The organism is Pedobacter sp. KBW06, assembly GCF_003852525.1.
In the GTDB taxonomy this organism is placed as follows: domain Bacteria; phylum Bacteroidota; class Bacteroidia; order Sphingobacteriales; family Sphingobacteriaceae; genus Pedobacter.
In genome coordinates, this window is record NZ_QAJL01000001.1 from 1536176 (window position 1) to 1593846 (window position 57671).

General features: G+C 43.6%; 50 protein-coding genes and 3 tRNA genes (2 of these 53 running past the window's edge). 25 read left to right on the plus strand and 28 right to left on the minus strand.

What is annotated here, in order from left to right:
* Positions 1-380, plus strand: partial view of a hypothetical protein gene (locus DBR43_RS06050; RefSeq protein ID WP_124578865.1) — the 3' portion only. It extends 718 nt beyond the left edge of the window; only the last 380 of its 1098 coding nucleotides appear in the window; its start codon lies off the left edge, out of view; it ends in the stop codon at positions 378-380.
* Positions 381-480: 100 nt separating this feature from the next.
* On the opposite strand, the gene DBR43_RS06055 is transcribed toward DBR43_RS06050, so the two are convergent.
* Positions 481-1005 (minus strand): DinB family protein, encoded by a 525-nt coding sequence (locus DBR43_RS06055; RefSeq protein WP_124578867.1) that lies wholly within the window; start codon positions 1003-1005, stop codon positions 481-483.
* Positions 1006-1032: 27 nt separating this feature from the next.
* On the minus strand, positions 1033-2040 hold the full coding sequence (locus DBR43_RS06060) for an AraC family transcriptional regulator (protein WP_124578869.1): 1008 nt from the start codon (positions 2038-2040) through the stop codon (positions 1033-1035).
* A gap of 167 nt (positions 2041-2207) precedes the next feature.
* Here DBR43_RS06060 and DBR43_RS06065 point away from each other — a divergent pair, with 167 nt between their 5' ends.
* The 8 genes from DBR43_RS06065 (at position 2208) to DBR43_RS06100 (ending at position 13288) form a co-directional block, all read left to right on the plus strand.
* Entirely contained in the window at positions 2208-2603 is a 396-nt protein-coding gene (locus DBR43_RS06065) for a nuclear transport factor 2 family protein (protein ID WP_124578871.1), read from the plus strand.
* Between the two features lie 188 nt (positions 2604-2791).
* Positions 2792-3928 (plus strand): TlpA disulfide reductase family protein, encoded by a 1137-nt coding sequence (locus DBR43_RS06070; RefSeq protein WP_124578873.1) that lies wholly within the window; start codon positions 2792-2794, stop codon positions 3926-3928.
* A gap of 216 nt (positions 3929-4144) precedes the next feature.
* Positions 4145-4657 (plus strand): RNA polymerase sigma-70 factor, encoded by a 513-nt coding sequence (locus DBR43_RS06075; protein ID WP_124578876.1) that lies wholly within the window; start codon positions 4145-4147, stop codon positions 4655-4657.
* Positions 4658-4733: 76 nt separating this feature from the next.
* Positions 4734-5927 carry a FecR family protein gene (locus tag DBR43_RS06080; RefSeq protein WP_158622443.1) on the plus strand — a complete coding sequence of 398 codons (1194 nt, stop codon included), beginning with the start codon at positions 4734-4736 and terminating at the stop codon, positions 5925-5927.
* A gap of 26 nt (positions 5928-5953) precedes the next feature.
* Entirely contained in the window at positions 5954-9457 is a 3504-nt protein-coding gene (locus tag DBR43_RS06085) for a SusC/RagA family TonB-linked outer membrane protein (RefSeq protein WP_124578880.1), read from the plus strand.
* 20 nt (positions 9458-9477) lie between these two features.
* Complete coding sequence (locus DBR43_RS06090; protein ID WP_124578882.1) at positions 9478-10875, plus strand: RagB/SusD family nutrient uptake outer membrane protein; 1398 nt, start codon at positions 9478-9480, stop codon at positions 10873-10875.
* A gap of 8 nt (positions 10876-10883) precedes the next feature.
* A complete protein-coding gene (locus tag DBR43_RS06095) occupies positions 10884-11996 on the plus strand; it encodes an AhpC/TSA family protein (protein ID WP_124578884.1) in 1113 nt (370 codons plus the stop codon).
* The gene (locus tag DBR43_RS06100) at positions 11996-13288 is read left to right on the plus strand and encodes an amidohydrolase family protein (RefSeq protein WP_124578886.1); all 1293 of its coding nucleotides are present in this window, start codon (positions 11996-11998) and stop codon (positions 13286-13288) included. Before DBR43_RS06095 ends, DBR43_RS06100 begins: the two co-directional genes overlap by 1 nt.
* Before the next feature lie 67 nt (positions 13289-13355).
* Here DBR43_RS06100 and DBR43_RS06105 read toward each other — a convergent pair whose 3' ends face one another.
* A complete protein-coding gene (locus tag DBR43_RS06105; protein ID WP_124578888.1) occupies positions 13356-13754 on the minus strand; it encodes a hypothetical protein in 399 nt (132 codons plus the stop codon).
* 4 nt (positions 13755-13758) lie between these two features.
* Positions 13759-15150, minus strand: a complete 1392-nt coding sequence (locus DBR43_RS06110) for an MFS transporter (RefSeq protein WP_158622444.1) — start codon at positions 15148-15150, stop codon at positions 13759-13761.
* Positions 15151-15244: 94 nt separating this feature from the next.
* Between DBR43_RS06110 and DBR43_RS06115 the strand changes: the two genes are divergently transcribed.
* Positions 15245-16099, plus strand: a complete 855-nt coding sequence (locus DBR43_RS06115; protein WP_124578892.1) for an AraC family transcriptional regulator — start codon at positions 15245-15247, stop codon at positions 16097-16099.
* Here the strand turns inward: DBR43_RS06115 and DBR43_RS06120 are convergent.
* The 4 genes from DBR43_RS06120 to DBR43_RS06135 all read right to left on the minus strand — a co-directional run bounded on the left by DBR43_RS06120 (position 16096) and on the right by DBR43_RS06135 (position 21019).
* Positions 16096-18786, minus strand: coding sequence for an outer membrane beta-barrel family protein (locus DBR43_RS06120; protein WP_124578894.1), 2691 nt, complete (start codon positions 18784-18786; stop codon positions 16096-16098). The genes DBR43_RS06115 and DBR43_RS06120 overlap by 4 nt on opposite strands.
* Positions 18776-19780 (minus strand): FecR family protein, encoded by a 1005-nt coding sequence (locus tag DBR43_RS06125; protein ID WP_124578896.1) that lies wholly within the window; start codon positions 19778-19780, stop codon positions 18776-18778. Before DBR43_RS06125 ends, DBR43_RS06120 begins: the two co-directional genes overlap by 11 nt.
* Before the next feature lie 105 nt (positions 19781-19885).
* Entirely contained in the window at positions 19886-20467 is a 582-nt protein-coding gene (locus DBR43_RS06130) for an RNA polymerase sigma-70 factor (RefSeq protein ID WP_124578898.1), read from the minus strand.
* Positions 20468-20665: 198 nt separating this feature from the next.
* Positions 20666-21019 (minus strand): hypothetical protein, encoded by a 354-nt coding sequence (locus tag DBR43_RS06135; RefSeq protein WP_124578900.1) that lies wholly within the window; start codon positions 21017-21019, stop codon positions 20666-20668.
* Between the two features lie 145 nt (positions 21020-21164).
* Between DBR43_RS06135 and DBR43_RS06140 the strand changes: the two genes are divergently transcribed.
* From DBR43_RS06140 to DBR43_RS06165, 6 genes are all read left to right on the plus strand, one after another.
* Complete coding sequence (locus tag DBR43_RS06140; RefSeq protein WP_158622445.1) at positions 21165-22025, plus strand: helix-turn-helix domain-containing protein; 861 nt, start codon at positions 21165-21167, stop codon at positions 22023-22025.
* A 160-nt stretch (positions 22026-22185) separates the two neighbouring features.
* Positions 22186-22258 (plus strand) — tRNA-Gly (locus DBR43_RS06145).
* Between the two features lie 51 nt (positions 22259-22309).
* Positions 22310-22394, plus strand: a tRNA-Leu gene (locus DBR43_RS06150).
* Positions 22395-22701: 307 nt separating this feature from the next.
* Positions 22702-23340 carry a class I SAM-dependent methyltransferase gene (locus DBR43_RS06155; RefSeq protein ID WP_158622446.1) on the plus strand — a complete coding sequence of 213 codons (639 nt, stop codon included), beginning with the start codon at positions 22702-22704 and terminating at the stop codon, positions 23338-23340.
* Positions 23341-23560: 220 nt separating this feature from the next.
* Positions 23561-23899, plus strand: a complete 339-nt coding sequence (locus DBR43_RS06160; protein WP_124578906.1) for a potassium transporter KefB — start codon at positions 23561-23563, stop codon at positions 23897-23899.
* A gap of 16 nt (positions 23900-23915) precedes the next feature.
* A complete protein-coding gene (locus DBR43_RS06165) occupies positions 23916-25160 on the plus strand; it encodes a DUF4153 domain-containing protein (RefSeq protein ID WP_124578908.1) in 1245 nt (414 codons plus the stop codon).
* Between the two features lie 114 nt (positions 25161-25274).
* On the opposite strand, the gene DBR43_RS06170 is transcribed toward DBR43_RS06165, so the two are convergent.
* From DBR43_RS06170 to hxlB, 11 genes are all read right to left on the minus strand, one after another.
* Positions 25275-27437 carry a c-type cytochrome domain-containing protein gene (locus tag DBR43_RS06170; RefSeq protein WP_124578910.1) on the minus strand — a complete coding sequence of 721 codons (2163 nt, stop codon included), beginning with the start codon at positions 27435-27437 and terminating at the stop codon, positions 25275-25277.
* 9 nt (positions 27438-27446) lie between these two features.
* The gene (locus DBR43_RS06175) at positions 27447-28472 is read right to left on the minus strand and encodes a 6-bladed beta-propeller (protein WP_124578912.1); all 1026 of its coding nucleotides are present in this window, start codon (positions 28470-28472) and stop codon (positions 27447-27449) included.
* An 8-nt stretch (positions 28473-28480) separates the two neighbouring features.
* Positions 28481-29932, minus strand: a complete 1452-nt coding sequence (locus DBR43_RS06180; protein ID WP_124578914.1) for a DUF1501 domain-containing protein — start codon at positions 29930-29932, stop codon at positions 28481-28483.
* Between the two features lie 3 nt (positions 29933-29935).
* Entirely contained in the window at positions 29936-32254 is a 2319-nt protein-coding gene (locus DBR43_RS06185) for a PSD1 and planctomycete cytochrome C domain-containing protein (protein ID WP_124578916.1), read from the minus strand.
* Between the two features lie 110 nt (positions 32255-32364).
* Positions 32365-33546, minus strand: coding sequence for a DUF418 domain-containing protein (locus DBR43_RS06190; protein WP_199756966.1), 1182 nt, complete (start codon positions 33544-33546; stop codon positions 32365-32367).
* Positions 33547-33720: 174 nt separating this feature from the next.
* Complete coding sequence (locus DBR43_RS06195; RefSeq protein WP_233602885.1) at positions 33721-34815, minus strand: helix-turn-helix domain-containing protein; 1095 nt, start codon at positions 34813-34815, stop codon at positions 33721-33723.
* Positions 34754-35473, minus strand: a complete 720-nt coding sequence (locus DBR43_RS06200) for a LytR/AlgR family response regulator transcription factor (protein WP_199756967.1) — start codon at positions 35471-35473, stop codon at positions 34754-34756. The genes DBR43_RS06195 and DBR43_RS06200 overlap by 62 nt, the downstream gene beginning before the upstream one ends.
* Positions 35470-36513: a sensor histidine kinase gene (locus tag DBR43_RS06205; RefSeq protein WP_124578918.1), complete on the minus strand. Its 1044-nt coding sequence runs from the start codon at positions 36511-36513 to the stop codon at positions 35470-35472. Before DBR43_RS06205 ends, DBR43_RS06200 begins: the two co-directional genes overlap by 4 nt.
* Positions 36513-37919: an alpha/beta hydrolase family protein gene (locus DBR43_RS06210; RefSeq protein WP_124578920.1), complete on the minus strand. Its 1407-nt coding sequence runs from the start codon at positions 37917-37919 to the stop codon at positions 36513-36515. The genes DBR43_RS06205 and DBR43_RS06210 overlap by 1 nt, the downstream gene beginning before the upstream one ends.
* 194 nt (positions 37920-38113) lie before the next feature.
* Positions 38114-38749 (minus strand): 3-hexulose-6-phosphate synthase, encoded by a 636-nt coding sequence (gene hxlA / locus DBR43_RS06215; protein WP_124578922.1) that lies wholly within the window; start codon positions 38747-38749, stop codon positions 38114-38116.
* Between the two features lie 39 nt (positions 38750-38788).
* Positions 38789-39364 (minus strand): 6-phospho-3-hexuloisomerase, encoded by a 576-nt coding sequence (gene hxlB, locus DBR43_RS06220; RefSeq protein WP_124578924.1) that lies wholly within the window; start codon positions 39362-39364, stop codon positions 38789-38791.
* A gap of 206 nt (positions 39365-39570) precedes the next feature.
* Between hxlB and DBR43_RS06225 the strand changes: the two genes are divergently transcribed.
* The gene (locus DBR43_RS06225) at positions 39571-40425 is read left to right on the plus strand and encodes a helix-turn-helix domain-containing protein (RefSeq protein ID WP_124578926.1); all 855 of its coding nucleotides are present in this window, start codon (positions 39571-39573) and stop codon (positions 40423-40425) included.
* Here DBR43_RS06225 and DBR43_RS06230 read toward each other — a convergent pair.
* A complete protein-coding gene (locus tag DBR43_RS06230; RefSeq protein WP_124578928.1) occupies positions 40402-41004 on the minus strand; it encodes a Crp/Fnr family transcriptional regulator in 603 nt (200 codons plus the stop codon). The two genes, DBR43_RS06225 and DBR43_RS06230, sit on opposite strands and share 24 nt — an antisense overlap.
* A 145-nt stretch (positions 41005-41149) precedes the next feature.
* Between DBR43_RS06230 and sufB the strand changes: the two genes are divergently transcribed.
* From sufB to DBR43_RS06265, 7 genes are read left to right on the plus strand one after another with little or no spacing between them, the layout of a single operon-like run.
* Entirely contained in the window at positions 41150-42595 is a 1446-nt protein-coding gene (sufB, locus tag DBR43_RS06235) for a Fe-S cluster assembly protein SufB (RefSeq protein ID WP_124578930.1), read from the plus strand.
* A 28-nt stretch (positions 42596-42623) separates the two neighbouring features.
* Positions 42624-43388 carry a Fe-S cluster assembly ATPase SufC gene (sufC, locus tag DBR43_RS06240; protein ID WP_124578932.1) on the plus strand — a complete coding sequence of 255 codons (765 nt, stop codon included), beginning with the start codon at positions 42624-42626 and terminating at the stop codon, positions 43386-43388.
* A 27-nt stretch (positions 43389-43415) separates the two neighbouring features.
* The gene (gene sufD / locus DBR43_RS06245; RefSeq protein ID WP_124578933.1) at positions 43416-44720 is read left to right on the plus strand and encodes a Fe-S cluster assembly protein SufD; all 1305 of its coding nucleotides are present in this window, start codon (positions 43416-43418) and stop codon (positions 44718-44720) included.
* A 1-nt stretch (position 44721) separates the two neighbouring features.
* Entirely contained in the window at positions 44722-45966 is a 1245-nt protein-coding gene (locus DBR43_RS06250) for a cysteine desulfurase (RefSeq protein WP_199756968.1), read from the plus strand.
* Entirely contained in the window at positions 45966-46409 is a 444-nt protein-coding gene (locus DBR43_RS06255) for a SufE family protein (RefSeq protein ID WP_124578935.1), read from the plus strand. Before DBR43_RS06250 ends, DBR43_RS06255 begins: the two co-directional genes overlap by 1 nt.
* A gap of 3 nt (positions 46410-46412) precedes the next feature.
* Positions 46413-46727 (plus strand): iron-sulfur cluster assembly protein, encoded by a 315-nt coding sequence (locus DBR43_RS06260; protein ID WP_069380273.1) that lies wholly within the window; start codon positions 46413-46415, stop codon positions 46725-46727.
* Between the two features lie 32 nt (positions 46728-46759).
* Positions 46760-47224 carry an RrF2 family transcriptional regulator gene (locus DBR43_RS06265; RefSeq protein WP_124578937.1) on the plus strand — a complete coding sequence of 155 codons (465 nt, stop codon included), beginning with the start codon at positions 46760-46762 and terminating at the stop codon, positions 47222-47224.
* 3 nt (positions 47225-47227) lie between these two features.
* On the opposite strand, the gene DBR43_RS06270 is transcribed toward DBR43_RS06265, so the two are convergent.
* From DBR43_RS06270 to DBR43_RS06280, 3 genes are read right to left on the minus strand one after another with little or no spacing between them, the layout of a single operon-like run.
* On the minus strand, positions 47228-48133 hold the full coding sequence (locus tag DBR43_RS06270) for a hypothetical protein (RefSeq protein ID WP_124578939.1): 906 nt from the start codon (positions 48131-48133) through the stop codon (positions 47228-47230).
* 11 nt (positions 48134-48144) lie between these two features.
* Complete coding sequence (locus DBR43_RS06275; protein WP_124578941.1) at positions 48145-49341, minus strand: family 16 glycosylhydrolase; 1197 nt, start codon at positions 49339-49341, stop codon at positions 48145-48147.
* Positions 49342-49375: 34 nt separating this feature from the next.
* A complete protein-coding gene (locus DBR43_RS06280; RefSeq protein WP_124578943.1) occupies positions 49376-51229 on the minus strand; it encodes a glycoside hydrolase family 30 beta sandwich domain-containing protein in 1854 nt (617 codons plus the stop codon).
* A 328-nt stretch (positions 51230-51557) separates the two neighbouring features.
* Here DBR43_RS06280 and DBR43_RS06285 point away from each other — a divergent pair.
* Positions 51558-51628: transfer RNA gene (locus DBR43_RS06285), tRNA-Cys, on the plus strand.
* A gap of 145 nt (positions 51629-51773) precedes the next feature.
* Here the strand turns inward: DBR43_RS06285 and DBR43_RS06290 are convergent.
* The 5 genes from DBR43_RS06290 to DBR43_RS06310 all read right to left on the minus strand — a co-directional run.
* Complete coding sequence (locus DBR43_RS06290; RefSeq protein ID WP_124578945.1) at positions 51774-52157, minus strand: VOC family protein; 384 nt, start codon at positions 52155-52157, stop codon at positions 51774-51776.
* Between the two features lie 4 nt (positions 52158-52161).
* Entirely contained in the window at positions 52162-53184 is a 1023-nt protein-coding gene (locus tag DBR43_RS06295) for a WD40/YVTN/BNR-like repeat-containing protein (RefSeq protein WP_124578947.1), read from the minus strand.
* Positions 53185-53616 (minus strand): DUF2147 domain-containing protein, encoded by a 432-nt coding sequence (locus tag DBR43_RS06300; protein ID WP_124578949.1) that lies wholly within the window; start codon positions 53614-53616, stop codon positions 53185-53187.
* A 64-nt stretch (positions 53617-53680) separates the two neighbouring features.
* Positions 53681-56074, minus strand: a complete 2394-nt coding sequence (locus tag DBR43_RS06305) for an ABC transporter permease (protein WP_124578950.1) — start codon at positions 56072-56074, stop codon at positions 53681-53683.
* Positions 56075-56246: 172 nt separating this feature from the next.
* On the minus strand, positions 56247-57671 hold the 3' portion of the coding sequence (locus tag DBR43_RS06310; RefSeq protein ID WP_158622447.1) for a sensor histidine kinase. The gene runs 312 nt beyond the window's last position; only the last 1425 of its 1737 coding nucleotides appear in the window; its start codon lies beyond the right edge, outside the window — the gene reads right to left on this strand; its stop codon occupies positions 56247-56249.

Here is a 57671-nt window from a genome sequence, read left to right on the forward strand (position 1 = left end):
GGCTTGCCTCTGCTGCGAATACCGTTACAGGTACAAAAGTGAGCCCGGAACTGAGGTTTAAGCTCCCGAAAGACGGTTCTTTCCAAACACTGGAATTACCACCCTTGCCGGGATCAAATTATATCTACAATTTTGATATCGTAGAAAGCGGAACGAATTCAGATCCTTACAACCCTGGGAGCCCTTTAGTGCTGAATGGCTACACCATCAGGCCTAATGAAGGCCGTGCTACTTCACAATATGTTACAGATCCCATAAAATTCGAAGCCGGAAAATCAAAATTACTCGTTATAACCGATCAGAGGACCCTGGCACCCGCCTCAAAAACAGTATACATATCGGGCGGCAAAACAACCGACCTATCCGAATACTTTCAATAAACAGAGCTGCTGTTTGACTTTCAGGATTTAGACCTTGTAAGACTAAAACCGTAAAAAACAGATGGTCTCAGAATAGATTGCACTATTTTGAGACCATCTGTTAAAACAAAGAGTCCACATTCAGTAAAATGCTGCGAATCGCTGCCAGATGATGGTCATCATGTTCAGCCACAAAATAAGCATGATCCACAATACGCATTGGTATCTTCATTCGTGGATGTAATGCAGAGTTAAACAACTGCTGATCCGGCAAACGGTCAAGACGGTCTACAAGCCTTGCCCTTTCTTCACGGAACTGCCCTGTCAGCAGTTTTATATCCTTTGCATTGTGATTTGCTTCATGAGTTTTGCGATTGGTTAAATCTGCCATTCTCAGTTCCAGCTCATTGTTGATCACATCTTCTATCCTGCCGAACCATAAAGGCTCCATATCCAGGAGGTGTCCTACTTCTTCCTTTATGCTCCAATGCCCTTCTGGTTTTAATTCCAGTACAGCTGTGTTCAGCCCTCCTACCAATTCATCGATCCTCGCTGCCGTTCCAGCCAGACGCCCTGTAATACCAGGCATTAAACCATTGTCTTCGATTACGGGAAATTTACGATCAAACCATTCTGTTCTTTTCATATGGATATAAAATTAATGAATTACGGATCAATTCCCGTTCTTTTGATAAACGGCAGGTGTTGTTCCTGTCCAGCGCTTAAATGTACGGCTGAACGCGGTAATTTCATTATATCCCAGCATATGGGAAATCTGTTTCAAAGGATACGATCCTGATTTCAGGTAATTTATGGCCAGGGCTTTCCGCGCATCATCCGCCAGTTGCTGAAAGCTGGTCCCCTCTTCCTTCAGCTTGCGTTGTAAAGTCCGGGTGCTGATATTGAAGTTTGAAGCAATTTGTTCCTGAGAGATGATCCCCAAATAGGCATTGCTCATCAGGTAGTTGTAAACCCTGGTCTGCAGGGTCATGGTATCCCCTATATTTCCGCTGAAAGGCTTTATCTTTTCTACCAGCATTCTTTGCAACTCAAAATTGGCAGAAAGAATAGGTTCCTTCCAATACTTCAGATCGAAAGTAATGGCATTCTCCAACTGATTGAACTCCACCCCGCAACGCATCACCCTTTCATATTCCTTCTGGTGATTTGCATTTGCAGTATATTTAACAGCAATCGGCCTGACCTTCTTTAAAAGCAATCCGTCCAGTTCATGGATCACAAAGACCATTAAAAGGTCTAGTGTCTGAACTAAGGCAGGAGATTGCTCCCATCCCTCCTGCTGGGGTACAAATTTTACCGTAAAAGTATTTTCCTCCTCCAGTACAGCCAAACAGAAAGCATTGGTAACCAATGGTGTCAATGATGCAGCGATTGTCAGTGCTGCGCCAACCGTATCACTGGCCTTTATGATTTCGCCTACAATTCCTAATGCCGATAATTGCAGGGACTCTCCAAAATGCAGACCAAAGCAGTCGTCCTTTGTTAAATGCACTGCATTGAGCCAGACATCATTCAGCTGTTTCGCAGAAAGGGGCACTTTTCCTTCCTTCAGTTCGGCAATGCTCACATTTGACAAACGACACAATACCTCGGCCGACAGGTCACGCTGTACCACATATGCCAGCATGCTCAATACCAGTTTCTTTACCTGATCTTCCATTTCCTCAATTTATAACCTGAAGATAAGGAAGTCAGCAGGACAAAAACGAGATATGGCGTAAAATGGTAATCCTATGTCGCCAAAAGGTATCAGGCCAGCCGCTCCTGTTGCAGACCTTTGTTTCAACAACAACAAGAAAACAAACCCTCATTTAAAAATAAAAAAACATGAAAAACGAAGCAAAACGCGTAGTTAGCGCATTCTTAACAGCAGTACAGAACGGTGATAATGAAAAACTGGCCAGCTTGTTACATCCATCGGTTAGCTGGAACCAACCGGGAGAAAATCAAATTTCAGGGATAAAGAAATCAAATGCGGAGGTCTTTCAGATGGTAGGAAAAATGTTTGAACTTTCGGCCGGTTCCCTCCGTTTAACTGACATCACCATGATCGCTGCAAATGGCAATAAAGCATCCTGTGTACTGCGCTGGACCGCCAGTCAGCCTAACGGGAATGCGATGGAAGTAGACAACATTGATGTCTATACCGTAGAAAACGGACAAATCATTCAGGCAGAAATCTTTTCCGCAGATCTGGAAAAGGAAAACGAGTTTTGGGCTTGATCAATTAAACACGGTTACCAGCCTTTTCCGGTTATCCCATAAAAAACTGGTTATGCGGTTATCCCGAACTAAACACCTTTAGGCCATTTTAAAGGTGTTTAGTCATTTCCAGAAGGTTTGCTAAAATAAATCAATTGGCATCACCCTTTTTTCCGCTTGAGTTGTCATGATCACAAACAGCGAACAATATGAAAAAACTAATACTCCTCGCATTGAGCAGCATTCCGGTATGGGCATGGGGGCAAACTTCATTTCACATCAAGGGTAACTTTAAAGATTCCGGAACCACAGGAACCGTTTACCTGATGTACCAGAAGCAAGGCAGGAACAATGTAGACAGTTTGCCGGTTACTGCCGGAAAATTTGAATTCTCCGGACAGGTTACAGAACTGCAGCCAGCGCTACTGACCTTCAAGGCTAAAAACACCTCAGGCCTGGCGCAAAAAGAGCAGCCTGATGAAAGAAGAATCTTCCTTAATGAGGAAAAACTGACCATAGTGATCAAAGATTCGATCAAAACCGCAGCGCTCAAAGGTTCTTCTGTTAACCAGGAAATGGTCAGGTACGAACAATTTATGGCCAGGCCGGATGCAGCCTTGAATGCGCTTGATCTTAGTTATCAGAAAGCATCGGCAGCACAGAGAAAAGACTCCGCTTTTAGGGCAGCAATGGAAGAAAAGAGGAGTATTGCGCTCAAAGCGCAGGAAATGCTGCAGAGAAAATACATCAAACAAAACCCGGATTCGTACTTCAGCCTTCTTTCGCTCTATGATATTGCGGGAAGTGAGATTGATCCGGTACAGGTTGCCCCTTTATTTGACCTGCTGTCTGCAAGGCAAAAAAACAGCAAACACGGAAAACTTTTAAGTGAAAACATCGCGGCCGCGCGTACCATCATGATTGGGGCAACTGCTCCGGATTTTATTCAGAACAACACAGACAACCAACCGGTAAAACTTTCTTCTTTCAGAGGAAAATACCTGCTCCTTGATTTCTGGGCATCCTGGTGCCGTCCCTGCAGGGCAGAGAACCCAAATCTCGTTAAAGCCTATGCACAGTTTAAAGACAAAAACTTCAGTATCCTCGGAGTCTCTGTAGATGCCGAAAAAGACCGGGAAAAATGGCTTGCCGCGATTGAAAAAGATGGCCTGAGCTGGACTCAGGTGATCGCGCCGAGTTCGGAAAAAGGCAATGCCGGAAAGCTATATTCCATCAAAAGTATCCCTTCAAACTTCCTGATTGACCCTCAGGGAAAAATAATTGCTAAAAATTTGAGGGGAAAAGAACTGGAAAAGGTGCTTGCAGATTTAATTGGAAAGATATAGCCCGCTAAACGATTCACAAAGCAATTGTAATTTTACCTTTATTTTTTTAAAAGAAGTATTAAATAAGCATCATTGAGTATTTATCAGCCCCTCAATAATGTCTTTAAAAGATAGATCTCCTCTGGTCAATTTTGCGAAGAAGGGTTCCGTTATACATCGTATAGCGGAATTTTTTGCGTAAATTAATGCTATCCCAACTTATTAGGCCGAGCCATTATGTACGTGCAGTTTGAACAACTTTTCCGTGACCACTATAAAACACTTTGTTATTATGCCAATATCGTTACTAAAGATATGGAGGTTGCAGAGGATGTGGTTCAGGATGTTTTTGTCAAATGCTGGTCGGCCATTCAAAATGAAAAACTGGAAATTCAGCAGGAACATTATCTGTACCGTTCCGTTAAGAATGCAGCATTGAACTATATCAAATCAAAAAACATCAGACAGAATTATGCGAATGCACAGGAAGCAGGGCATACCGAGGCATCGACAGACAGCGACACTTTAGTAGCTGCAGAAACCAGGGAACGCATTATGGAAGCCATAGACCAGCTCCCTCCTCAATGCAGGAAAGTACTGATCCTTTGCGTGCTGGAAGACAAGAGTTATAAAGAGGCCGCCGCTGCGCTGGGAATTTCTGTAAACACCGTTAAATCACAAATGACCAAGGCTTTTTCTATCCTTAGACCCCGCTTAAAAGACCTCACCGTCCTCATTTACTTCCTTTAAATTATTCTGTAAAAAAAAATTAAATCTGACATCACCCTTTTTTCCGGCTGAGTTGTCAAGGTAGTATATGAAGGATATGAACGCGGAAGAAAAGGCAAAAATGCAGGATTTAATGATCAGAAGTATCACTGCTGATCCTCTGACTGTGCAGGAGCAAAAGGAATTGTCGGACTGGTTAAACCTGGAGCCAGGGAACAGGCAGGAATACGATGACCTTTTAACTTTCCGCAGCCTGATTAAACAGGAACAGGTAAATGCTCCTGATGTAGACCAGGCATGGGGAAAGGTCTCGCAAAGGATTGGTGCCCCTCTCCGGTCTCCGTTAAAAATCTCCTTATTCTCTGGCTGGCTAAAATATGCAGCCATTTTGGTGCTCCTCTCTACTGTCGGCCTGCTGGTATCCCGCAACTTCTATTCCGGACCAGGCAGTAAGCCTGAGCAGACACTTGCTGCGGTAAAGCCGGGTAGCCACCATGCAGAACTGATTCTTCCCAATGGTGAACACGTAAAACTACAGGACCAGGCACCTTTAAACATTTCGGGAGATCAAAATGCACTCGTTGCCAGAAACAAGGGGAATATCTTAGTCTACGCAACAGGTGTTGGTCAGGAGGGTTATCATAAACTAATTGTACCTGAAGGGGCCCAATATGAGATCATCCTTCCTGATAAAAGTCATGCCTGGGTGAATTCGGGCTCTGAACTGACCTACCGGATTGATTTCAACAATTCGGCTATCCGGGAAGTGAAGCTTGTTGGAGAAGCCTATTTTAAAGTCGCCAAGGATAAAAAACATCCTTTTATTGTGAAAACAGACCATATGGATGTGGAAGCAGTAGGTACCGCTTTCAATGTCATCGCCTATAAAGGAGCGGATTACACAGAAACCGCACTCGTTGAAGGAATTGTCAATGTGACCGATAAACAAGGAAACAAGCAACGCATGCTTGCGGGTTCTAAGATCAGGATCAGTAATAAAAAGATCAACACCTTACCGGGACTGGAAAAAACAAGCCTTGCTTACGATGACTACGCCTGGAAAGATGGTGTTTTCGTCTTTGACAACATGCCTTTGGAACAAATCTGCGAGCAGATCAGCCGTTGGTACCGCGTTAAAATCGTCTTCAGCAATGATGGGGCGAGGAAACTCCACTTTACCGGCTCCATGCAAAAAGACAAACCATTGTCTACAGTGCTCAGGTTTATCAGCACCTCTACAAACGTAAAATTCGAATTCAAAAACAGTACGCTCTATATCACGAAACCCTAATACCTAAACCACCTAACCACCAAACTATGAACCAAACCTTTACCAGAAAAAGGCCTTTACGCCGTTTATTGCCACTTTTTAAATTTATTTTTTTCTTTTACCTTATTTTCATCTGCATCTTCCCTGCCAGTGCCTATGCACAGGGCATGAAGTTTAGCATCTCTGCCAAACGCATCACTGTACTGGAAGTATTCAGGATCATGAAGCTGCAGCACCAGGAACTGGGCTTCTTTTACAACAACGATCTTTTTGACCCGACCAGAAGAGTAGACGTAAATGTAGCCGATGCTTCACTCGATGAGCTCATGGCCATTGTACTTGGCGGAAAGTACGGTTATGAACTTGTAGAAGACCATGTGGTCATTAAGCCATTGCAAAAAAACAATGTACCGCAGCAGGTTTCCAGGCAGACTGTAACAGGTATCGTAGTAGACAAAGATGGGATTCCATTGTCTCAGGTATTGATCAGGGCATTACAGGCAAAAACCAGCGCAACCACAGATGTTAGCGGAAGGTTTATCATCAGAACCAATGAGGATGACGTTTTATCATTCAATTACCTTGGGTGTAAGAAACAGGAAGTCAGTGTAAAAGGCAAAAACAACCTGAACATCACCATGCAGGAAGATGTCTCCTTTTTAACAGAAGTATTGGTTACCGGATATCAGACTTTATCCCGTAAAAATGCGCCGGGATCTTATGTTATCGTGGATAGAAAAGAACTGGAAGTCAGAAACAACAGAACCATTGAAGGCATGCTGGAAGGCCTGGTTCCGGGACTAAGCGTTTATAAGGGTGGCAACGGATTAAACGACCTGCGCATCCGCGGAGGAAGTTCTTTGCGTGCAGGAACACAACCGCTGATTGTGATCGACGGATTTGTGAGCACCATCTTTCCGGACATCAACGAAATAGATAATGTATCGGTACTTAAAGATGCTGCTGCATCTGCGGTATGGGGTTCGCAGGCAGCGAATGGGGTGATTGTCATCACCACTAAGAAAGGCAAAACCGGCAATGTACAGATCAACTATTCCGGCAATGCCCGCATGATGAACCAACCGGATTACGACAAACTACACCGTGCAGATGCCGCCGCTTTAATCGATTATCAGAAGGAACAATACGACAGAGGTTATATCGAAGCTCAGATCTTTGATGGCTCAAAATCGGGCTATTCTCCTTCCATCGGAATTTTCAACGACTATAACCGTGCTGGAGGAATCAGCCTGGAAGAACGTGACAGAAGGCTGGCTGCCCTCGCTGGCCTGTCCAATAAAGATCAGATCGACAATTTGCTGTTGCGCCCTAGCCTTAGTCAAAGCCATTTTCTTTCCTTTTCAGGAGGATCAGACAAGATGCAGTATTTTCTGTCCGGGAACTATAAAAACGAGCAGGCAGGAACAGTTGGCACCGGCTCAGATGCCTTGACCTTAAATTCAAGAAACACCTATAAACTGGCTACTTTCCTCGATCTGCGTACCGACCTTTCGGCCAATTATATTTCTGCTAAAACAGGATATCCTGACATAGATGGCAAGATCAGGGCATTGATGCCTTATCAGATGTTACAGGATCCTCAGGGCAATTATATTTATGATTATAGCGGTTTTAATAAAATAGAAAACGACAGACTTAAAGCCTCCGGCTACCTGGACAACGGTTTTAACCTTCTGGAAGAAAATCGCAAGGCCAGGAATAATGCATCCGGATGGGGACTAAGAACCAGGGTTGGTGCCGACTGGAAAATCCTTAAAGGATTGAGTCTTTCCAATGATTTCATGTACGAAAAAACGACCAACGACAGCAGAAATTTAATGGCGGAAAACGGATATGACGTACGTAGCCTGGTGAATCGCCTTACTTCTACAGATGCCAATGGCAAACTGGTTTTCAATATCCCTAAGGGTGATGTATTGGATTTCAGGAATTCAGCTTACAGCAATTATGCTTTACGTAACCAATTCAACTATACGAATACCTTTAAAGAAAAACACTACCTCAATGTCATCGGTGGATTTGATTTGCGAAAATCGGTAAATCAGAGCAACAAAAACCGCCGTCTTGGCTATAACGATGAACTATTGACCGGTCAAAACATTGATGCTAAACTTTTAGCCGCCCAGGGGATTATCTGGTGGAACGGAGAACGCAATAAGTATGATCCGGCCACATACGAAGGATTTGAATTCAGGGATACCCGGGAATATTCCTTCTACTCCACGCTGGCTTATACCTATGATGACCGCTATACCCTGAGCGGAAGTTACAGGACAGATCACTCCAACTTATTCGGCGCAGATCCGAAGTTCAGAAAAACACCACTATGGTCTGTTGGCGGAAGCTGGAACATCAGTAATGAACATTTCTTCCATAATCATATCCAAAGCATTTCTAACCTGCGTTTACGTGGAAGCTACGGTTTAACGGGAAATTTCGACCGGAGCAATTCTACGACGACCTTCCTCGTTGCCAACCGTTTTTTTAATACCATTGCCAATGACTACGTTGCCCGTCTGCAAACCCCTCCTAATCCTAAATTACGCTGGGAACGTTCAGAAACTTTTAACCTGGGTGCAGATATCGGATTGTTAAATAACCGTTTCTCTCTTTCCTTAGACTATTACCGGAAATTCAGTTACGACCTGCTGGGAAGTCAGGATCTTGATCCTACTGTTGGTCTGACCACAGCAACGATCAATGCGGCCAGCATGATTAACCGGGGAATTGAACTGAACTTAAAGGCTGATGTATTTAGCGCTGGTGATTTTAAATGGAACAGTGCATTTAACCTGGCCTACAATAAAAACAGAATCACGGAAAACAACCTGATCGAAAGCAGTGCCTCCATTTCAAGAACCAGTGGCAGAGACATCTTCCTTAAAGGCTATGAACGGGAGTCGGTATGGAGTTACAAATGGGCCGGGCTGGACAATACCGGAAGACCGCAAACGTATGACGCAAACGGAAACAAAATATACATTCCAAATATAGGTTCTCTTGAGTACAGCGGCACATACAGACCTAAAGTAAGCGGCGGCTGGACCAATAGCTTTAGCTATAAAGGATTTGAGGCGATGATTTTCCTGGCATTTAACTATGGCCATGTGACCCGTCGGGAGATGCCAAATATGTATGGATACGATTGGAGCGGCAGCTACAATGACCAGATCAGCAACAGGTGGCGCAAACCTGGAGATGAACAGTTTACCGAAATACCTGCAATTCCGGGATTTGAAAACCTGAGTGATGATTATTCCAGAGTTGCGACCTTATCCAGCAACAGCATCATTAATGCTTCATTCGTCAGGTTGCGGGAAGTACAGTTCGGTTATCGTTTAAATCCAGGAATGTTAAAAAGGACTCCTTTTAAAGCGGTCAGAGTGGTCGCTCAAATGAACAACCTGTATCTGTTCAAGGCCAACAAGTATGGCATTGATCCTGAAGCCGTAAGAATGGGTTCAGGAGGTTACACTTATGCCTTGCCAGAGCCCATCATTACTACTATCGGTCTTAACATTAGTCTTTAAATCATTAAATCAACCACAAGATGAAAGCATCAAACTATTTACTGATGAAACCATACTGCTTCCTGATCTTACTTGCTTTAAGCCTTAGTGGCTGCAAGAAGTTCCTGGACGTTACCCCCAAAGGAAAGTTTATTCCCAAATACATCAAAGACTATGAGGAGCTGGCCGCCAACCCCTCATTTGCCTCCAACAGCAATGCGCTTTTAGAGCGGTTATCAGACAACACCTACCTCAGCGATGCCAGGATATTGGCTTCGCTGACTTCCAACACCACGAAAGCTTATAAATGGCTGCCTGAATTATATATAGAAACAGAAACCGATGGTGGCTGGGATCCGATGTACAACAACATTTATAACGCCAATATCATCCTTCAGGATGTCGAAAAACTCGAAGATGGCACAGCAACCCAGCGCAATGAAGTACTTGGGGATGCCCATTTTAACCGCGCTTATGCCTACTGGAGCCTGATTAACATCTATGCCAAAGATTATGAAGCATCAACAGCAGGGACTGATCCGGGGGTTCCGCTCCTGACGGTTCCGGACCTGGAAGCCAAGCCAAAAAGGGCTACTGTTGCTGCAGTCTATGAACTCATTCTAAAAGATTTGCTGCTGGCAAAAGATCAGCTTCCTGAGGTTGCAAAAAATGTATACAGGAATGATAAAACTGCAGCACTGGCACTCCTGGCAAGGGTATACCAGAGTATGGACAACTATAGGGAAGCAACACAATATGCCAGACTTACTTTACAGAAAAAGAACACCTTACTGGATTTCAACACACTCAGCTTTAAAGATCCATTGAAACCATATGGCGGGATTAACGGCATGTCTGTTGTATACCTCTTCCCGGAAATGATCTCTTATAAAGTTACCGGTTTCGGAACTATTCTGACAAGATCATCGATTTCCCCGGATTTTTTAAGCATCCTCGGCACTAAAGATTTGCGCTATGTGTTCAACTTCACAAAGCTGGAAACCAACGGAAAACCGACTACTGAACCCTACCCTTTATACCTGAATACCGAGCTCTCTTTCAATATCGGTGTTCCGGAAATGATGCTCATCGCCGCAGAAGGCGAAGCCCGGGGTGGCCAGATTGCTCCGGCATTAAGCTTACTGAATGATTTAAGAAAGAAAAGGTTTAAGCCTGCCGACTATGCAGACCTGACTGCTGCAACCGCCGATGAGGCCCTGAAACTCGTGATCGACGAACGCAGAAGAGAGCTTTTTGGTAAAGGACTGCGCTGGTTTGACATGAGGCGGCTAGACAACGACAGTCGCTTTAAACGGAATTACACCAGGGGGAATACTGCCGAGACCTATCAATTACTTGCCGGTTCTAAGAATTTTGTACAGCAGATCCCACCTAAAGTATTGTTACTGAACCCGAATATTGAACGTAATCCAAGATAAGACCAGAGATGAAGAACATTCCAATCCTTAGAAGTACAATGCTGGCAGGACTAATGATCCTGATGGCAAAAAATCAGGTATGCGCACAAACAGGTTACCATATTAATGGAAGAATTGCAGACTTTGATCAGCCTTCAGTTGCCTACCTCTATAAATTTACAGAGAAAGGCCGCGAACTGATTGACAGTACGACCGTAATTAACGGGACCTTCAAATTTAAAGGCGTAGTCGAGCATCCGCTTTCTGCATCTGTTCAAATCAGGAAGATACGGAGGTCTTTAAGCTTGCTTCTGGAAAATGAAAACTATCAGCTGCTGATGCAAAGCGACTGGAAAAACAAGGAAGAGATCCATGGTGGAACTCAAATGGGAATCAAAGACAGTTATGAGGCTGAAACGGCCTCCCTATCCGCGCAGATGAGGGAGATTGCAACGCGTTATGAAAAACTGCCAAAGGAAGATCGCATTAAAGAAGGAGAAGAATTGAATACATTAAATGCCAAAGAAATGGACATTAAGTATAAATACATTCGTAAATATCCTTCTTCTCTGGCTGTCCTGCACATCATGAGACCACAATTTGAAGTGATGAACCTGAAAGAACTTCAGGAGATGAAATCTTTGTTTTCTCCGGAGCTCAGCTACGCTCCTGAATACCAAAAATTACTCCGGCTGTATGATCAGAAAGCTGCAGCCTCTTTGGTTGGACAGCAGGCACCGGATTTCAGCATTTCTACCCTGGCCGGAAAATCCTTTAACCTATCTGCACTGAAAGGAAAATATGTAGTCCTGGATTTCTGGGCCTCCTGGTGTACCCCTTGCCGCGCGGCAAACCAAAAGATAAAACCCATTTACGAACACTATAAAAACAAAGGTTTTGAAATGGTTTCGGTTTCTATGGACGACAAAAGGAATCTTTGGGAAAATGCCGTAAAAAAAGATGGGCTTCCATGGATCCAGGTATCAGAACTCAGCGGAATAAAGGATTCGGCACTGGCTCAAAAATATGGTGTGGTCAGCTTACCCACCGTATTCCTTCTCGATAAAACCGGAAAAGTCATTGCACAGAACATCTCAGAAAAAGAACTGGAAGAATTACTGAATCACAATTTGAAAAAATAATGAATAAACTGAGAATAATCCTAATGCTCTGCGTTTTACCCCTGAGTATTTTTGCACAGAAAAGACAGCAGACAGGTCCAAAGAAAACGGAAAAAACGATTTTAAAAAATGGAACTGTCATCGATGGAACACTCCATTCGCCGGCGATGATTGCGGATGTATATCTGGAAGACAGCCTCATTACCGCGATCCTTCCGAAAGGGCAGCCGCAGAAAGCAGGATATGAAGAAGCAAAAATAATGGACCTGAACGGAAAATTTATTCTGCCCGGCTTAATTGATACCCATGTCCATTTGGGGACGATGACGGAAGGCAGCATCGAGGAGCTGAATAAAAGAACGCATCATGACCTGGAACGCGTATTGATTGGCGGCATTACCACGGTGAGAGATATGGGTGGTGATGGTCGTTTAATGGCCGGTTACCAGCGCTCCGCAAATCTGGATCAGATTCCTTCGCCAGACATCTTTTATGTTGCTTTTCTGGCTGGTCCGAACTACATGAAAATGATGGGCGACAGAGAAATATTAGGGCTGCAAAATCAGTCCATTGGCTGGCGACAAACAGTTCATGAGCAGGACAATGCCCATGACATCATTGCCATGGCCAAAGGAAGTGGTGCAACAGGAATAAAGATTTATTCGGATATCTCCGGAGCGATGGTAAAAAAGCTGGCAAGGGAAGCCACATTACAAAAGATGCAGGTTTGGTCTCATGCTACGGTCATGCCTGCCATTCCTTCGGAAGCGGTTAATGCCGGGGTAAAAGTCATTTCTCATGCCCATGATGTGCCCTGGGAGCAGGTAGGAAAGAATGGAAAAATGGTCAATGACCACAATGGATATTCCGCATTAAAAATGGATTTCCCTCAGCTGGCTCCTTTAATGGCATTGATGAAAAAGAACAATGTGATTCTGGATGCGACGATTTATTTATCCTCCTTAAATAAAGGATATGATGTCAATGCCTTTTACATTACCAAAAGCATGCATAAGGCCGGTGTAAAAGTATCTGTAGGAACAGACTGGATGATTCCTGAAGGTACCGCTCTTCCTAATATTCATGAAGAAATGGCATTGATGGTGAGTAAATGCGGATTCACAACCCGGGAGGTGATCCATGCGGCCACCATGATCGGGGCAGAAGCAACGGGACTTTCCGACAGAGGACAGATTAAGGAAGGTAAAAGAGCTGATATCCTCATCCTGAACAGCAATCCACTGGAAAACATTTCTGCGACCAAAGACATCTTTGGAGTGATCAAAAATGGTAAAGTTTATCCAAAGTCCTAAAGTTTACCGCTTAAAAGTAAAAGGTGCCCTTCAATCCAGCGGCACCTTTTTTTGTTTTATGGTCATTTTATGGCAGGAAGGTTTCGTGCAGATTCCACCATTGCAGCTGTTCCTTTTCGTTCTGCACAAATAAAGCTGTTGAAATCCGTGTATTGTCCATACCTCCTCCACTTTGTATCTCTACATATTCCATCAATAGTGCTCCTGCCTGTTCAAAACGCAAGCTGATGTTTTTTACTTCCAGCACTATGCCAGGCTTTGCACCATAAACCGAAGGCAGCCAATCTGCCAGGCCAGTACGGCTCTTGCACGCTCCTGTAGGACTGATCATCTTAAAGTCTGCATGAAAACCGGGCAATGCCAGCATTTCTTCTTTTTCTTTTGGGCTCATCTCTCCACGAAACCATTTTCCAATCTGCTCATGGAAATGAACAATTTCACGGCTCGCCAATTCTTTTAAATTCATATGATTAATAGTTATTCTTTTTCAACTTTATTCCATAGTACAATGCGATTAATTCCAGTGATCCCAATACAAGGAGCGCAATCATAAAAGCATTCGTATAACTGCCAACAAGCGGAAGGATGCTGAAGAATAATGTCCCTATGACCGCAACTCCCAGGGCACTGCCCAACTGGATGGCTGTACTTACAATACCAGCGGCCAGGCCTGTGGTGGCGACAGGCGTATCTGCCAGCACCAGCCTCACCACAACCGGCATCACAATACCATGACCTATACCAGCACATAATAATGCACCGTATAAAAATGCGCCCGGTAGTGGATCATACCACAATACTCCAGCCGACAGGATAAATCCGGTGCTCAATAGGGACAGTCCGATGGTCAGTACCTGATGCTTATATTTCTTAGCCAATATTGCACTAAGCAGCGGTCCTATAAAGAATCCGGCCGCATAAGGCAATACCGCCAGACCTGCAGACCATACCGTCCAGTGAAAGCCGCTTTGCAAATAAACCGGATAGATCATAAAAAAGGAAGCGCTATTGTTAAAAAGAAAAATAACTGCCAGTCCTGTGACAAATCTCTTGTCCTTAAACAGCTTTAAATAGATCAGAGGGTCGCGCCCCCGGGCAGTAAGGCCTTGTTCGGTACGTATAAACCATAGTCCAAAAGGTAAAGACACCGCCATGCAAATGAATACCCAAAGTGGCCAGCCAGCCTCCCTCCCCTTGATGAGCGGATAGATAAACAGGAACAAAGTAATAGAAATGAGGAGCACTCCGGCTATATCGAGCCGGGGTCTTTTTTCCGGCCTGTTTTCCGGAATAAGGAGGAAAGCGAGCACAATGGCGATAAGGCCAATTGGAACATTAATCAGGAAAACCGTTTCCCAGCTTAATCCAAAAGGTTGCCATTCCAGTAACATTCCGCCACAAAGCTGTCCGGCGATAGCCGCCAGTCCAAAGGTAGCGCCAAACAACCCCATCGCCTTTGGTTGTTCTATTGCCGGAAAGATTACCCTGATGGAGGAGAGCACTTGTGGTGCCAGCATTGCCGCGGCCAGGCCCTGTAAGATCCTTGCAGCGATCAGTACTTCCGCATTTGGGGCCATTGCACAAACAGCAGAGGTCAGGGTAAAGAGGCACATTCCAGTCATAAAGATGCGCTTTCGGCCATATATATCTCCTAAACGCCCGCCGGTGACCACAAAGACCGCATAAGCAGCGCCATATCCGGTAACGATAAACTGCAGCTCAGAACTGTTGGCATGTAAATCCAGTTGCATCGCCGGTAAGGCTACATTTACGATAAAGAAATCCAGGGGGGATAAAAAGGCACCCATTAATAGTACCGCTAAGGCCTGCCAGCGGGCAGGATAAGGGATTGTGCTGTTCATTTCTGCCATATCAATTCATTCAGGGCACAAAGGAAGCACTAATGTCCGGGAGATAAATTGGACTTTAAAAGGATTATCCTGTACATTTGCGGAGATGTATACCAAGGAAAAAAAGCAGCCTTTTGACCTGTTTCTGCTGGAAACAGAAGTCTGGAAGGGCCCTGCGGCACACCAGGTGTTTGAACTGGTCTATGTCATCTCCGGATCGGGAAAGGCATTGATCAATGGCAATACCCACGATTATTCCGATGGCAAAATATTTCTGCTCAGCCCGGAAGACAAATACTCCTTTGCGCTGCAACGCAAGACCGGTTTCCTTTTTATCCGCTTCAATGACTTATCCTTTTCTCAGTTTAGAAATGAAGTAGAGGCATTGGAATTCTGCGACTGGACAAAGAAAGCGCAATACCTCTTCAACAACCTCCATGCGAAGGCAGGATGTGTATACCGCAATCCGGACGATGAACAGTTTGGGAAAGTACTCCTTTCGGCCGTCATCCGGGAATACCAGCAGAAAGAAGCCGGTTACCTGCTCGTTATCCGTCAATCTGTCTCCACCCTGGTGAATCTCCTTGCCCGCAACATTTCCTTGGCGGAGCCTCTGAAATTGCGCAGGAAGACACCAAAGAACGACATCATCCAGATCGTTGCCTATTTACAGCAATACATTGCCGAGCCTGAACGTCTGCGGATCAGGGCCATTGCCGCTCATTTTAATTTCTCTCCAAATTACCTTGGGGAACTTTTCCGGGAGCGCACCGGAGAAAGCATCCAGGAATATGTGATCAACTACAGGCTAAAGCTGGTAGAAACCAGACTTGCCCATAGCAATATGAGGATTAGTGAGATCGCAGAAGAGCTCAATTTTACGGATGAAAGCTATTTATCGCGGTTATTCAAAAAGCACAGGGGAATGACTCCGGGTGCTTACCGAAAACAATTGCTTTAATTTTTCACCCTGCTCTGTTCCGTTTCTGCACCTCCGTTGTTTCGTCGGTTGTTCTTCCCGGCTGTTCCAAAGCTATAAGTAAAGCCAAGGGTAAAAGCCTGGGCATTAAACCGGTTTCTAAAAGTGGAATAGACATTAGGAATGAAGTTGGTGAGCCCATCCGCTTTATAGGTATTAAAAACATCCCTGACATTGAATTTGAGGGCTGCCTTATTCTGCATCAGTTTCTTTTGAACCCCTGCATTGAACTGTCCAAAGGGATCGATCAATGCCTGTCCCTTAGCCTGTTTGCCTACATAAAAAAAGCTGAGTTCAGCGCTCCATCCTTTGGGAAGGCTAAACTGATTGGAGGTATTCGTCTCAAAATAAGTAGAAGACTGATCGAGAATGCCGGAAAACAGTTGTCCTTTATATTGATTGTGAACAACCTGCATGTAAGAATTGATCGTCCACCAGGAAAAAGGAGAAAGTGCCAGGTTTAGGGAAGCACCCAGATAATCGGCAGTCCCGATATTTCCTGTTCCATCGATAAAAATGTTCCCATCCTGCCGGACCACTTCATGTTGAAGATCAGAAATACGCGTATAAAATACAGCCGCGCTCAGCAATTGCTTATAGTGATAGGCCAATTTATAATAATCTGCAAATTGTGGCCTTAGAAATGGGTTTCCAGCAGTATAGGTGAATTTATCTGAGGGCTGCACGAAGGGGTTCAGGTCCTTATAGTAAGGTCTTCCGGTCCTTCGCCCGTAAGAAGCGACAAGGAGATGCGTTCCCGAAGTATCCAGCTTATAAGATAAATACGTAGTTGGGAAAAGGTTGGTATAATGGTTTACAAAAGAAGAATCAGGGTGTGAAACATTGCCAACCTGCTTTCCTTTTGCATTGGTATTTTCCAGTCGGAGTCCGGCCTGAAATTCAAACCTTTTTATCGTCTTCCTGAAATTCAGGTAGGCTGCGTTGATGTTCTCTTTATAAATAAACTGATTGGAAAAATTGTAATTAGGACTGCTGCGTCCATCAAGTACATTAAAATAACTTGCTTCATTGTCTGTATTTACATAACTGCTTTTAAATCCCGTTTCGAATTTAGCCCCGGCTTTTAAAGGATGTGTATAGTCGGCTTTTATGGAATAGATACTGATGTCGGAGGGCAAATTGCTGGTCATCATTTGCTGCGCAACCAGGGTTCCTTGCGGCAGGTAAGTGGAATTCAGGAACTGCTCTTTGTTACCGGCATTATATTTCAGGTAATCCAGGTCAAATGATAAGACTTTTCCCTTGCTTTCAAATTCGTGATTGTAATTCAAACTGAGCCCGGCTTTGTTAAAATTACTTTTACCGGTATTGTCGGCCACTACCGTAGAATCCAATTCTCCCTGGCCGTTATACAGGTAATTCGAGGAAGGGAGTTTCAAACTTCCCGGAGAAAAGCTCCCGTTAAATACGATGCCCCAGGTGGTACCTGGCGAAAGCTGGTAATCCATTCCCAGCTTTAAATTGGTATTGTTGTTCTTCGGTTTAATGAGCAGGTTTTGCCTGAACACCGAACTCAGGTTACCATGATCATCAGAGATCTCCCGCAGCAATTCTGTTTGCCGGAAACCCTGGCTCAGCCCGTAACTCGCATTGGCAAAAAGATTTACTTTATTTCTCCGGTAATTCAGGTTAAGGCTCTCCGAGGTTTGTCCGTAATGTGCAAGGCCATAACTTGCAGAAAGGGTACCATTGAAACCTTCGGCCCTGGATTTTTTAGTTTTGATATTGATCATTCCCCCATCACCTGCTGCATCATATTTTGCCGGTGGATTGTCCATGAGTTCAATCTGATCTAACATTGCGGAAGGGATCGACCTCAGGTATCCGGCCAGCTGACTGCCGGAAAGATAAGTCAGCTTACCATCCATCAGGACCGTCACCCCCGGTTTTCCTTTGAAACTGATTTTTCCATTTGCATCTACACTTACCCCTGGAGATTTCTCTAAAACCTCCAGGGCATTTGCGCCCTCGTTAGAGATCAGTGCGCCTACATTCACAATGGTCCGGTCGATCTTTTGTTCGATAAAGGCCTTTTTACCGGTAATGTTCACTTCCTTTAAGCGGTTTGGTTTAGTGGTCAGGATCAGGTCCGGCAGTTGGACAAGGGGTTTGTGCTCAAGTCTGAAAGCAATGGACAGGGAATCCATGCCTACCGCAGAAACCAATAACAGATAAGCGCCACTTTCCTTAATATTCAATTGAAAATAACCTCCGGTATCGGTCAGTTTAGTCTGGATGATTTTATTTTGCTGAACATCTTTCAGGCTGAGCGTAGCGAGACTGACACCTGCATGTTCCGGGTCTGTTAATCTTCCTCTGACCTGGAATGAAAGCACTTTATTCCATTCCAGAAGGATGTGCTGATCTACCTGACGAAAGGAAAAGAACGTATTTTGAAACATGAGCTTTAATGTTTCTTCCACTGTTCTTTTTTCAGAAGGGAAGTAAAGGTGCTCCAGGGATTTGAGTTCTGCACTTCGATAGTAAAACCGGCAGTTCGTCTCCGCTTCTATTTTTTTAATGGCATCAATTGCGCTTTCGTCTTTAAGTCCGAGGCTGATGCTTTCTTTGGTCATGTCCTGCGCTTTTGCAGCGTTGAAAAACAGCAGCAAGCTGAACAGGATGGTCAGGGTCAGGTTAGTTTTCACAGCCCTCCCCCTTGATCAAAATACCACCATCTGCCTGAGTCTGGTAACTGGCATTGTTAAAAGAACAGATGACCTTTAAGATCTGATCCAGGTCCTCCCCTGTTAAAGCCCTTCCGGTAAACCTGCAGGCACTTATCTTTTTGTTTTCAAAACTGATCTTTACTTTAAAGCGCTGCTCCAGTATAGCTACTGCATCTGCAAAACTAATGTCATCAAAATAAAGGTCCTTTTTCTGCCATTCGATGGCCTTTTGTGCATTGACATTGGCTAAAGCATAGGTATTGTTCCTTGTATTAAAACTGATCTGCTGATTTGGCGTAACGATCCCCAGCAGTTCCTTACCATTGGCTACACTTACTTTTCCCTGGGTTACGGTAACTGTGATCCGGTCAGATCCGGGATCCTCTTTGATGTTGAATGCGGTGCCCAGAACAGTGGTCCGCACTTTTCCGGTATGGATGATAAAAGGTTTGGAAGGATCCTGCTTAATGTCAAAATAAGCTTCTCCACTCAGGTAAACTTCCCTTGTTTTCCCATCAAACTGTTTCGGGTACGATACTTTCGATCCTGCATTGATCCAAATGGTACTTCCATCGGCTAAAGTCAGCTGACGCTGCTGATGAGCAGGTACCTTTAAGGCAATCAGCTGAGCTGAGCCGCTTTGTTTTCCAAAATAGGGTGAATACAGGTAAAGCAACACTCCGATCAGTAAAACTGCGGCAGCGGCTACCGGTCTGATCTGTGACCATAGCCTGCGTTTATGAACCACTGGAACCTCATTATCGACAGGCAGCTGATGAATGACAGGAGTATATAACGGCAGACCTTCCGCGATGTAAAGCAGGTCTTCCTTAAATTCGGTTTCATTGAGTGTGGCAATTCCGTTAACGTCCCTGTTTTCATACCAGCGGTTCAGAAAAGCAAGTTCATGCTCAGAACATTTCTTTTCCCGGTATTTTTCCAATAAGACAAGCACTTCAGTATTTTTCATCATGAGGACTATGTTTTTTGTTCCGCTTCTACAACTAAAAGCTTCCCGTTTACATTAGAGTCGGACAAGTTTCCCTCAGGGCGTAGAAAAAAGATAAAAATCTTTCGGTTATAAAATAAAAGCGGTAAATAGGGCCGTTCCAAGTTTCTTTCTCAGGATCTTAAGCGAGTTGTTGATTTGTTTTTTAACCGTCTTTTCGGAGAGCGCCAATTCTGCAGCAATTTCCTTATGGCTTAAATTCCCATTCCTGCTCATCTCGAAAATTTCCCTCATCTTTTTAGGCAAGGCTGCGATTTCCTGTTCGATAATGGCAAGAAACTGCTTTTCCCTGATGGCATGATCGGTAATGCCACCCTCCTGTTCCGAAAATCTGGAAACCGATTCCACATAGCGGGAGGCAACTTCACGGTGCGAGATCAAGTCAAAAACCTTATACCTCACCGCAGTATACAAATAAGAAGAAAGCGTTGTTTTTAAGACCAGCTTCTCCCGGTTGTTCCAGAGGCTGATAAAAAGATCGTGTACAATATCCCGGGAATCTTCCCTATGACGGAGTTTGTTAAAAACATGAATATATAGCAACCCATGGTACCTGTTGTAAATCTCCGTATAAGCGATTTCATCCCCCTCTGATAAGAGGTTGCTGAGTTCCAGATCGCTTAATTGAATATATTCGGGCTTTACTTCCATATTTTCTCCGAGCGAATTTAGAATAATAACTTTGGAAACAAAGATTATTCAATAGAAGACAAAAATCAACCAGATTGATAGTAAACCTTCAGCCAGATTGATTATGACTGTTCAACCAGGTTAATCATGACACTTAAAAACAGGGATCTGCTGTGGTAGGGGCCTAAGAAATAAAAACCTGATCATAAGCCATTAACCTCAGGTTGTTTCCGACAAGGGGTGTTGTAAATAGATGATCAACAGGTTCAAAGCTAAAAACGGCAACTCAATAGCAGCTCCTTTCAGATCCTTATGAAACAACTCCAGGCAGAGGATCATCAAAATCCCTGCGGCCATCAGAAAATTACCCAAAAGGAAGGTCCTTGGAAAAAGAATAAGTATGGCACTGAGCATGGTAATTGATCCGTTGATCATTACTGCAGTCTTACTGAAATTCCATTTCCCAAACATTTCCAGCATTTCCGGTTTGGCACTGGCCATTGCCCAGCCTTGCTTTAGGCCCATAAAGACTGCAAATAAGATCAGTACCGCATTGATAATTTTAATGACCATTGTCGTAGATTTAGATAGATGTTGAATAAATCTACATAAAAAGCAAGAATTTATCATCGCTGATATTCTTCCTGATTTCAGTAATTTTGTTTGCAGCAGTTTACGGATCAGCCCTAATCCAGGGGAAGATAAAATGCCAGGCAGTATGGAGGAAAAGCATTTTGATTCCAATTTATTTGAAGTTGAAGCACCACTCGATGGGGTTTTAAGTCATTTTTATCATTTTCAAACTTCCGCAACAGCAGAAACCATAACCAAACACCTTTCTCCGAACTTTGAGATGTTATTGATTTTCAATTTCGGCAGTCCCATCCGTTTTTCATTTAATCAGGAGGAAATTGGAACAGGGTGCATTTTGCGTACCGCAGCAATAGGCCCGCTAAGAAAGCTGTTGAATTATGAATTGGCAGCCGGCACTCAGGCAATTGTAGCAAATTTCACCCTTAACGGATTTTACAGGCTCTTTAAAATTCCTATGAATGCGCTCGGAACAAGGGAAGTCTTTGATCCGGATGTCCTGATTGATAAAACCTGTTTCCAGGAGCTTTGGGAAAAGCTGGCAGCTTTAAAAGACCTGAGGGAACGGATTCAGCTCCTCAGTGCTTATACGGCTCAGTTTATTGAACCGAATGATGCTGCATCGCAACCTTTACTGGAAGCGGCCCCCTATTTTCACAATCCAATGGTTCAGCCTGTGAAAGCAATCGCATCTGAAACCAAGCTGACAGAGCGAAGTATTCAGCTCCGCTTTCAAAAATATGTAGGTTATTCACCGAAAGAACTCCTCAGGTTTTTGAGATTTAAAGATGTCATCCATCAGATGATGAACCAGGGAAACGAAAAAATCAATTTATTTGACCTGATTCATACCCATGGCTACCATGATCAGAGCCATCTCATCAAGGATTTTCAGCATTATTTGGGGACTACACCACAGAAATTCTTGAAAGAAATGCTCGGAAAAGGATTTTGTGTCCCAAAAAGTGACGGTCATCCACCGGGATGAAATGCCCAATTGAGGCTAAATGGTCTTAAAGACCTTTAAAAAGGGGCATTCAGAAAAAAAATATTAATTTTTATTGCTTGAAATCCAGTCCATTCGGTAAAATCTTGAAAAGAGAGTATGGAAAAATGAAAAGTATATCTATCTTCGTGACGTCATCAACGCGAAAGTAGCTCAGTTGGTAGAGCACGACCTTGCCAAGGTCGGGGTCGCGAGTTCGAATCTCGTCTTTCGCTCTAAATGCCTTCATCACATGAAGGCATTTATTTTTAAAAGGTTAATCACCTGCTCAGATGGTGGAACTGGTAGACACGCAGGACTTAAAATCCTGTGACCTTAAAAGTCGTGCGGGTTCGATTCCCGCTCTGAGTACTAAAGAGGTTTAAACACCTCCTAAAAGCTAACAACATGATTGTTAGCTTTTTTTTTGCGCCAAAATCTAATTACTAATTCAATCCCCCTCTTACGCTGAATCCACATCATTCATTTAAAACGGATATGGCATTGCCCGGTTTTTAGTCCTGCTATCCGATGAGTTGTTTTGCGTAAATCCGCACAAAACATTGCCATTTAAAAGATGACCAAATAAATCGTATCTTAACTTTTAATCAGCACGATGACAAATAAATCCGGTTTGATCATTTTACAGTATACCCGCATAATCATAATAAAGAACGACATGAATTCACAGGAGAAAGTATTAAGCTGTTACAATAAGGTAGCCGACGACTATGCCGCTGATCGTTGGGACGAACTCTCCAGGAAAAACCTTGACCGCTTGTTATTGACAGAATTTGCGGCTGTGAACAAAGACAAAGGGCAATGTGCCGATTTTGGCTGTGGTCCCGGACAAACTACAAAATTCCTATACGAGAATGGTCTGAAAGACATCGTCGGAATTGACTTGTCGCCAGCCATGGTTAACGCTGCCCGAAAGCTCAGTCCCGGGGTTAAATTTGAGACCGGCGATATGCTGAACATCGCTTATTCCTCAGCATATTTTGAAAGTGTGCTTGCCTTCTATTCCATCGTACATTTCGATAATGACCAGGTCAGGAAGTGTTTCGGAGAAATAAACCGGGTATTGAAAACCGGAGGGAATTTTTTATTTTCCTTTCATGCAGGAGATCAAATCGTTCATTTTGACAAAGCTCATGACAAAGAAATCGATATTGATCTGTATTTTTTTAAAACAGATGACATCATAGAATTGCTCTCCGAAACAGGTTTTAAGATCATTGATGCCATAGAGCGGCGTCCGCATGAAAGCATGGAATACCCCACCAGAAGAGCCTATATCTGGGCTGAGAAAATTTAACAGCCTTTGTCAGCACCTTAGTTTCCTTCATCCTAAAGTACAGATTTAAAATATTTTACCTAAACACTTTGAAATGCAAAGTACTTTTATTTAACTTTGTTACGCAAAGTACTTTTATGCAAACTGTAGGGAGAATAAAAATTCACAAGTACCGGAGAAAGTAGAAAACGCAGCAAAGGAACGCGATAAGAAAACTTAATAATCCATAAAACTAAACATCATGACCCAGAGAAAAAATTTAACAGCTCAGTCAGTCCATCCGGTTTCATTAGGCGGCCGGCTCCTGCTCGGTGCAGGAATTGCTTTCATCATCATTACCGTTTTTCTACTGCAGGTTAGGAAAGCAAATCCCGAATGGGGGGAATTATGGATGCTCAGGCCCTTGATTATCGTCCCCATAGCAGGCGCAATGGGTGCTGCATTTTATTTCTTTATGGACCATCTGCGTGATGAGGGCGGTTGGAAAAAAATATTTGCCAATGCATTAAGCCTGCTTGTATACATCATCGCCTTATGGCTGGGTACCGTTCTCGGATTAGCAGGCACTTTGTGGAATTAAAAAAAAGCATACCATCATGAAAGACGAAATAATCAACCACTTAAACGAACCCGGACAACTGGAAAAGATGTACCGTGGCAACAAGCTGACTTTTAAAAGAGAGTTCGGCTTACTATATCCGGAACTTAAAGGCAATGCTATCGCTGATTTCTGGAATGAAAGACTCAATTACAAAAGTGATGAAAGCTATAAAGACACAGGAAAGGATTTATTATTTATCATCATTGCTGCACTGATTGCAGGCCTTATTGCAAAGCTGCCGGCATTTTTCGCTTTAAATCAGGAATCTTTTTATCAAAGAAACATCGGTTTTATCATTTTTCCGGTGTTATCCGCGTACTTTGCCTGGAAGAACAAATTATCAACCGGAAAAATCGCCTTTATTGCCGTCACCATCCTTGCCGGGATCTTATTTATCAATTTCCTGCCTCAGATTAAGAAAAGCGATACCCTAATTTTATCCTGTATTCATTTGCTCCTGTTCTTATGGGCAATATTGGGCTTTGCCTTTGCGGCAGAGCATAGAAATAACGACGAGAAGCGGCTCAGCTATTTAAGATACAACGGGGATCTTGTGGTCATGACCACACTAATTCTGATCGCAGGTGGCCTGATGACCGCCATAACCATTGGTCTTTTCTCCCTGATTGGCCTTAACATCGAAAAGTATTATTTTGATTATGTGGGGATTTTCGGGCTTACCGCCGCACCAATTGTAGGCACTTATCTTGTCCAGACCAATCCACAGCTGGTGGGCAAGGTTTCACCTGTAATTGCCAGACTATTCAGTCCATTGGTATTGGTAATGCTTGTCATTTATCTGCTCGCTATCGTCTATTCAGGTAAAAGTCCTTATACCGACCGGGAGTTCCTGCGGATTTTTAATGCATTATTAATTGGTGTTATGGCCATCATTTTCTTTTCCATTGCCGAAACAGCTAAGAACACTACGAATTCTACGGAAACCTGGGTGCTCTTTCTGCTATCCATCGTCACGATCGTACTCAACGGCATTGCACTTTCTGCGATTGTATTCCGGATTTCCGAATGGGGAATCACTCCAAACAGAGCGGCAGTGCTGGGTGGCAATGTTTTAATTCTGATCAATCTGATCCTGGTAACAGTACAGCTTTCCAAGGTGCTTTCAAAAAAAGCTGAGCTCAATGGTGTAGGAAAAGTAATTGCTGCTTACCTGCCTGTTTACATTGCATGGACCATTATTGTCACCTTTATCTTCCCTTTTATATTTGGCTATAAATAAGGTTGTAGCGGAAAGGAGCAAAAGCACCACACTGACCGTTATCTTCTCCAATTCGTCCGGATCAGGATCTTAAGCAACCTGATCCGATGTATTCCAATCTCATCTGTTCTTCGGTTAGTTCAAAAATATTTCATCGACAAATAACCATGCGGGCTCCCCTTTTCCGGGATGCCACTGTGGAAGTACTTTCAGGTTTTTGGCCACGATCTTCAGATAAGAAATACTTTGGGCTTTAAATTTCGCTTCTACTTTAATGAGTGCGCGTTCCGCTCCATTTTTGATTGCTTCCGGTTTTACTTTGCTCAACAGGCGAAGTTTATTCTTATCTGAACCTCCCCAGACCTCTACCTCTACGGGTGGGAAAATATAAGTTGGTACCAGCCTCATTACATTTAACACCACCGATTGCATCATTACCGGCTGCCTGAAAAACATCAAAGTCTCCATGTTGTTCTTTCTGAAACCCACCCATTTTCCGGAATTGATCTCATAATCTCCTAACTGGTGATCTGAGAGGACTTTGGATGCCCCGGCACTATACTTATCCTCCGGCGGCAATAGAAACTGGATTGTATCTGCCTGATAACTGCTCTTATAGAAATTAGCGCTGAATGTCTCACTTCCATACCAGCCTGTTTTATAGGCTTTCGCTTTTAAGGTTGTATTTCCTTTAATCAGAAGCGACTGATCAAACAACCTCGATTTCAGGCTATCCGGCTCCGTTCCATCTGTAGTATATCGGATTTGAACGCCATTGATCGGATGCTTCATCTGCAAAGCCAGCGATGTTTTAAAAACGGCAACATCCGTACTGATGCGTGGCTGATTTAAGCGGATCGGATGTTTACCATCATCTTTAAAACCGGAAATCAGCGCAATTTTGGGATTCGATTTCTGCAACTGCTGCAGATCAGATTCGCTCAGGCCGGTATTCCATAATATCAGTTTTTGAAGGCTTTTGATCTTGCCAATTTGTTTGACAAAGTCATAATTCAGCTTCGTTCCTGAGATCGACAGCGTACTTAAATATTTTAAGGCCTGCAGCTCTTTTAACCCCGCCCCATTGATATTGGTAAAATTAAGGTTCAGCTCTCTCAGGTTTTCAAAACGCGCAATTGTTTTCAACTCTTCGTCATGCACCGGCAGTCCTTTCAGGTCCAGGGAAACAATTTGTTGCTTAACCGCTTCCAGTTCTTTTACTGCCTCCGGTTTATATTCGCTTTTGTTATAAATATTCACTGCCAATGCCGGCGATTCCTTCGCCACTGCGTATACAATCCGGTAATTGTTGTTCAGTTTTTTAACCGCACTTTCGTCCGCAGCTGCAAAAGCATATTTTTCTTCAGCGGCTGCTGATGGTGCGAGGAAGGTGCTGGCGAGGAGCCTTAAAGAATCGTTTACAGGCAAATCAACGACCTTTTTCTTCAGCTCTGCATTTCCTTTAACCCATAAGCGCAAAAGCGCGATTTCTTCATTGCTCAGCTGGTCCTTTCCTTTCGGAGGCATGTGTTTCTTGTCGTCCATAGGCAGGTGGATCCGATCCAGCAGCAAGCTGATTTCGGGTTTTCCCGGGACAAACAACTTCCCGCTTTTCCCTCCTTTAAGCAATGCGGTTACATTGTGCATCATCAAACTTCCCTTTGCCTTTTCCAGATTATGACAACTGAGACATTTTTGAGAAAAGACAGGCAGGATGACATCTTCAAATATCCTCGCCTCTGCTACCGGGACTTTAGGCAAAGCCTTCGCTCCTGTTACAGATTCCAATACGAAATTATCCCCATGGGTTAAAGACGCCCCATAATGGCCTGCAAGAATGATGCATAAGGTAGTTGCAACCGCTCCTATCCTTGCCAGCTTAACCCTATACCAGGAAGTATTTCTACACCAGTAAATGATAGAAGCCACAAAAACGATGCTTACGCCCGTCCATTTATGCCATTGCAGCAGGCTTCCGGAATAGCCCTCTTCTTTCGAAAGGAACAAGCCCATGATTACGGTCAGCGCCGAAAAAAGTGTTCCGGAAAGCAATAGTCCTGAAGTAAAATTCTGATACAGCGGCTCCTTAAGATAGGTTTCTTTAAACCGGAAAGACTCCAGTAACATCGCCAGCATCAGGATCACAATCGGAAAATGCAGGATCATCGGATGCATCCTTCCGAAAGGCTGCAACCAATAGGGAATTCCTATTTTATCCTCAAAAGCAAGTAAAAAGACAATAAAGACATTAGCTGCAAACAAGATATGCTCTGCAAAACCTTTAAAAGTAATCCTCATAAATAAAAATTATACCCTTGTAAATTTATAGGGATAGACTTTTCCTGAAGCCCATTGTGCGACATACAGGTTTTCATCATTGTCAACGCATACATCATGCGGGTTTAATAAAATCTTTTCTGCCTGCGACATCGGTTGTAATACCCCGTCTTTATATACCGGTTCGGTTCCGCCCAGATTGGAAACTACTTTATTGTTTTTATCCAGGATCGTCGTAAAACCGCTTCCTTCTTTATTCAGGTCCGGCGAACGCAGCACTGCGGCATAGAGATGGTCATTTTTAATTACCGCTCTACAAACGCAGGCGCCCGGAAGCTGGATGATTTCCTGCAGGTTGCCCTGCAGATCAAAACGCTTGAAACAATTCCTCGTCCGATCCGTCACCAACAGGGAAGGCGTTCCCTGACGCTTGTCGATGCATACGCCATGGGCATTGTCCAGGTGTTTTGTTTCCGACCCTCTGCCACCAAAATAGCTGAGTAATTTTCCATCAGCACTGTAATGAAAAACATATTGCAGGCCATAGCCATCGGCAATAAAGAAATCCCCGTTGTCGGCCACCGCAGTCTCGGTTGGCACAAACTCTTCCTTCTTCTTGTACAAACCGGTTTCCATGGGACAGTCAATCGTCATCAGGATTTTTCCGTCCAGGCTTGTTTTATACACCTGATGTCTGTTCGTATCCGTGATAAAAAGAGCGTCCCTGCCATTCTCTTTTGCCAGGCTAAGTCCGTGTGCTCCCGGAAATTCATGTCCCCAGGAATCCAGCAATTTGCCTGATTTATTATAGATTAGTACATTATTTTTGGTCTCATTGGTCAATAAAATAATTCTTCCTTTTGAGTCCTGAACCATCTCATGACAATCATTTACCGGATTTTTCAAAGGGTTGAGTTGTCCCCATTTCGTATCCAGTCTGTAGCGCATGTCGTTATGCCCATAGACAGGGCCTCCCGGCTTTGCAAACAGGTCCTTTGCAATAAAAAAGCTCGCTGAAATCACAGCAGTATGTTTTATAAATGTTCTTCTTTCCATAAAATATTTTAGATTAAAATGTCTTTTACCACCTTGCCCGAAACATCCGTCAACCGGTAACGGCGGCCCAGATGTTTAAAAGTCAGTTTTTCATGATTCAGCCCCAGCTGGTGGAGAACGGTAGCCTGGAAATCATGTACATGCACAGGATTTGAAATGACGTTATAACCAAATTCATCCGATTCTCCGTATACAATGCCCGGTTTTACGCCTCCTCCGGCCATCCAGATGCTAAAGCAACGCGGATGGTGGTCTCTTCCGTAATTGTCTTTGGTCATCTTCCCCTGACTGTAATTGGTGCGGCCAAACTCGCCACCCCAGATCACGAGTGTTTCATCCAGTAATCCCCTTTGTTTCAAATCGGTAATCAAGGCCGCTGAAGCCTGATCCACATCCTTTGCCTGTCCTGCCATTTCTGAGGGAAGGTTTCCATGCTGGTCCCATCCCTGGTGGTACAGCTGAACAAAGCGCACCCCGTTTTCACTTAATTTTCTGGCCAGCAAACAATTGGCAGCAAAAGTACCCGGCACCAGGCAATCAGGTCCATACAGTTTAATGATGTCATCAGGTTCTTTGCTCAGGTCTGTAATTTCCGGCACTGCAGTTTGCATTCTATAGGCCATCTCATACTGCTGCACTTTCGCACTGATTTCCGGATCACCAAATTCCTGGTAAGAAATCTCGTTTAGTTTAGCCAGATGATCCAGCATCTTTCTTCTTTCAAACCTGTTTAATCCTTCGGGATCTTTCAGGTAGAGTACAGGATCTTCGCCACTGCTAAACTGGACGCCCTGATGGGTTGAATCCAGGAAGCCATTGGTCCAGAGTTTGGAATACACTCCCTGACCATTGCCTTTACCCCTGGAAAGCAATACTGTAAAAGCAGGCAGGTTTTTATTTTCACTGCCCAGGCCATAACTCAGCCATGCGCCCATACTTGGTCTGTTGCCCTGCTGTGCACCCGTTTGGAAAAAGGTCAATGCCGGATCATGGTTGATGGCCTCGGTATGCATGGATTTGATGATACAAATGTCGTCCACCACCTTCGCGGTATAAGGGAAAAGGTCACTTACCCATGCCCTGGAATCACCATATTGTTTGAAATCATAATAAGACCCAACCAGGGGGAAAGAGGCCTGATTGGCTGTCATTCCCGTAAGGCGCTGCCCTGCACGGATAGAAGCAGGAAGTTCCTGTCCCATCATTTCCCGCAGCTTCGGTTTATAATCAAAAGACTCCAGCTGCGAGGGTGCCCCGTTCTGAAACAGGTAAATCACTCTTTTCGCTTTGGGTGCAAAATCAGGAATTCCCGGAGGAAGGCTGCTTTCGTCCATCCCGCCTGTAAAAAGATCAGGGATCAGTAATGATCCCAAAGCCACACTGCCAAGGCCTAAACTTAGCTTGGACAAGAAACGGCGCCTGTTAAAGTTAAGGCCATGTTCTAAAAAATCCTTTTCCATATCTCAGGTTTTTGTAATCGTTTCTTCTAAATTGTAAATGGTTGTCATGACTTCCATCATTGCCGCCAGATTGCTTTTATTGATTTTCTCCGGAACCGGGTATTCCCCTACCGCCAATACCTTTTCGGCCTTTGATTTTTGTGCAAAGACTTTTAACTGATCTGTATAATAGGAACTCAGCAATTTGATTTCCTTTTCATTGGGGTTCCGGCATACGATCAGTCGAAATGCTTTGATCACTTTCGCCTCCACTGCTGTGTTTTCCTGCAATAGTTTCGCCGCCAATACACGGGAGGCTTCCAGTACGGTCGGGTCGTTTAACATCACCAATGCCTGTAGCGGGGTATTCGTATTTAAGCGTTTCACCTCACACTGATCCCTGTTGCTTGCGTCAAAAATGGCCATTGTTGGCGGGGGCACAGTACGTTTGATAAAGGTATACATGCCTCTGCGGTATAAGCTCTGGCCATGGTCTTGTTTGTAATTGGCCAGGATTCCGCGTCCTGAAGTGGCTGCTTCCCAAAGTCCGCCGGGCTGGTAAGGTTTGACACTTGGCCCGCCAATGGTTTTCACCAGCAGTCCGCTGCTTGCCAATACTACATCTCTAACCGATTCGGCCGGGATCCGGTAACGTGGGGCCCTTGCCAGCAGGATATTTTCCGGATCTGTTCTTAATTTTTCCGCGGATACGACAGCGGATTGACGGTAAGTTGAGGAGCTGACGATTTGTTTCACCAGACGTTTGATGTTCCAGCCATGGTTCATAAAATCTACCGCCAGCCAGTCCAGCAATTCCGGATGGGAAGGTAACTCGCCCTGCATTCCGAAATCACCTGAAGTTTTCACCAGACCACGTCCAAAAAACTCCTGCCAGACCTGGTTCACAAAGACCCTGGAGGTCAATGGATTTTGTTTATCGAATAACCATTTAGACAAGCCAAGTCTGTTTTTAGCATATTGATTGCCAAAAGGCAAAACCGATTTAGGTGTTCCAGCCTCAACTTCCTCGCCATGAGCATCATAGACTCCCCGGTTTAGGATGTATGTTTTTCTCAGGGTATCCCTATCTCCCATCACAGAAACGATCAGACGGCTTGTATCCTGTTTGTTGACGAAGGTCAGGATCTTTTTAACGTCCTCATTGCTGATTTCCATCAGCGGCTTTTTGGCATAGGTTTCCGGTCCTCCGACGCTTGATTCCAGTCCTACTTCCTTTACGTTATTGAAGAAAGCAAATACCTGATAATATTCCTTTTGAGAGAAGGGGTCATATTTATGATCATGGCAATGTGCACATTCCAGAGTAACCCCCAGTAATGCTTTACCAAAGGCATTGGTGCGATCGGTTACATATTCTACCCGGTATTCTTCGTCGATTACGCCTCCCTCTTCCGTAATTTTATGGTTGCGGTTAAAACCGGTAGCGAGCAATTGTTCTTTGGTTGCATCCGGCATGAGGTCGCCGGCCAGCTGCCAGGTAATGAACTGGTCGTAAGGCATATTTTTATTGAAAGCATGAATCACCCAGTCTCTCCAGGGCCACTGAGAACGGTAGTTGTCGTCCTGATACCCATGAGAATCTGCATAACGGGAAACATCCAGCCAGTGAAGGGCCATTTTCTCTCCATAAGCCGGACTTTGCAACAACGATTCTACCACTTTAGCGTAGGCATTATTGCTGCCATCGGCGAGGAATTTATCCATCATTGCGATATCGGGAGGTAAGCCGGTCAGGTCCAGACTGAGCCGCTTCAACAGCCTTTCTTTATCTGCTTCTGCATTGGGTTTTACCCCTTTCTGCTCCAGCTTTGCCAGGATAAAATGATCGATTTCATTCTTTGCCCAGTCTTCCGTTTTCACTTTAGGTATAGCCGGAGCTTTGGGAGGGTTAAAAGCCCAGTGTCGTTCATATTTAGCGCCCTGTTTGATCCATTTCTCAATCATAGCAATTTCATGGGCAGTTAGCTTCAGGTTTGAAGATTTTGGGGGCATCATCAGTGCAGAATCGGTTGAAGAAATGCGAAGAAAAACTTCAGAGGCTTCTGGTTTAAAAGGAACAAGCGCATGTGCGGAAGGATTTTCCTTTAGTGCTTTATAGGCTTCTTCCGCAATGTCAAGCCTTAGTCCTGCCTCCCGTTTATTGGCATCTGGCCCATGACAGGCGAAACACTTATCCGATAAAATTGGCCTGACATGAAAATTGTAACTGACCTGATCCGGTATCTGCTCCTCAACAACCTGACTGGCCGACGAGTTGCAGGCCTGTATCGCATATACGACCGCCGCAAACGCCAGCATTAAATAAAAAAGCCTGCGATACATACAAAGATTTATTTGGTTTCTCGTGTTGATCAATTAAATTCCCAACCCTATTCGTAAATTTAGAACAAAAGGGTTAACAATTTCATGGATTTTCCGAGGAAAAGGATGGACTATACTTTGATTTCTTTTACTTTCTTAATCGGAAGGCGCTTGCCATAACTTAGCTGACGCCAGATCCATTCCACGGGACCGTAGTTATAATGGCTGAGCCACCATTTGCTTATAAAGATCTGAGCTACAAAGACCAATACTGCCGCTAAAACATAAAACCAGTAGGGCTTGGTATTAAACCATCCGAATCCAACATTTAAAAACAGAAAGGTTGCGATCACATTTTGCAGCATATAATTGGTCAGGGTCATTTTACCCATGAATTGTAATCCGGAAAAAACACCTTTCAGCTTACCATTGAGATAGAGCCAGCAAATGCCGGACATGATGCTGAGCATGGTACTCAAAATCACCCAATACCCGGGTCTAAAGAATTTCAACAGGTTCAGTTCATGCCTAACTGCCATCTTTAAGGCGATATTAAAGATAATGGCTGCTGCCAGGCTAATCCAAAACAAGGTTTTCAATTGCTTTTTAAATTCAGGCAGCTTTTCAAAAAAAGCAATCCGCTGTGCAGCGAAACCAAACAACATGCAGGCAAACATCACAATGTGAACAGTTATCGCATATTGGGGATTGACGATTTCCAGGAAATAAGTTCCCTTGAGGTTCATTACAAAGACATCAATCCAGTTGTGACTATAATAAAGTGGCAAAATTTTCGCCATCTCCTTGCCGTAGTCATAATGAGAAACAGCCGTCAGCCAGGGCGACACAAAGGGAACGATGAGCAACAGCAAAATACCAGTCCTAAAGGCTGTCTTTGCAGAAGCCTGATAGAACAACAGCAATACCAGGCCTAAAAAAGCGTAGTCTTTTAAAATGTCACCAAACCAGAAAGCAGAATTTATGAAGGCAAGAATAAAGAGCCAGAACATGCGTTTAGAAAAAAATAAGAATGGATTTTTCCCTTTCTGTGCGATGTTGTTCATTAAAACGGCAAAACCATAGCCAAACAATACGCTGAGTAATGTCCATGATTTCGCCGCAAAGAAATACTGATTGACCAGGGCCAGGACATCAGACACTTTATCCGGAGCATGTTTTACCGGCTTCCCGACCCCAAAATAATCCACGTAATTTCCGATGGCCACACCAAGCAGGGCCCATGCCCGTAGAATGTCTACGATCACTGTTCTTTCCTTAGACTTAACAGGCTGAATGATTGCACTTTCCATCATCCTTAAATATAAAAATATTTAAACCATTATTCTACGGGGAAATATTATTTTTTTCGGATTGAATCCAGTTATTCATCGCCCATTCGCCGCTGCAACATTTAAATGGTCCTTCTATTCTTTTGATCTGTCTTGCGGCCTGCTGTAAGATGAAATAGGTTCTTTTGGTCATGCAACCTAGGCTTCCTGTTGCCCTTTACGGTAAGCTACAGGAGAAAGTCCGGTATGTTTTTTAAAGTAATTGCTGAAATGGGCAGATTCAGAAAAGCCCAAAAGAAAGGCAATCTCTTTGATGGACGCCGCCGACTGCTGCAGCAATGATTTTGCTTCCGCAATTGTTTTTTCTGCAATCCAGGTACCGATGGATTTTCCTGTTTTGCTTTTCAGCACATTGCTTAAATAGTTTGGATGCAGGTTTTGAGCGTCTGCATATTCCTGAACACGAAAAACCTGGGCTACCTTTCCTGCACTCAAATCCCGGTAATGTTTTTCAAGGTTCCGTTTGAAACTTTTAACGATCTGAGAACTTCGGCTCCCTTCATAAATCGGGTTATAATCTTTCCAGAAGTATTCTTTTATTTTCAATAACAACACCACAAACAGGTTCCCGATGATCCTGTTCCGGTAGGGAGAAGCTGCTACATATTCCTTTCGGATCTGCAGGTATAATTGTTCAAATTCCGAGAATGCTTCCGGGGCCAGCAGTCTTGGCAAAACTGTTTCCGCCAGGAGAAAAGGAAACTCTTCGAAAACATCAGGATGCACATTTTCCTTTAAAAAAGACTCACTTAGAGTAATCAGACAGACCTCCTGCAGGTCCTTCCATTCATGGGATTTATAATGACCGGGATTGGTAAAATAAATCGTTCCGGGCAAGGTATCAAAAACAAGTTCGTCGGTGGTATATTGACCATGTCCGTCTTTAACGAAAACAAAAGAGAAAAAGTTGGCCCTGTAAACCGGAGACATAAAAGGGAGATCCAGGTGAATGTCCTGCAAATGATGAACGGTAAAATCGATTTTCTCATCAATAACACCTACCGGCAATCCAAAATGAAGGTACTGTTCTAATAAGGAGTTAAAGACTGGTTTCTTTTCTGTTTCTTTCATTTGAGCTTTCCGGACCAGGTCATTCATCCCTGATCCAGCCTTAAAAGTAACAACAAATTCCCGGAATAGCTGTTCCGCTAAGCCGGAAAAATCTTCCTGCTTATAGGCTGAAAAGCTCTTTGATCCGGTAAACCTGTCTGCGCGAAACTTCGACGGTATCACCTGTACTCAGCGTTAGTTTAAGTCCGCCACTAAACCATTCTGCGACATCGGCGATAAACCTGACATTCACAATCTGCTGACGATTTATACGAATAAACTGCTGATCATCCAGGGTTTCTTCCACCTGTTGTAAAGAGCGGAGTACCAGCGGAGAATTGTTGTCGAAATGAACCTGTGTATAATTTCCTTTCGATTCAAAAAAACGCACCTCATTTAAGGTGACAAACCAACATTTAGGGCCATCTTTCACAAAGATCCTGTCGTTGACCGTCAGCTTCTCTCTTTTTAATGTCACTTTCGATTTAGCCAGCTGTCCCTCTACTTTTAAGAGGGCCTGTACTAACCTTTCAGGGGCAATGGGTTTCAGCAAATAGTCTATCGTATTGTATTCAAAAGCCTGAAGGGCATACTGATCAAAAGCGGTCGTGAATATTACCATGGGAACCCGGTCCAGTTCCTGAAGAATTTCAAATCCACTCTTTCCCGGAAGATGAATATCTAAAAAGATTAACTCAGGGCTCAGCTGCCTGATCATTCCCAGCGCATCCTCCGCATTCCCGGCTTCTCCCAGCAATTCTATCTGCGGGAAGTCTTTCAACAGCTCTTTCAGCTCTTTGCGTGCAAGCCGGGAATCCTCTATGATTACTGCTTTGATCATATTTTTCTCTTGATATTTATCACCACCACCACATCAGGCCCTTCTTCTCTAATAGAGATTCCCGCAGTATCATCATAAATCAGTTTTAAACGTTCTATAATATTTTTCAATCCCAGTCCGAGGTTATTTTCCAGCTCAGTTTTACGCTTTAAAGTCCCGGTATTGCTAACGGTTAACAGGGTTTCCTCATTTAGCCTGCTCACCTGAACATCAATTTTCCCTCCCTGCGGCCTGGCAGAAATGCCATGTTTAACCGCGTTTTCTACCAGGAGTTGTAATACCATTGGCGGAATCTTTTCCTGCAGCAGTCTTTCCTCCACAGAGATACTAAAAGTTAAGCGTTCTTCATACTGGATCTTGACCAGTTCGAGGTACTGCCTTAACATGCCGATTTCTTCAGCAATGGTAATCTCCATATCTTCGGCATGCAGCAAGCCATAGCGGAGGACTTCAGAAAATTTAGTCAGCATTTGTCTGGCCAGCTGATGATCTTCCAGAATCAGGGCCCTGATGTTATTGAGGGCATTAAAAATAAAATGAGGGTTTACCTGTGCTTTTAAATTCTCCAGCTGGATGTGCCTGACCTCTGCTTCCATTTTCCATTTCCCGATCTCATGGTGGTGATACTTTTTCATCAAATGATAACCAAGATAGCATAAAGTCCAAATCGAGAGGACTGCAGTTGTAGGAAAGATATTGTACAAACCATTTCTTAAATTAAAACGATACTGATCTGAAAAAGAAAAAAAGAAGAGTGCCATCAGGCCCAGCCAGAGTATGGTAAGCAATGCGGTCGCAATCAATAAATTGCCAATGAAAGATTTCATTGACAATTTAAAGCTGATTTTCTTCTTTTTTAAGTAATAGCGGTATAAAGTGGTCAGCAGAAAGCCTCCTACCCCGATAGAAATGAAGTTCCGCCAGACTACCGGCCGGGGCACATCCGAGGCAAAGTATTGTATGGCAAAATTCAGAACTCCGATCAGGGCCCAGGCGCTGATTTGAATTGTCCAAAACCAGGAACGTGCTTTCTCCTTCACTATAAATGATTGATCCAATTGCTGACTTTAGTTAAAGCTTCAGGGTTAAAAGTTTCCGTCAGCACCGCATATTCTTCAAAACTCCCGGTAACTGCTTTTTGAAAAAAGTGGTTTAAATCAGGCATGGGTACAATTTCAAAGTTCTTGTTACCTGCTTTTTTTAGTGCTGATTTTATTCCGGCGAGATTAGGTTCAGCTTTTACCTGAAGGTCCAGTGTCCCGTTTAATGCCAGTGTCGGACATTTCACTTTCGCAATATAATCAGCAGCATTAAACTTAGCAAAATAACGAAACCATGGCCCCAGGGCACGTTTGCTCGCTTTTAAAATGATGGCATCAGCTAACTTACGGTCGTTATTTTTCAAATAAGGTTCCAGTCCTTTATTAAAGGTGCTGTCTATCTTTTGCTGCAAGGCCGGTGTAGGTAAATCAGGATTATCCAATATTGCAGAAAACACCACGCTATTGACATAACCGCCTAAGATGATCGCACTATCAGAATTTTTGGTTACATTTTTCATGTCCTCACTTTGTTGTTTCATCACCTGACTGGAGGGAATACCAGGCCCTGCAAGTAACACCATAAATTTAACGGCTTTGTTTCTGGCGGCCACCATCGGGGCGATCATTCCGCCTTCGCTATGGCCAATAAGGCCAAGGCTTAACTTTTTCAAGTCAGGTCTGGAACCGATATAATTTACCGCAGCTTCCACATCATCTGCAAAATCAGCAGTTGTCGCTTCAAAGAAATTTCCTGTAGATTTTGCCGTTCCCCGATCGTCATATCTTAAGACCGCAATTCCGTTTCTTGTTAACCAATCGCTCAGCACGAGGAAAGGACGGTGGTTGAACTCTGCAATCTCTTCGTCCCGGTTCTGTGCGCCGGAGCCGGTAATCAACACCACAATTTTGCTGGCTTTTCCATCGGCAGGAAGCGTCAGTGTCCCGGCCAGTTGATGGCCACCTTTAGGGTTACTAAACACAACTTCTTCCCTTAGATACGGAAAATCCTTAGGGTCCTGTGGCCTGGTTTTATTCCGGGCTTTTATCAGGGACCGGTCTTTACCCAGGGACAGTGGAAATTGTACTCCTCCCTGATGAAAGCTGCCGGATATTTTACTGCTGTCTGCATTGTAGGTTGCTTCATACTTCATGCCCAACGCGCCTGAACTGATCAGTAAACGACGGTTTGAGAACTCAACTTTGTCTGTCGGCATTCCCATGGCATTCTGATCCGGACTGTCCATCGTAGCGGTATATCCGGCATCTGACTTTTTAAGATGAAAGACCACAGTTAAAGATGTTCCCGGGACTTTTAACGATCCATACCAATCTCCTTCAATATCTTGTGCAAATGAAAAAGAAACGAATAAAATAAGACTTAGGGTAGCGATAATTCTTTTCATATTTTTTGAGTTATATCTTCAAATATTGACATAAGAAAGGAACCAGCTTCCTGAATTGTGACGAACGGCTTTATTGGAGGAGGAGTGGTAAAGGTCTTATTTTCTGTAACGAATTTAGGAAATAGTCAGGATTAAAAAAAAGACCGCCTGAAGATAATGCTCCAGACGGTCAGTTTCAACAATTTATTTATACGTTATGCCACTGCATCAATCGCTTCACGTAAGCCTTTTGCCGCAGCTGCAGGATCTTCTGCGCCATAAATGGCTGCACCAGCTACTGCTACGATTGCCCCGGCTTTAATTACCGCAGTCACGTTATTGATGTTTACGCCACCTGCAATAGAAACCGGAACACCTGCTTTTGCAGCTTCATCGATCAGCACCTGGATGGAATATCCTTCGGTCCATTGTTCATCTAAACCAGCATGTAATTCTACAAACTCAGCACCTAATGCGATTGCTTCCTGAGCACGTTTAACACGGTCAGCCACACCAATGGTATCTACAACCACACCTTTGCCATGTGCTTTTCCTGCCTTAATTGCCCCTGCGATGGTGGCATCACCTGCGGCACCCAAAACAGTTACCAGATCTGCGCCTGCTTTAAACGCGATATCTGCTTCCAGCTCTCCTGCATCCATGGTTTTCAGGTCAGCAAAAACCAGTTTATCCGGATAGGCCGCTTTCATCGCTGTCACCACAGCTAAACCTTCTTTTTTAATCAGAGGGGTCCCTAATTCAATGATATCAATATAGGGCGCAATTTTGGCCACCAATGCCAATGCCTCTGTCGTACTTAATAAATCTATTGCTACTTGTAATTTTGCCATAATATGATTTGTTTTATTTCTGTTCGTATTCTTTATTGTTTATTCCAGGTTCGCATGTCTTTTCCAAAGCACTTCTGCAGGGATGTCTTTTTCTGCCCACATCGTTTGAAAGATCGCATCCGTGAGCAGCCATAATCCCTGTTCAAATAAGCTTCCTGCATATTGTTCGGAAATGCTTTTGCCATGGTCTTCTTTCTGTGCTGCCGGAAGAATGATCGTATGGGCAGCTAATTTTGCCAGGGGCGAATCCAAAGTGGTAGAAAATGAAAGCACCTTCGCTCCTGCCTTTACCGCCTTTTCTGCAGCGGTCAAAATGGAGGAAGTGGTTCCTGAACCGGATGCTGCAATCAAAAGATCTCCTGCGCCAATTGCGGGAGTGGTAATTTCACCTGCTACAAAAACCTGGAGTCCGAAATGCATTAAGCGCATTGCCGCAGCCTTCAAAGCAAGCCCGGAACGTCCGGCAGCAATTAAAAACAGTCGATCCGCGCTATATACATAAGGAATAAAAGCAGCGACCTGCGCAAAATCTATCTTTGCCGACAAGCTGAGCTGTTCCTTTAAAATCAAGTCCATATTCGCCCTGATTGCTGTTGAAAATTTCTGTTCTTTCATGATTTCCCCGATCTTTATGGCGCAAAGGTATCTTCAGCAAATCCCTCAGTCCTTATACATTCTGCGCATTATATTGGATTATCTGGAAAAAAGACAGCTCCATAATCATGGAAATGCCATAAAAAAAAGCGCTTTAGAAATAAGTCCACCTGAATGTCCGGATTGTCCAATGCGGCAATTGAGGATACCTTATATTTGTATCCTCAATGAAAGAACAGACCGTACTTGGATTAGAAAAATCCCTGATCTATATCAGGAACCTGGAAAATTGTCCACCCAGCTACCTCAATGATCCGGGGAGAAAGGATTTCTTTGAAATCGTCTGGTTAAAAAATGAATATCCTTTACACGCCACTAAGGAAGGGGAAGAACTGGGAAACTGGATCTATCTGATCCCTCCTTACCGGGTACATCAATTGAACAAAGCCGGAAAAAACGGTGTTTTACTTTCTTTCAAACGAGATTTTCTTGGAGAAGAAGATAAAGAGTTTTACCTCGATATCTTTAAGATTTTCAATATCCAGGGAGAGTTCTCTTTTTTACCGCTGCAGCTGGAAAATGCAGGGGAACTGGAAAAGATCTATGCCCTGATGGAAGAAGAATACCTGCTTCAGCAAAATAATTTTTCCATCCTGAAGGCCATGCTAAAAGTCTTCCTGCTGAAACTCATCCGCATTAAGGAACATGTTTTTACCAGTCAGGACCTCAATCAGAAACGGGTCTATGAGTTTATGCTTTTACTGGAAGACAATTACCTTCAGGAACGCAATGCGGATTTCTATGCTGCAGCATTGAATCTGAGTTCAAAACGCCTGAATCAGGTGCTGAAGGAGAAACTCCATAAAACCAGCATGCAACTGATCCACGACCGGATCATCTTAGAGGCCAAAAGAAAGATCATTCACAGCGAGCAGTCGTTAAAGCAAATTGCCTACGACCTGAATTTCACAGACCGGCCCTATTTCAGCAGGTTTTTCAAGAAACAAACCGCACAATCTCCTGAAGAGTTTCAGAAACATGCCAGAAATCACATTGCATCAAAATTCAATACCCTGGTCTGAGGCCTGCTCATCCACCTGCTTTCTTAGCCTGTTGATCAATTGCGGACTAACACCAAGATAGCTGGCCACATCATTCAGAGGAACCCGCAAGGCGATATCGGGCTGGTCATTTATAAATTCTTCATAACGAAGCGGGGGTTCCATTTCAAGGTAAGCATTCCTGATCTGGTTTTTCTCCATCAGAGACCGCTGAATAATTTCATCAATCAATACCTTTAAGTAAGGCAAACGCTGATACAAGCTGATCAGGTTCTTTTTAGAAATCACCAGGACCTGAACATTGCAGAGCGCCTGAATTTGTTCGGGAGCAGGAGCCTCATGGTTAAAGCTGTTTAAAAGCGTACAAAACTGATCTTCGGACAATAAATAACGGGTCTGCTCCTTCCCCTCTTTCTGTTGTACAAGAATCCGGAGAATCCCGTCACAGATAAAGAAAAGCTCCGAACAGACCTTCATTCCTTCAAAGAGATAACTGCCTTCGGGAAAGGTTTTAGACTCAAATTCAGCGGAAATCAATTCCTGATCTGCCTCCGGAAGAGATTTATACAATTGGAGAAAAGAGATCAGCTGGTTCGACATCAATTCAAATATCTATTTTTTTATGCTAAAACCATAATCTGTAAATCTTACATTTCACTGTTTATACTATTTTGTATAAATAGTGAAAGAGCCGTACCTTTGTCAGGTAAATTATTGCGATTATAATAGTTAAAAGACCGATATCATGAATGAAGATTTAAATATGCTTGAGCAAACCGCACTAAATGAATACAAGTACGGCTTTGTTACAGATATTGATACGGATATTATTCCCAAAGGACTAAATGAGGATGTTGTAACGCTCATTTCAAAGAAGAAGAACGAGCCGGAATGGATGCTGAACTGGCGACTGAAAGCTTATGCACACTGGCTGAAGCTGGAGGAACCCAAATGGCCCAATGTGAAATACCCACCTATCAATTACCAGGATATCATTTATTATGCTGCGCCGAAAAAGAAAGAGCAGCTCAATAGCCTCGATGAGGTAGATCCTGAATTGCTCCGTACTTTTGAGAAGCTGGGCATCTCATTAAATGAACAAAAAAGGCTGACTGGTGTTGCGGTCGACGTTGTAATGGACAGCGTTTCCATTGCCACTTCTTTTAAAGAGCAGCTTTCTGAAATAGGCGTTATTTTCTGCTCCATCAGTGAGGCGATCCAAAAACATCCGGACCTGGTAAAAAAACACCTCGGCTCGGTAGTTCCGATGACCGACAATTACTTTGCGGCTTTAAATTCGGCAGTTTTCACCGACGGATCCTTCTGCTATATCCCTAAAGGGGTACGCTGCCCAATGGAACTTTCTACGTATTTCCGCATCAATGCAGAAAACTCCGGTCAGTTTGAACGGACCCTGATCATTGCAGAAGAAGAAAGTTATGTCAGCTATCTGGAGGGATGTACGGCCCCAATGAGGGACGAGAATCAGCTGCATGCGGCTGTCGTTGAACTGGTAGCGATGAAAAAGGCGGAGATCAAATACTCTACCGTTCAGAACTGGTATCCTGGTGACAAGGACGGGAATGGCGGAATTTATAATTTCGTCACCAAACGTGGCATGTGTCAGGGTGAACATTCTAAAATCTCCTGGACACAGGTAGAAACCGGATCGGCCATCACCTGGAAATACCCAAGTGTCATTCTTAAAGGGGATTATTCTATCGGTGAATTTTATTCAGTCGCTTTTACCAACCATCACCAGCAGGCAGATACCGGAACGAAAATGATCCACCTCGGGAAAAATACCCGCAGCAGGATTGTTTCCAAAGGCATCTCTGCCGGGCAAAGTCAGAACAGTTACCGGGGTTTGGTTCGTGCGGCTAAAGGGGCTACCAACGCCAGAAATTATTCACAATGTGACTCCCTTCTGCTGGGCGATAAATGCGGTGCCCATACCTTCCCTTATATAGAAGTAAAAAACAAGACAGCCATCGTAGAGCATGAAGCAACGACCTCCAAAATCGGAGAAGATCAATTGTTCTATTGCAGACAGCGGGGAATCGACGCGGAAACAGCCGTAGCCCTGATTGTCAATGGATTTGCCAAAGAAGTGATGAACCAGTTGCCTATGGAGTTTGCCATAGAGGCCCAAAAACTACTTGCCATCAGTATGGAAGGCAGTGTAGGTTAATTTAAGTACCCATAAAAATTTACAAGACATGTTATCAATTAAAAATATACACGCAAATATTGAAGGTAAGGAAATCCTGAAAGGAATTAATCTCGAAATTAAAGCGGGAGAAGTTCATGCCATCATGGGACCCAATGGTTCCGGAAAAAGCACCCTTGCCTCCGTACTTGCCGGAAGAGAAGAATATGAAGTAACTGAAGGTGAAGTAACCTTCCTCGAAAAAGACTTATTGGAGCTTTCTACAGAAGACAGGGCACGTGAAGGCCTCTTTCTTGCCTTTCAGTATCCTGTGGAAATCCCGGGAGTAAGTACCACCAATTTCATCAAGGCTGCCGTAAATGAAAAACGCAAGTATCAGGGTGAAGAACTCCTGGATGCAGTGGCCTTCTTAAAAATGATGAAGCAAAAGATGGCTTTAGTGGAAATCGATCAGTCCCTGCTTAGCCGTTCCATCAACGAAGGTTTCTCTGGTGGAGAAAAGAAAAGAAATGAAGTTTTTCAGATGGCGATGCTGGAACCTAAACTGGCCATCCTTGATGAAACAGACTCAGGCCTGGACATTGATGCTTTACGCATCGTGGCAAATGGGATTAACAAGCTGAGAAACGAAAATCGTGCCATATTGCTCATCACCCATTATCAACGCCTGCTGGATTATATTCAACCTGATTTTGTGCATGTCCTTTACAACGGAAAAATTGTGAAATCCGGAACGAAAGAACTGGCATTGGAACTGGAAGATAAAGGATACGATTTTATTACGGATGAAGCAGATTTAGCAGCCAGTCTGTAAGCAGATCATCATCAAAACAGAAAGATAATGACGAATGTAAATTATTTTAAAGATCAGTTTGAGCAACTTCAGGACTCCGGTCCTGCAACTGCCATCGCTGAACTCAGGACAGATGGTTTCAATACCTTTAACAAATCAGGCTTACCGACGTACAAGTTGGAAGAATGGAAATACACCAATATCAGCAGTTTATTTGACAAAGAATATCAGTTTGCAAATACAGCTCCTGCAATTCAGCTTTCGGATATAGATGCCATTCGTTTAGCAGGCCATGAGCAGGCCAATGAACTGGTTTTTGTAAACGGACGATTTATCCCGGCCCTGTCGACCATCCGTTCTACTGCATCCCAGCTGGTCATCTTAGCTTTGGAAGAAGCTGCAAAAGGGAAATACGAGCAGCTTGTTAAAGCACACCTCGGACAAAGCAGTGAATACCTGAAGGACGGAATCCATGCACTGAATACCTCTTTTATACAGGACGGCCTGTTCCTTCTGGTCCCTAAAGGACAGCAATTAACAGAACCGGTCTATATCTACCATATTTCGGACGCAAGGCAACAAAATACCCTTTCCCAGCCAAGAAGCCTGATCTTTGTAGAAGAAAATGCAAAATTACAGCTAACGGAAACTTATACCACATTAGGTACATCAGAAAGCTTTACCAATGAGGTCCTGGAAGTAGTGGTGAAAGAAAATGCTTTTGTAGAATATTATAAAATCCAGCACGACGGCTTAAATGCCAGTCAGGTAGGCAGCACGCATATTCACCAGATTGGCAGAAGCCACGTACACACGGTAGTGGTTTCTCTGAACGGTGGCGTCATTCGCAACAACCTGAACCTGGTACTGGATGCAGCAGGCAATGAAACCCATCTTTATGGACTCTACCTCCTAAAAGGGAAGAGCCATGTGGACAACCATACTTTAGTAGACAATAAACAGCCAAACTGTTTTAGTAACCAGCTCTATAAAGGAATTGCAGGTGATGCTTCAACAGGTGTTTTCAGCGGAAGAATCATTGTACAACCTGATGCACAAAAGACAAATGCCTACCAATCCAACAAAAACATCATCTTATCCGATCAGGCGACCATCAATACCAAACCGCAACTCGAGATTTTTGCAGATGATGTGAAATGTTCGCACGGCTGTACCGTGGGTCAGCTGGATGAAGAAGCTTTGTTCTATCTAAGGGCAAGGGGAATTCCCAAGGAAGCGGCAGAGGTATTATTATTGGAGGCTTATGCAGCTGACATCCTGGTACAGATTAAACCGGAGCCTTTACGCAATCATGTAGCAGAACTGATTTACGAACACTTATCTATATCATAAAATGACACAGATAGATTCCATATCCCTGGATTTAGACCTGCAAGCGATCAGGTCCCAGTTTCCCATTCTCAGCAGAACGGTAAATGATAAACCATTGGTTTACCTGGACAATGCAGCGACCTCCCAAAAGCCACAATGCGTGATTGATGCGCTGAGTGATTATTATGGCCGCTACAACGCGAACATTCACCGTGGCATCCATACCCTCGCCGAAGAAGCAACTTTGGCCTATGAGGCTACGCGTTTTGCAGTACAGGAGTTTATTGGAGCAGCATCGGCTGAGGAAATTATCTTCAGCAGAGGAACAACGGAAGGAATCAATCTTGTAGCCTATACCTGGGGTCGTCAGCACATTAAAGCGGGTGATGAAATCCTGATCTCCGGAATGGAACACCATTCGAATATCGTCCCATGGCAAATCCTTTGTCAGGAGAAAAATGCGGTATTAAAGGTGATTCCGGTGAGCGAAGAAGGGGAACTCTCTATGGAGGACTACAAAAGCCTGCTGACAGAAAAAACCAAACTGGTTTCCATTGTTCAGGTTTCCAATGCCCTGGGAACAGTGAATCCCGTAAAAGAAATGATTGATGCTGCACATGCCATAGGTGCAAAAGTATTGGTAGACGGTGCACAATCTGCTGTACACCTGGACATTGATGTTCAGGCTCTGGATTGTGACTTTTTTGCCTTTTCGGGCCATAAAGTATATGCGCCTACAGGGATTGGTGTACTTTACGGAAAAAAGGAATTGCTGGAAAGCATGCCGGTATTCCATGGTGGCGGAGAAATGATTAAGGAAGTCACTTTTGAACAGACGACCTATAATGACCTTCCCTATAAGTATGAAGCAGGTACTCCAAACATTGCCGATACCATTGCTTTAAAAGCAGCATTGGACTACGTTCAAAATATAGGTAAAGCGACCATCAGAAAACATGAAAACGAGCTGCTGGCATATGCAACTGCACAGTTGGAAAGTATTCCGGGTTTGAGTATCATTGGAAAAGCCAAAGAGAAGGTAAGCTTGGTTTCTTTCATCGTCAAAGGCATTCACCCTCAGGACATCGGCATTTTGCTGGATAACCTCGGGATTGCAGTAAGGACAGGACACCATTGTACACAGCCCTTAATGAAACGTTTTGGCATCCCGGGAACCGTTAGGGCTTCCTTTGCACTTTACAATACCAAAGAAGAAATAGATATCCTGATTGCAGGCATGCACAAATCCATTAAAATGTTATCCTGATGAGTCAGCAACCAATTCTTGAAATAGAGAAAGAGATTATAGAAGATTTCGCACTGTTCGACAGCTGGGAAGATAAATATGAATACATTATTGATCTGGGAAAGAAACTCCCTGCACTGGAAGAAGAACACAAGATAGCAGACAATAAAATTAAGGGTTGCCAGTCTACGGTCTGGCTGGCCGCATCTCATGAAGATGGCAGGGTATTTTTTAAAGCAGATAGCGATGCGGTGATCGTAAAAGGTCTGGTGAGCATGCTCATCAAAGTATTGTCCGGGCATCGCCCTGAAGAAATTCTGGAAGCTAAGCTGGACTTTATCCGGGAAATCGGAATGATGACCCACCTGGCACAAACCCGTTCCAACGGACTGCTTTCAATGATTAAACAAATGAAAAATTATGCCTTGGCTTACCAAACCATTCAGGGATTAGAAAAGAAATAGATCATGGATAAAGAGGAATTAAAACAAAAAGTAATTGACTGCCTGCAAACGATATATGACCCTGAAATACCGGTTAGCATATATGAACTTGGGCTGATCTATGAAACTGAAGTGATGACACCGTTTAACAACGTACAGATTGTCATGACCCTCACCGCTCCGGGCTGCCCGGCCGCGCAGGACATTCCGGTTGAAGTGGAACAGAAAGTAAGACAAATTGAAGGCGTAAACGAAGTATCTGTAGAAGTGACCTGGACACCACCATGGAACAAGGACATGATGTCTGAGGCTGCCCGCCTGGAATTGGGAATGATGTAAAGAGGAATAAATAAGACAAAAAATAGATACTGATGAAAATTACAGCCCAGGAAGAATATGGATTAAGGGTACTCCTTCGCATCGCCAGGCATGAAAACGGGGAAGGCATCAGCATTCCTGCCCTCAGCGAAGCAGAAGGCCTGTCTACTGCTTATGTGGCTAAGCTAACGAGAATGCTGCGCATCTCGGGATACATCAATAGCACCCCGGGATACAAGGGAGGGTATGTACTTGCGCAACCTGCAGATCAGGTCAACATCAATAAGGTGTTGAAAGTGCTTGGCGGTGCCCTGTTCAATAAAGCTTTTTGTGAAGAATATCCTGGAGCAGTAAAGCTCTGCACCAATTCTATCGACTGCTCCGTTCGTTCTTTATGGCAAATGATCCAGCTAACTGTAGATCAGCTGTTAGATAAAGTTTCGCTTCAGGACCTGATTAATCCGGAGCAGGAATCGAGCTTTTTGCTGGAATCTATCTTAAAACAAAACGCGAAATAAGCCTTATCTGATGCTAAAAATAATACCGGCTCCTATTCCCTTTACTTTCCTCAGGGCTCCGTTGAAGCGGGATTCCCGTTCCTGCCCATCTGCCAGGAAGAGCTGATCGATTCCTTTTCCCGTTTCAGCATAACGGTATTCCCCCCTTAAATAAACAGCGCAGAAGGAGTTGATGTTGAAGTTCAGGCGCAATAAGACCTGACTTTCAAAACCTCTCGCAGTATGTTTGAAACTCAGTGGATGGTTAAAGGCATCAATCAGGTTCCAATCAGCAAGGCCGGTATAACGGAGTTGCTGATAACTGAATCCTGCATTCAAACTAATTCTTCGCAGCCTTGCGACCTGCAGATCGATACCCGCAAGGGGACCATTCCAATCGGTCTGGTAACTGCTGTTTAGTTGCTTCCCTCCTTTATCTTCTTCAAAATTCTTCAGCGAGAGTACCTGCCTGTTGTTCGCATATCCGGCATAAGGCATCACAGTAAACAGCTCATGGAGCTTGAGCTCATAGGCCAAAGCGATTGAATAACGGGAAGTATGTCCCTCATTGCTCTTTAAAAACGCAGCGTATGTAGGCTGAGTTCGGTTATCTGCTGCATAATCATGATCCGTAGCAGTTCCGCTTCGGATAAAAGCTTTGTGGTAACTGCCTTTAAAGAAAATATGGGACCAGATGTTTAAATCTACATCCAGTCCCACACCCGCTCCCTTCAATTTCGTCCAGATCACTTCTGATAAAACATCAGGATTTTGTCCATTGCTGTTTCCGGCAATTGACCATTGAAAATTCTCGGAGCTGTCGTCACCATAAAAAGCAAAAGTCCAGCTTTTTCCCTGTTCCTGCATTGACTGTCCATAGACAGAAAAGCAGCAAAACATCAGCAGCACATAGCTCAGGTATCTTTTCATGGTGACCGACATTATAAACTAAAGGCTTCCCATCCGGAGATGGTCGTTCTGTTACAGGTCATCGCTGCGGTACCGTTCTCAGAAGAGATATAACGGCCATTGTTACCTCTAAGGGATATTTTTCCATCAGCATTGACGATCCAATCGAACTTTTCCCAATCACTGACCGTTGTTCTGCTACAGGTAATGGGTGCTGTTCCGTTTTCAGAGGAAACATATTTATTCATGCTTCTCAAAGCCACTTTACCCCCTCCGGCATCTACCACTGTAAATTTCTCCCAGTCTTGTGAAGTTGGCCGGTCGCAAATCATCGGGCCTGTTCCATTTAATCCGGTCACAAACAGGTTATTGATCCCTTTCAGGGAAATGGTCTGACCTATAGGCGGATTCGCAGAACTTTCGGTCAGCTGATATACCTTTACATAATCCACATACATGCTTGCAGGCAGCCGGCTTTCGTCAATGTTCTGACCCGGCAGGTTTCCTCCGACAGCCAGGTTAAAGAGTAAAAAGAAGGGATCATGAAATTCTTCTGTTCCATTGATGTTGTTTTCAATATTGGCAACATGGAACTGAACATTGTCTACAAACCAGGTAATGGAGGCTGGTGTCCAGTCTACCCGGTACACATGGTAATTGGTAGGTGTGGTCGTCGTATTTCCTCCATAATAAGTATACTGGTTACTGAACCAATGCATTGTTCCCAATACTGTATTTGAAGTATTGGTATTTTCCATGATGTCAATCTCACCACATTTAGGCCATGGATTGGTTCCGATATTGGCACCCAGCATCCAGAATGCAGGCCACTGTCCCTGCCCCTGGGGCAATTTAATGCGGGCCTCGAACCGTCCGTACTTAAATTCCCGTTTTCCCCGGCTGATCAAACGTGCAGAGGTATAAGGCAAGCCGCCAACACTTTGTTTCCTCGCAGTGATCACGAGGTTTCCACCGGAAACAGTCGCATTTTCTGCCTGATAAAATTGTTTTTCATTATTGCCCCATCCACCGCCACCGGTTTCAAAGCTCCAGTTATTCATGTTCACTGCATTTCCGTCGAATTCATCCGACCAGACCTGCTGATAGGTTAAGGCCCTTGGAGCAGTAAGTTGATCATTTTCTGCTCCGGCAGTTTTAAGGTCCTTTTTACAGGCTGGAAGAATTTGTGAAACTGCCAGCAGGCAGATCACGAGGTTTAGTTTTTTCATTGTTTTAGGGTTTGATGATTAGATTTGGTTATGATTAGTTTAGACTAAATGCTTCCCATCCTGAAATTGAGGGCCTGGTACAAGTCATTGCGTTGGCACCGTTTTCAGAAGAAACGTAAAGGCCGTTGTTTCCACGGAGGGATATTTTCCCATCTGCATTAACAACCCAGTCGAATTTTTCCCAGTCTTCGATTGTAGCCCTGCTACAGGTTAAAGGCGCAGCCCCATTTTCTGAGGAAACGTATTTATTCATGCTTCTTAGTGCAATTTTTCCTCCTCCTGCATCGACTACTGTGAATTTCTCCCAATCGCCGGCACTTGCCCTGTTACACCACATTGGAGATGTTCCGTTCCCGGAACTCACAAATTGGTTGTTGATTCCTTTAAGCGAAATCACCTGGCCTATAGGTGCAGTTACCGGGTTTCCGGAACCATTACCCGACCATTTGAAAGTTGCGACCGCTCCTGCGGGAAGAGTATAGCTAAAAGACTGGCCAGCCCACTTCACTTTAAAAGTACCACTGCCAGTTCCGCTGTTGGACACAATCAGCACCTTGGTTCCATCTGCATTTTTAAAAGCGACATTCTGGAAGCTGCCTGCAATGTTAGAACTAATTCTTGTTGCTCCGGGTCTGGCAAACTTCGAGGCATGGGCAATGATGTAATAAGACACATTTCTGGATACGTTGCTCCCGTTAATCGTTAAAGCTCCTTCGCAGGTGCTGCAACCGCCGTTGGTATGTGGGCCATAATTTTGATCAGCGGCAAGATTCCACTCCAGCACGTTGCGGCTCCAGTTCCTGGTTGCACCGATAATCAGGGTGTTTACATGCCACTGCAAATCGCCAGCGAAATTACTGGGCCCTCCCACCCATTGCTCCGTGAAATAGATATTTTTATTGGGATAGGCATTATGCACTTCTGTCAATGCGCTAATATTTCCACCGTAAAGATGAAAAGCAGAACCATCTACATAATTTCTTGCTGCCGCATCGTTTAAAATGGCAATTGGATAATCCGGGCGATCTGCATTATGGTCGTAGGAAATGATCTTTGTGCTGATGTTACTGGCACTAAACTGTGGTCCCAGATTGTTCTTAATAAATGTGGCCTGCTCTGAAGCCTGCATAAGCATACTTGGGTTATTGTAGGGATTTAAGGGTTCATTTTGAGGGGTAATCGCATCGATGGTAATTCCCTGGGCGCGCATGGCAAGAATGTATTTAACGAAATACCTGGCATAGGCATCGTAGTATGCAGGATTCAGGCTTCCTCCAACATAATTGCCATTGGTTTTCATCCACCTTGGAGCAGTCCAGGGGCTTCCGAGAATTTTAATGGAAGGGTTGATGGCAATGATACTTTTTAATACCGGAACCAGGTCAGTCATTTCGGGAGCAATGCTAAAATTATTGAGGTTGTTGTCCGTTTGTCCTGCAGCCAGCTCATTATAAGTAAAAGGACTGGCACTGAGATCAGATGCCCCGATTGTAATCCTCAGGTAGCTGATTCCGATATTATTCCCGGAGGTAGCAAATAGTTCCTGCAGTAAATTGTTCCTTTGTGCTGCGCCAAGGCCATTGATGAGAGTGGCACTTGCACCAGTCAGCGTAAAGCCAAAACCATCGATTCCCTGGTAGCTTGTGTTTTCCTCAACCACAATCGTATTTGGATTTGTTCCTGCATCTGCCCCAAAGGTGACATTGTTCTGGGATTGCAGTAATTTACTTTTGTCTGTCGTGGTCATCCAGATGCTGACAGATTCATTTGCCCGGACGGTTGTGGTTTCATTTTGATCTGGATTGGAATTGGACCGGAGTTCCTTCTTACAGGAGAACAGGACTGCACAAAGCATGGCGCAGCCTGCTAAAATCAGAATTTTTTTCATGGGGATGAGTATATTTGGTTACTCAAATCTATATCAGCCGAAAAAAAAATGTACATATTGCCGGGCCTACACAGCCACTACAAAAAGGATCAAAACATCAGATTTCAAGATTCAAAGGGCCTACTTACCTACTACAAACAAAACACAACAAACTCATAAACAAAGTCTTACATCCAGGTAGATTGAATTGTAACCTATTAATTACCAATCCATTCAGTTTACAAAGATCCGCCTTCATTTTTACCAGACTAAGAAAATCAAAATAAAGTCTACTAATTTAGTATACTTTATATATATTTGCTGCTGTAAATCATGGAATACATCATATAGTCATGTGGCCGAGTGGTTAGGTATGGGTCTGCAAAACCTTCAACGGCGGTTCGAATCCGCCCATGACGTCATCAAAAGCCTGCCTTGCGGCGGGCTTTTATTTTGGGCATAAAAAAACGGGGATACAGCTTCCAGCCACATCCCCGTCATCTAAATTAACGCTCTCATATATATAGACGCCTGAATCTCAGGTTTATTATATATCTGCTAAAAATTATTTTTCATAGAACTCTATTGGTAAATGATCAGGATCACTGATAAATGTAAATCGCTTTCCGGTAAACTCGTCAATCCGGATGGGTTCTGCCAGCACTTCCTTTTGCTGCAAAGTCTCCACTACCAGGTCCAGGTCATCAACCTGAAAAGCCAGGTGTCTTAAACCGGCAGCTTCGGGCCTCGATGGACGTTCCGGTGGATCCGGGAAAGAGAAAAGTTCTATAATGTACTCGCCATTAAGGGCAAGGTCCAGCTTATAGGAAGCCCTTTCTTCCCGATAAACTTCTCTGATAACCCTAAGGCCTAAAACATCTGTATAAAAGGCTTTTGAAACATTATAGTCTCTGCAAATAATTGCGATATGGTGAACTTTACTTAACATAGCCTTATTTTGCAGTGATGACCAGCTGATAAATCTGCCCTTTATTTCCGGCGAGCAGAATCAGATCGCCCTTTTTTGATTTCTGAACGACATTCAAATTCATTCCGGAGATGTTATACCAGTATTTGCCCCCATCAGAAGAAACATCTATTCCTGAAGTTCCCGCAGCAATTAAGGTCTTTTCGCTGATATAAGTTACACCAGAACGATAGCCATCTACCGGTTTTGCAGGTTTGGTCCATGTTTTACCTCCATTATTCGTCAGTAAAACATTGTTTTCATTCTCCTTATCTTTCAGGTAATTTCCACCAACAACCACACCTTTATCTTCATCAAAGAAAGACATAGAAAAGGGCCCTGTACTGCTTTCTCCCTGTAAAATCGGGCATTCAAAGATCTGCCAGGTAGAACCAAAATTACTCGAGTAATAGATATTAGAAACCTTTCCTCCGGTGGCAATCCAGACCTTTCCATTTCCTTTGGTCTGAATGGTAGATCCGCTGGCAGCAAAAGCAGCTTCTCCGACACCCATTTTTGCCTGTAAATTATCAGAAATATCATTCCAGGATGCACCTCCGTCAATCGTTCTTAAAAGCTGCATTTTATTATTGATGGGATCACCAAAGACAATTCCACGCTGATCATTCCAAAAATCCATTCCATCTAAAAATATGGCGGTATCCAGATTTTTGTAACTCTCTTTCCAGGTTTTACCACCATCGATGGTCATCAGGATATAAGCAGGCGAACCTGCATTCACTGCAACCGCTTTATCTGCATCAAAGGCTTCAATATCTCTGAAATCAAGTTTCTCATAACCTGCAGGCTTAATCCAGTCCCAGGTTTTACCTCCGTCTGTTGTTTTGCCGATATGACCATTACTTCCACTCACCCATGCCACCTGATCAGACACAATACTCATTCCCCTTAAACTGGTATTTGCTCCTGAGGTCAATGGAATCAGGTCGTAAGTTTGTGCAAAACCGAATAACGGGAAGAATAGCAAACAATAAATTAGTCTCTTCATCTATTTAGCTCTTTTCCAGGTGTCAGATCTACCTATCAATGAGATGCCAATATATCCTCTTACATTTAAGTCTCCATTGGCTTTAATGTTCATATTACAGCTGTATGTTTTTCCGGTTTTTGGATCATAGATTTTTCCATCTACCCATTTACCGTCATCGTAAACAAAGTCCTTTAACATTTCAAGGCCCAGAATTGGTCTTGTTTTTAAGCTTGCATCCGGATTTTTCACATCCAGTTTAGCCTGCCCTTTTTCATCTTTAGGTGCTTTCAACCATACAATTTTACCGAAAAACTTATCTCCTTTTTTGGAAATGTCTATGTGCGCTTCACCCGAAGAATTGATCCATTTTCCTATAATAGCATCGCTTGTTTGGGAAAACCCGGAAAAGGAAATCGCTGTGAAAAGAAGTAATAACGAAATGTATCTCATATCTCATGTTTTAAATGTACCTAAAGTTACTAATTACCCGATAGAATAAGAAGCATCAGAAAAATTACTCATATTTTAATGCGGCTATAGGATTCCGTCTGGTGGCACCATAAGACCTTAAACTGACAGTTAAAAATGTAATTAACACAGAAAGCAACATTGCAAACGCAAATGGCCAGACACTCAGCTCGATACGATACACAAAACCAGATAACCACTTAGAAATGAAAATATAAGCCAAAGGCCAGGACAGCAAATTTGCCAGCAAGACCATTTTCAAAAAAGCGCTGTTCAGCAAGCCGATCAGTGTGATCGTCTCCGCACCAAGGACTTTACGAATGGCAATTTCCTTTGTACGCTGTGCAACAATAAAAGAAACCAGGCCAAATAAACCAATAAAAGAAATGAATATGATGAGGCCGGAGCATATTTTAAACAAGAGCCCCATGCGCTGCTCTGTCTGATAATAATTGTTGATTTCATCGTTTAAAAAAGTAGCGCCATAAACATGATCCGGCAGGATTTCATTCCATTCTTTCTCAATTAATTTCATGGTATTCAACATAGATTTGGTTTCCAGCCGAACTGCCAGGGCCGTGTACTGTGGCTTTTGCGAAAAAAGGGCTATGGGCGATACGGCTTCATGAAAAGATCCGTTGATAAAATCTTTCATCACGCCCACAATAGGAGCCGCATTGCCATCTACGGTCAGCTGTTTTCCTATGGCCGATGCAGGGTTTGAAATGTTCAGTTTTTTCAATAAAGTCTCGTTCACTACATATTCTTTCAAGGTATCACTCTTTGACAACATCCTTCCGGCAAGCATCTTCAGGTCAAATACCTTAGCGTAATTCTCGTCGGCAAATTTGGTGTTCACTGTAAAATCAGCCTTAGGACGATGGTCGTAAGACAGGTCAGTATCGTGGTTAATGACCGAAGAAGGAGCAGCCATACAAAAGCTGCTGAGCTGAACTCCCGAGATGGCGGATAAACGGCGCTGCAGCAAGGGGTACTTTGACCTGCTCAAACTATCAGAAGGAACATCTATCATCGCTATGGCCTTACTCCTGAAACCAAGTGGCTTTTCCTGAATATATTTCATCTGCCGGAGTACCACCAGGGTTCCTATGATCAGTAAGGTTGTTATTCCAAATTGTGCAACCACCAGCACCTTTCTCAGCTCAAGACCTGAACTTCCGGTTCCGGAAAGTCCTTTGTTCTTTATCGCCAGGGCCGGACTAAATCCAGACATCACCATTGCCGGATAAAAACCGGCCAAAAAGGCAACAACAATCAGTAATGCCGGCACAAAAAGCAGCACATCAGGCTGACTAAAGAAACTTAAACTGATCTCAGCTCCCATCAGGTTAGAAATTGTAGGTAAAAACAACTCCGTTAGCACACAGGCCAGCAACATGGCGATGGCGGTGATCAGCATCGTTTCGCTGAGGAATTGCCAGGTCAACTGATCCCTGGAGCTTCCCATCACTTTGCGAACACCCACTTCTTTAGCTCTTCCAACCGACTGAGCAGTGGCCATATTGATAAAATTAATGCAGGCCGTAAGCAATATGAAAAGGCCGATAATCCCCAGGCCAAAGATGGATTCCATAGCAACTACCTTATCCCTGAAATTTTGTGTGCGCCCGTCAAAATGAATCTGCTGCAATGGCTGAAGCAAATGTGCCCTTGTTCCTGTCATATCTACACCGGCGTAATGTTTTTTGGAAAACTCAGCCAGAGCCACATCAAAGGCCTTCGGATCGACACCTTTCTTCAATAAAAGGAATCCGTTTGAATTTGTTCTTAATGAGCTCCATTTGGAATTCCCACCGGAATAGGTCAGATAGCTTAATACGATCTTTAGCGGAAAGCTACTATTGTCTGCCGCATCTTCTATAATTCCTGTAACCTTTAAATTCAGTCTGTTCTGAAAACGAATGTTTTTCCCAACTGCCTTCTTCCAGCTTCCAAAATATTGAATAGCAGTTTTTTTAGAGAGCACAACGGTATTGGGTGCCGACAATGCAGTAGCAGGTTTACCGGTAATCCATCTGGTATCAAAAATCTCAAAAAACTCCGGTTCAGCATAATAGACCTCTTCCGCAATTTTTATGATTTCTTTTCCGCTATCATCATTGATCTTAATAATTCCACCACTCCTTTGTATGGCCCCAACCTTTTCAATCTGTGGCAATTCGTTCCTTAAGGTTGGCACAAGCGCTAATGGAATTCCACCTGAATATTCTGTGGTTCCGGAGTAATTCAATAAAGTAATGACCCGGTAAATGCGATCCTTATTGGAAAAGAAACGATCAAAACTCAGCTGATAACTGATAAATACAAAGATCAGCAGACAGCTCGCCATTCCGATAGACAAGCCGGCGATATTGATAAAAGCGTAGCCTTTATTTTTATAAAGGTTTCTCAAAGCGATCTTCAGGTTGAGCTTAAACATGTCGGTTAAATTTAGGAATAAACAGGCGAAACACCACCTAACCACCTATTTACCAAACCAATGCCAAAACACAAACAGACTCAAATTGTCCTCAAAACAAAGCTTCGAATTTTAAACCTTACAGAATTGTTCATAAGCGAACATTTCTTGTCCGTAAATGAACATCGGAAAATTACTCCGTTTTCTGATAAGGAAGATCAAATTTAAAATGGCATCCTTTTCCAGCTTCACTTTCCACGCTGATATGGCCATTCTGAATGTCGATCAGCTGACGGCAGATGTATAAGCCCAATCCTGTTCCCGGCTTACCTGCGGAACGGTTCGCCTGGTAATACCTCGTAAATAACTTTCCCTGCTGTTCTTTAGGAATGCCTATTCCCGTATCAATGATACTGACCTTTAAACTTTCGGTATGTTCATCTATGCTATTTAAATCTACTTTAACCACTACACCACCCTGATCTGTATATTTCACCGCATTATTCAGCAGGTTGATCATGATTTGTTTCAAACGGAAGGGATCTCCTTTCACCATTGTCTCTTCGTTTCCGGTAAACTCTGCAGTCAGCGAGATCTGTTTCCGTTCTGCGGTAAAGCTCATGGCGGCAATGGTATCTTTGATTTCAACACAAGGCTGAAAAGAAACAATATTCAGCGCGCCTTCCTGCTGATTGTCAATCTTGCTGACATCAAGAATATCATTTACGGTATTGATCAGCATGCTCGACGATGAGTTAATCGAGTTCAGTTTCTTTTTCTGGTCATCTGTAAGTGGGGTACGGTTCAGCAAATAGATAATCCCTGTAATCGTGGTGAGCGGGTTCCGGATTTCATGACTCATGATCGCCAGCATTTCAGATTTCTGTTCTGCAAGGGCAACCGCTCTTTCATTTTCCCGGATATAATTATCCTCCGACATTCCTGCTTTACGGATATATACAATCAGTAAAACAATAAAGATCAATACCATTAACACTGCAATTCCTGTGAAATTATTCATGTCTTTGGTGGCTGATTGATATTGATTCAGCATTTCAGTTCTTGTCTTTTCCCAATCGTTGAGGTGAATATCTTTCAATTCCTGAACGAGCTGATGCAATTGAATAACCAGGCTTAGATTGGCAGAGATGAGCTGCTGATTTGATTTCGCCAGTCGCCCGTTCTCTTCATTTAATTTTCTAAGTAAATTCTCCTGCGAATTGTTTTGCTTCTTAATCACAGAACGGCTAATCGAATCGCGAATTTGCTTTTCCCTGTTGACCGTCACGACTTTAATGGATTGTGCATTTTCCTGCTTGTTCACAATCGCATCCTGTAAGCGCTTGAAAAGCCCTTTTTTGCTAGCCTGAGGTTTGATCACACGTACCGAAGTATCCGCTTTTCCCGTGCTTCTCTTTACCGTACTTTTCAATTGATATTTTTCGATGATATCATTTGAAGCTTTCCCGGTAATGCTCTCAATATTGGTAATCCGCAATAAGGAATCAAAATTATGTTTCAATCCAAAGACTTCATTGGAGATCAGCAATTTTTCTTCAAAAGATTTTCCTATTTTTTCCTTGCTCCCCGACAAATTCCTGGTACTGTCCAGGTCGTA

Bases quoted from the DNA above. Each gene is read 5' to 3' on its own strand.
- DBR43_RS06055 (WP_124578867.1), bottom strand. From the start codon at position 1,005: ATGAAAAGAACAGAATGGTTTGATCGTAAATTTCCCGTAATCGAAGAC.
- DBR43_RS06060 (WP_124578869.1), bottom strand. From the start codon at position 2,040: ATGGAAGATCAGGTAAAGAAACTGGTATTGAGCATGCTGGCATATGTG.
- DBR43_RS06065 (WP_124578871.1), top strand. From the start codon at position 2,208: ATGAAAAACGAAGCAAAACGCGTAGTTAGCGCATTCTTAACAGCAGTA.
- DBR43_RS06070 (WP_124578873.1), top strand. From the start codon at position 2,792: ATGAAAAAACTAATACTCCTCGCATTGAGCAGCATTCCGGTATGGGCA.
- DBR43_RS06075 (WP_124578876.1), top strand. From the start codon at position 4,145: ATGTACGTGCAGTTTGAACAACTTTTCCGTGACCACTATAAAACACTT.
- DBR43_RS06080 (WP_158622443.1), top strand. From the start codon at position 4,734: ATGAACGCGGAAGAAAAGGCAAAAATGCAGGATTTAATGATCAGAAGT.
- DBR43_RS06085 (WP_124578880.1), top strand. From the start codon at position 5,954: ATGAACCAAACCTTTACCAGAAAAAGGCCTTTACGCCGTTTATTGCCA.
- DBR43_RS06090 (WP_124578882.1), top strand. From the start codon at position 9,478: ATGAAAGCATCAAACTATTTACTGATGAAACCATACTGCTTCCTGATC.
- DBR43_RS06095 (WP_124578884.1), top strand. From the start codon at position 10,884: ATGAAGAACATTCCAATCCTTAGAAGTACAATGCTGGCAGGACTAATG.
- DBR43_RS06100 (WP_124578886.1), top strand. From the start codon at position 11,996: ATGAATAAACTGAGAATAATCCTAATGCTCTGCGTTTTACCCCTGAGT.
- DBR43_RS06105 (WP_124578888.1), bottom strand. From the start codon at position 13,754: ATGAATTTAAAAGAATTGGCGAGCCGTGAAATTGTTCATTTCCATGAG.
- DBR43_RS06110 (WP_158622444.1), bottom strand. From the start codon at position 15,150: ATGAACAGCACAATCCCTTATCCTGCCCGCTGGCAGGCCTTAGCGGTA.
- DBR43_RS06115 (WP_124578892.1), top strand. From the start codon at position 15,245: ATGTATACCAAGGAAAAAAAGCAGCCTTTTGACCTGTTTCTGCTGGAA.
- DBR43_RS06125 (WP_124578896.1), bottom strand. From the start codon at position 19,780: ATGATGAAAAATACTGAAGTGCTTGTCTTATTGGAAAAATACCGGGAA.
- DBR43_RS06130 (WP_124578898.1), bottom strand. From the start codon at position 20,467: ATGGAAGTAAAGCCCGAATATATTCAATTAAGCGATCTGGAACTCAGC.
- DBR43_RS06135 (WP_124578900.1), bottom strand. From the start codon at position 21,019: ATGGTCATTAAAATTATCAATGCGGTACTGATCTTATTTGCAGTCTTT.
- DBR43_RS06140 (WP_158622445.1), top strand. From the start codon at position 21,165: ATGGAGGAAAAGCATTTTGATTCCAATTTATTTGAAGTTGAAGCACCA.
- DBR43_RS06155 (WP_158622446.1), top strand. From the start codon at position 22,702: ATGAATTCACAGGAGAAAGTATTAAGCTGTTACAATAAGGTAGCCGAC.
- DBR43_RS06160 (WP_124578906.1), top strand. From the start codon at position 23,561: ATGACCCAGAGAAAAAATTTAACAGCTCAGTCAGTCCATCCGGTTTCA.
- DBR43_RS06165 (WP_124578908.1), top strand. From the start codon at position 23,916: ATGAAAGACGAAATAATCAACCACTTAAACGAACCCGGACAACTGGAA.
- DBR43_RS06170 (WP_124578910.1), bottom strand. From the start codon at position 27,437: ATGAGGATTACTTTTAAAGGTTTTGCAGAGCATATCTTGTTTGCAGCT.
- DBR43_RS06175 (WP_124578912.1), bottom strand. From the start codon at position 28,472: ATGGAAAGAAGAACATTTATAAAACATACTGCTGTGATTTCAGCGAGC.
- DBR43_RS06180 (WP_124578914.1), bottom strand. From the start codon at position 29,932: ATGGAAAAGGATTTTTTAGAACATGGCCTTAACTTTAACAGGCGCCGT.
- DBR43_RS06185 (WP_124578916.1), bottom strand. From the start codon at position 32,254: ATGTATCGCAGGCTTTTTTATTTAATGCTGGCGTTTGCGGCGGTCGTA.
- DBR43_RS06190 (WP_199756966.1), bottom strand. From the start codon at position 33,546: ATGATGGAAAGTGCAATCATTCAGCCTGTTAAGTCTAAGGAAAGAACA.
- DBR43_RS06200 (WP_199756967.1), bottom strand. From the start codon at position 35,473: ATGATCAAAGCAGTAATCATAGAGGATTCCCGGCTTGCACGCAAAGAG.
- DBR43_RS06210 (WP_124578920.1), bottom strand. From the start codon at position 37,919: ATGAAAAGAATTATCGCTACCCTAAGTCTTATTTTATTCGTTTCTTTT.
- hxlA (WP_124578922.1), bottom strand. From the start codon at position 38,749: ATGGCAAAATTACAAGTAGCAATAGATTTATTAAGTACGACAGAGGCA.
- hxlB (WP_124578924.1), bottom strand. From the start codon at position 39,364: ATGAAAGAACAGAAATTTTCAACAGCAATCAGGGCGAATATGGACTTG.
- DBR43_RS06225 (WP_124578926.1), top strand. From the start codon at position 39,571: ATGAAAGAACAGACCGTACTTGGATTAGAAAAATCCCTGATCTATATC.
- DBR43_RS06230 (WP_124578928.1), bottom strand. From the start codon at position 41,004: ATGTCGAACCAGCTGATCTCTTTTCTCCAATTGTATAAATCTCTTCCG.
- sufB (WP_124578930.1), top strand. From the start codon at position 41,150: ATGAATGAAGATTTAAATATGCTTGAGCAAACCGCACTAAATGAATAC.
- sufC (WP_124578932.1), top strand. From the start codon at position 42,624: ATGTTATCAATTAAAAATATACACGCAAATATTGAAGGTAAGGAAATC.
- sufD (WP_124578933.1), top strand. From the start codon at position 43,416: ATGACGAATGTAAATTATTTTAAAGATCAGTTTGAGCAACTTCAGGAC.
- DBR43_RS06250 (WP_199756968.1), top strand. From the start codon at position 44,722: ATGACACAGATAGATTCCATATCCCTGGATTTAGACCTGCAAGCGATC.
- DBR43_RS06255 (WP_124578935.1), top strand. From the start codon at position 45,966: ATGAGTCAGCAACCAATTCTTGAAATAGAGAAAGAGATTATAGAAGAT.
- DBR43_RS06260 (WP_069380273.1), top strand. From the start codon at position 46,413: ATGGATAAAGAGGAATTAAAACAAAAAGTAATTGACTGCCTGCAAACG.
- DBR43_RS06265 (WP_124578937.1), top strand. From the start codon at position 46,760: ATGAAAATTACAGCCCAGGAAGAATATGGATTAAGGGTACTCCTTCGC.
- DBR43_RS06270 (WP_124578939.1), bottom strand. From the start codon at position 48,133: ATGAAAAGATACCTGAGCTATGTGCTGCTGATGTTTTGCTGCTTTTCT.
- DBR43_RS06275 (WP_124578941.1), bottom strand. From the start codon at position 49,341: ATGAAAAAACTAAACCTCGTGATCTGCCTGCTGGCAGTTTCACAAATT.
- DBR43_RS06280 (WP_124578943.1), bottom strand. From the start codon at position 51,229: ATGAAAAAAATTCTGATTTTAGCAGGCTGCGCCATGCTTTGTGCAGTC.
- DBR43_RS06290 (WP_124578945.1), bottom strand. From the start codon at position 52,157: ATGTTAAGTAAAGTTCACCATATCGCAATTATTTGCAGAGACTATAAT.
- DBR43_RS06295 (WP_124578947.1), bottom strand. From the start codon at position 53,184: ATGAAGAGACTAATTTATTGTTTGCTATTCTTCCCGTTATTCGGTTTT.
- DBR43_RS06300 (WP_124578949.1), bottom strand. From the start codon at position 53,616: ATGAGATACATTTCGTTATTACTTCTTTTCACAGCGATTTCCTTTTCC.
- DBR43_RS06305 (WP_124578950.1), bottom strand. From the start codon at position 56,074: ATGTTTAAGCTCAACCTGAAGATCGCTTTGAGAAACCTTTATAAAAAT.